55 protein-coding genes are annotated in these 55,052 nt (G+C 70.6%); 26 read left to right on the top strand and 29 right to left on the bottom strand.

From position 1 onward, the window contains the following. Positions 1-10 precede the first annotated feature (10 nt). The 3 genes from RAC69_RS12825 to RAC69_RS12815 form a co-directional block, all read right to left on the bottom strand. Positions 11-3,664, bottom strand: coding sequence for a proline dehydrogenase family protein (locus tag RAC69_RS12825; protein ID WP_375087145.1), 3,654 nt, complete (start codon positions 3,662-3,664; stop codon positions 11-13). 123 nt (positions 3,665-3,787) lie between these two features. After that, complete coding sequence (locus RAC69_RS12820; RefSeq protein ID WP_375087144.1) at positions 3,788-4,639, bottom strand: SDR family NAD(P)-dependent oxidoreductase; 852 nt, start codon at positions 4,637-4,639, stop codon at positions 3,788-3,790. A gap of 4 nt (positions 4,640-4,643) precedes the next feature. After that, on the bottom strand, positions 4,644-5,204 hold the full coding sequence (locus RAC69_RS12815) for an acyl-CoA thioesterase (protein WP_375087143.1): 561 nt from the start codon (positions 5,202-5,204) through the stop codon (positions 4,644-4,646). Positions 5,205-5,334: 130 nt separating this feature from the next. Here RAC69_RS12815 and RAC69_RS12810 point away from each other — a divergent pair, with 130 nt between their 5' ends. Further along, complete coding sequence (locus RAC69_RS12810) at positions 5,335-5,841, top strand: GNAT family N-acetyltransferase (RefSeq protein WP_375087142.1); 507 nt, start codon at positions 5,335-5,337, stop codon at positions 5,839-5,841. Between the two features lie 188 nt (positions 5,842-6,029). Here RAC69_RS12810 and RAC69_RS12805 read toward each other — a convergent pair whose 3' ends face one another. From RAC69_RS12805 to RAC69_RS12795, 3 genes are all read right to left on the bottom strand, one after another. Beyond that, complete coding sequence (locus tag RAC69_RS12805) at positions 6,030-7,307, bottom strand: cytochrome b/b6 domain-containing protein (RefSeq protein ID WP_375087141.1); 1,278 nt, start codon at positions 7,305-7,307, stop codon at positions 6,030-6,032. A 287-nt stretch (positions 7,308-7,594) separates the two neighbouring features. Then, positions 7,595-8,566, bottom strand: a complete 972-nt coding sequence (locus tag RAC69_RS12800; RefSeq protein ID WP_375087140.1) for an electron transfer flavoprotein subunit alpha/FixB family protein — start codon at positions 8,564-8,566, stop codon at positions 7,595-7,597. A 1-nt stretch (position 8,567) separates the two neighbouring features. Continuing rightward, the gene (locus RAC69_RS12795; RefSeq protein ID WP_375087139.1) at positions 8,568-9,344 is read right to left on the bottom strand and encodes an electron transfer flavoprotein subunit beta/FixA family protein; all 777 of its coding nucleotides are present in this window, start codon (positions 9,342-9,344) and stop codon (positions 8,568-8,570) included. Between the two features lie 110 nt (positions 9,345-9,454). On the opposite strand from RAC69_RS12795, the gene RAC69_RS12790 reads away from it, so the two are divergent. From RAC69_RS12790 to RAC69_RS12780, 3 genes are read left to right on the top strand one after another with little or no spacing between them, the layout of a single operon-like run. Continuing rightward, a complete protein-coding gene (locus RAC69_RS12790) occupies positions 9,455-9,991 on the top strand; it encodes a MarR family transcriptional regulator (RefSeq protein ID WP_341933299.1) in 537 nt (178 codons plus the stop codon). A 1-nt stretch (position 9,992) separates the two neighbouring features. Next, complete coding sequence (locus tag RAC69_RS12785) at positions 9,993-10,463, top strand: SRPBCC family protein (RefSeq protein WP_375087138.1); 471 nt, start codon at positions 9,993-9,995, stop codon at positions 10,461-10,463. Next, positions 10,460-10,903 carry a YdeI/OmpD-associated family protein gene (locus RAC69_RS12780; RefSeq protein ID WP_375087137.1) on the top strand — a complete coding sequence of 148 codons (444 nt, stop codon included), beginning with the start codon at positions 10,460-10,462 and terminating at the stop codon, positions 10,901-10,903. The genes RAC69_RS12785 and RAC69_RS12780 overlap by 4 nt, the downstream gene beginning before the upstream one ends. Before the next feature lie 52 nt (positions 10,904-10,955). Here the strand turns inward: RAC69_RS12780 and RAC69_RS12775 are convergent, their stop codons facing one another. The 4 genes from RAC69_RS12775 to RAC69_RS12760 all read right to left on the bottom strand — a co-directional run bounded on the left by RAC69_RS12775 (position 10,956) and on the right by RAC69_RS12760 (position 15,445). Beyond that, positions 10,956-11,732, bottom strand: a complete 777-nt coding sequence (locus RAC69_RS12775; RefSeq protein WP_375087136.1) for an enoyl-CoA hydratase — start codon at positions 11,730-11,732, stop codon at positions 10,956-10,958. A gap of 94 nt (positions 11,733-11,826) precedes the next feature. After that, positions 11,827-12,717: a 3-hydroxyisobutyrate dehydrogenase gene (gene mmsB / locus RAC69_RS12770; protein WP_375087135.1), complete on the bottom strand. Its 891-nt coding sequence runs from the start codon at positions 12,715-12,717 to the stop codon at positions 11,827-11,829. Next, positions 12,714-13,919, bottom strand: coding sequence for an acyl-CoA dehydrogenase family protein (locus tag RAC69_RS12765; protein ID WP_375087134.1), 1,206 nt, complete (start codon positions 13,917-13,919; stop codon positions 12,714-12,716). Before RAC69_RS12765 ends, mmsB begins: the two co-directional genes overlap by 4 nt. A 26-nt stretch (positions 13,920-13,945) precedes the next feature. Then, on the bottom strand, positions 13,946-15,445 hold the full coding sequence (locus RAC69_RS12760) for a CoA-acylating methylmalonate-semialdehyde dehydrogenase (protein ID WP_375087133.1): 1,500 nt from the start codon (positions 15,443-15,445) through the stop codon (positions 13,946-13,948). A 430-nt stretch (positions 15,446-15,875) separates the two neighbouring features. Between RAC69_RS12760 and RAC69_RS12755 the strand changes: the two genes are divergently transcribed. Continuing rightward, positions 15,876-16,850: a hypothetical protein gene (locus RAC69_RS12755; RefSeq protein WP_375087132.1), complete on the top strand. Its 975-nt coding sequence runs from the start codon at positions 15,876-15,878 to the stop codon at positions 16,848-16,850. A 112-nt stretch (positions 16,851-16,962) separates the two neighbouring features. On the opposite strand, the gene RAC69_RS12750 is transcribed toward RAC69_RS12755, so the two are convergent. Together RAC69_RS12750 and RAC69_RS12745 are read right to left on the bottom strand one after the other, a co-directional pair. Then, positions 16,963-18,150 carry a thiolase family protein gene (locus RAC69_RS12750; RefSeq protein ID WP_375087131.1) on the bottom strand — a complete coding sequence of 396 codons (1,188 nt, stop codon included), beginning with the start codon at positions 18,148-18,150 and terminating at the stop codon, positions 16,963-16,965. A 50-nt stretch (positions 18,151-18,200) separates the two neighbouring features. Next, positions 18,201-18,359 carry a hypothetical protein gene (locus tag RAC69_RS12745; RefSeq protein WP_375087130.1) on the bottom strand — a complete coding sequence of 53 codons (159 nt, stop codon included), beginning with the start codon at positions 18,357-18,359 and terminating at the stop codon, positions 18,201-18,203. Between the two features lie 205 nt (positions 18,360-18,564). Between RAC69_RS12745 and RAC69_RS12740 the strand changes: the two genes are divergently transcribed. After that, positions 18,565-19,149 (top strand): antibiotic biosynthesis monooxygenase, encoded by a 585-nt coding sequence (locus RAC69_RS12740; RefSeq protein WP_375087129.1) that lies wholly within the window; start codon positions 18,565-18,567, stop codon positions 19,147-19,149. A 48-nt stretch (positions 19,150-19,197) separates the two neighbouring features. On the opposite strand, the gene RAC69_RS12735 is transcribed toward RAC69_RS12740, so the two are convergent. Then, entirely contained in the window at positions 19,198-20,136 is a 939-nt protein-coding gene (locus RAC69_RS12735) for an aldose 1-epimerase family protein (protein WP_375087128.1), read from the bottom strand. 57 nt (positions 20,137-20,193) lie between these two features. On the opposite strand from RAC69_RS12735, the gene RAC69_RS12730 reads away from it, so the two are divergent. After that, positions 20,194-21,039, top strand: a complete 846-nt coding sequence (locus tag RAC69_RS12730) for an NAD-dependent epimerase/dehydratase family protein (RefSeq protein WP_375087127.1) — start codon at positions 20,194-20,196, stop codon at positions 21,037-21,039. A 74-nt stretch (positions 21,040-21,113) separates the two neighbouring features. Here RAC69_RS12730 and RAC69_RS12725 read toward each other — a convergent pair whose 3' ends face one another. The 8 genes from RAC69_RS12725 to RAC69_RS12690 form a co-directional block, all read right to left on the bottom strand. Continuing rightward, positions 21,114-21,689, bottom strand: a complete 576-nt coding sequence (locus RAC69_RS12725; protein ID WP_375087126.1) for an NADPH-dependent FMN reductase — start codon at positions 21,687-21,689, stop codon at positions 21,114-21,116. A 130-nt stretch (positions 21,690-21,819) separates the two neighbouring features. Further along, positions 21,820-23,079, bottom strand: coding sequence for an FAD-binding protein (locus RAC69_RS12720; RefSeq protein ID WP_375087125.1), 1,260 nt, complete (start codon positions 23,077-23,079; stop codon positions 21,820-21,822). 16 nt (positions 23,080-23,095) lie between these two features. Continuing rightward, a complete protein-coding gene (locus RAC69_RS12715) occupies positions 23,096-24,556 on the bottom strand; it encodes an MFS transporter (protein WP_375087124.1) in 1,461 nt (486 codons plus the stop codon). 102 nt (positions 24,557-24,658) lie between these two features. Next, complete coding sequence (locus RAC69_RS12710; protein ID WP_375087123.1) at positions 24,659-25,792, bottom strand: bifunctional 2-methylcitrate synthase/citrate synthase; 1,134 nt, start codon at positions 25,790-25,792, stop codon at positions 24,659-24,661. A gap of 2 nt (positions 25,793-25,794) precedes the next feature. Beyond that, a complete protein-coding gene (gene prpB, locus RAC69_RS12705) occupies positions 25,795-26,697 on the bottom strand; it encodes a methylisocitrate lyase (RefSeq protein ID WP_341933282.1) in 903 nt (300 codons plus the stop codon). Beyond that, positions 26,697-28,223, bottom strand: coding sequence for an MmgE/PrpD family protein (locus RAC69_RS12700; protein WP_375087122.1), 1,527 nt, complete (start codon positions 28,221-28,223; stop codon positions 26,697-26,699). Before RAC69_RS12700 ends, prpB begins: the two co-directional genes overlap by 1 nt. Then, positions 28,220-28,957, bottom strand: a complete 738-nt coding sequence (locus tag RAC69_RS12695; RefSeq protein WP_375087121.1) for a GntR family transcriptional regulator — start codon at positions 28,955-28,957, stop codon at positions 28,220-28,222. Before RAC69_RS12695 ends, RAC69_RS12700 begins: the two co-directional genes overlap by 4 nt. Positions 28,958-29,069: 112 nt before the next feature. Further along, positions 29,070-30,065, bottom strand: a complete 996-nt coding sequence (locus RAC69_RS12690) for a DMT family transporter (protein WP_375087120.1) — start codon at positions 30,063-30,065, stop codon at positions 29,070-29,072. 39 nt (positions 30,066-30,104) lie between these two features. On the opposite strand from RAC69_RS12690, the gene RAC69_RS12685 reads away from it, so the two are divergent. The 8 genes from RAC69_RS12685 (at position 30,105) to RAC69_RS12650 (ending at position 37,173) form a co-directional block, all read left to right on the top strand. Further along, on the top strand, positions 30,105-30,701 hold the full coding sequence (locus RAC69_RS12685) for a CGNR zinc finger domain-containing protein (protein ID WP_375087119.1): 597 nt from the start codon (positions 30,105-30,107) through the stop codon (positions 30,699-30,701). Between the two features lie 70 nt (positions 30,702-30,771). After that, a complete protein-coding gene (locus RAC69_RS12680) occupies positions 30,772-31,746 on the top strand; it encodes an acetylesterase (RefSeq protein ID WP_375087118.1) in 975 nt (324 codons plus the stop codon). Positions 31,747-31,873: 127 nt separating this feature from the next. Next, positions 31,874-32,497, top strand: coding sequence for a glucose-6-phosphate isomerase family protein (locus RAC69_RS12675; protein WP_375087117.1), 624 nt, complete (start codon positions 31,874-31,876; stop codon positions 32,495-32,497). 9 nt (positions 32,498-32,506) lie between these two features. Continuing rightward, complete coding sequence (gene xylB / locus RAC69_RS12670; protein WP_375087116.1) at positions 32,507-34,009, top strand: xylulokinase; 1,503 nt, start codon at positions 32,507-32,509, stop codon at positions 34,007-34,009. Continuing rightward, positions 34,009-34,965 (top strand): NAD(P)-dependent oxidoreductase, encoded by a 957-nt coding sequence (locus RAC69_RS12665; protein WP_375087115.1) that lies wholly within the window; start codon positions 34,009-34,011, stop codon positions 34,963-34,965. The genes xylB and RAC69_RS12665 overlap by 1 nt, the downstream gene beginning before the upstream one ends. Before the next feature lie 11 nt (positions 34,966-34,976). After that, positions 34,977-35,921, top strand: a complete 945-nt coding sequence (locus RAC69_RS12660) for a shikimate dehydrogenase family protein (protein WP_375087114.1) — start codon at positions 34,977-34,979, stop codon at positions 35,919-35,921. Further along, the gene (locus RAC69_RS12655; protein ID WP_375087113.1) at positions 35,918-36,865 is read left to right on the top strand and encodes a phosphotriesterase; all 948 of its coding nucleotides are present in this window, start codon (positions 35,918-35,920) and stop codon (positions 36,863-36,865) included. The genes RAC69_RS12660 and RAC69_RS12655 overlap by 4 nt, the downstream gene beginning before the upstream one ends. 11 nt (positions 36,866-36,876) lie before the next feature. Then, positions 36,877-37,173 (top strand): putative quinol monooxygenase, encoded by a 297-nt coding sequence (locus tag RAC69_RS12650; RefSeq protein ID WP_375087112.1) that lies wholly within the window; start codon positions 36,877-36,879, stop codon positions 37,171-37,173. Positions 37,174-37,342: 169 nt separating this feature from the next. Here the strand turns inward: RAC69_RS12650 and RAC69_RS12645 are convergent, their stop codons facing one another. The 4 genes from RAC69_RS12645 to RAC69_RS12630 form a co-directional block, all read right to left on the bottom strand. Beyond that, complete coding sequence (locus tag RAC69_RS12645; protein ID WP_375087111.1) at positions 37,343-38,344, bottom strand: ABC transporter substrate-binding protein; 1,002 nt, start codon at positions 38,342-38,344, stop codon at positions 37,343-37,345. A gap of 60 nt (positions 38,345-38,404) precedes the next feature. Beyond that, positions 38,405-39,436 (bottom strand): ABC transporter permease, encoded by a 1,032-nt coding sequence (locus RAC69_RS12640; protein ID WP_341933269.1) that lies wholly within the window; start codon positions 39,434-39,436, stop codon positions 38,405-38,407. Continuing rightward, positions 39,436-40,938, bottom strand: a complete 1,503-nt coding sequence (locus tag RAC69_RS12635) for a sugar ABC transporter ATP-binding protein (RefSeq protein WP_375087110.1) — start codon at positions 40,936-40,938, stop codon at positions 39,436-39,438. Before RAC69_RS12635 ends, RAC69_RS12640 begins: the two co-directional genes overlap by 1 nt. A 171-nt stretch (positions 40,939-41,109) precedes the next feature. Then, a complete protein-coding gene (locus RAC69_RS12630; protein WP_375087109.1) occupies positions 41,110-41,979 on the bottom strand; it encodes a sugar phosphate isomerase/epimerase family protein in 870 nt (289 codons plus the stop codon). Positions 41,980-42,170: 191 nt separating this feature from the next. On the opposite strand from RAC69_RS12630, the gene RAC69_RS12625 reads away from it, so the two are divergent. Then, positions 42,171-43,166, top strand: a complete 996-nt coding sequence (locus RAC69_RS12625; protein WP_375087108.1) for a LacI family DNA-binding transcriptional regulator — start codon at positions 42,171-42,173, stop codon at positions 43,164-43,166. Positions 43,167-43,229: 63 nt separating this feature from the next. On the opposite strand, the gene RAC69_RS12620 is transcribed toward RAC69_RS12625, so the two are convergent. Both RAC69_RS12620 and RAC69_RS12615 read right to left on the bottom strand, forming a co-directional pair. After that, positions 43,230-44,195 (bottom strand): aldo/keto reductase, encoded by a 966-nt coding sequence (locus RAC69_RS12620; RefSeq protein ID WP_375087107.1) that lies wholly within the window; start codon positions 44,193-44,195, stop codon positions 43,230-43,232. Further along, on the bottom strand, positions 44,182-45,477 hold the full coding sequence (locus tag RAC69_RS12615; RefSeq protein ID WP_375087106.1) for an L-fuconate dehydratase: 1,296 nt from the start codon (positions 45,475-45,477) through the stop codon (positions 44,182-44,184). The genes RAC69_RS12620 and RAC69_RS12615 overlap by 14 nt, the downstream gene beginning before the upstream one ends. A 135-nt stretch (positions 45,478-45,612) precedes the next feature. Between RAC69_RS12615 and RAC69_RS12610 the strand changes: the two genes are divergently transcribed. Together RAC69_RS12610 and RAC69_RS12605 are read left to right on the top strand one after the other, a co-directional pair. Beyond that, on the top strand, positions 45,613-46,473 hold the full coding sequence (locus RAC69_RS12610; RefSeq protein WP_375087105.1) for a fumarylacetoacetate hydrolase family protein: 861 nt from the start codon (positions 45,613-45,615) through the stop codon (positions 46,471-46,473). Then, complete coding sequence (locus RAC69_RS12605) at positions 46,470-47,228, top strand: SDR family NAD(P)-dependent oxidoreductase (RefSeq protein WP_375087104.1); 759 nt, start codon at positions 46,470-46,472, stop codon at positions 47,226-47,228. The genes RAC69_RS12610 and RAC69_RS12605 overlap by 4 nt, the downstream gene beginning before the upstream one ends. Positions 47,229-47,245: 17 nt before the next feature. On the opposite strand, the gene RAC69_RS12600 is transcribed toward RAC69_RS12605, so the two are convergent. Further along, a complete protein-coding gene (locus RAC69_RS12600; protein ID WP_375087103.1) occupies positions 47,246-48,214 on the bottom strand; it encodes an amidohydrolase family protein in 969 nt (322 codons plus the stop codon). A gap of 46 nt (positions 48,215-48,260) precedes the next feature. Between RAC69_RS12600 and RAC69_RS12595 the strand changes: the two genes are divergently transcribed. Continuing rightward, a complete protein-coding gene (locus RAC69_RS12595) occupies positions 48,261-48,938 on the top strand; it encodes a FadR/GntR family transcriptional regulator (protein ID WP_341933248.1) in 678 nt (225 codons plus the stop codon). Between the two features lie 73 nt (positions 48,939-49,011). Here the strand turns inward: RAC69_RS12595 and RAC69_RS12590 are convergent, their stop codons facing one another. After that, complete coding sequence (locus tag RAC69_RS12590) at positions 49,012-49,674, bottom strand: transaldolase family protein (RefSeq protein WP_375087102.1); 663 nt, start codon at positions 49,672-49,674, stop codon at positions 49,012-49,014. Positions 49,675-49,780: 106 nt separating this feature from the next. Here RAC69_RS12590 and RAC69_RS12585 point away from each other — a divergent pair, with 106 nt between their 5' ends. From RAC69_RS12585 to RAC69_RS12555, 7 genes are all read left to right on the top strand, one after another. Continuing rightward, entirely contained in the window at positions 49,781-50,734 is a 954-nt protein-coding gene (locus RAC69_RS12585) for a ribokinase (protein ID WP_375087101.1), read from the top strand. Between the two features lie 50 nt (positions 50,735-50,784). Beyond that, positions 50,785-51,189 carry a D-ribose pyranase gene (gene rbsD / locus RAC69_RS12580; protein WP_375087100.1) on the top strand — a complete coding sequence of 135 codons (405 nt, stop codon included), beginning with the start codon at positions 50,785-50,787 and terminating at the stop codon, positions 51,187-51,189. A gap of 1 nt (position 51,190) precedes the next feature. Further along, positions 51,191-51,994 (top strand): GntR family transcriptional regulator, encoded by an 804-nt coding sequence (locus RAC69_RS12575; RefSeq protein ID WP_341933244.1) that lies wholly within the window; start codon positions 51,191-51,193, stop codon positions 51,992-51,994. Positions 51,995-52,069: 75 nt separating this feature from the next. After that, positions 52,070-52,963 (top strand): hypothetical protein, encoded by an 894-nt coding sequence (locus RAC69_RS12570; RefSeq protein ID WP_375087099.1) that lies wholly within the window; start codon positions 52,070-52,072, stop codon positions 52,961-52,963. Between the two features lie 21 nt (positions 52,964-52,984). Then, positions 52,985-54,043, top strand: coding sequence for a PLP-dependent cysteine synthase family protein (locus RAC69_RS12565; RefSeq protein WP_375087098.1), 1,059 nt, complete (start codon positions 52,985-52,987; stop codon positions 54,041-54,043). Continuing rightward, the gene (locus RAC69_RS12560) at positions 54,040-54,543 is read left to right on the top strand and encodes a hypothetical protein (RefSeq protein ID WP_375087097.1); all 504 of its coding nucleotides are present in this window, start codon (positions 54,040-54,042) and stop codon (positions 54,541-54,543) included. The genes RAC69_RS12565 and RAC69_RS12560 overlap by 4 nt, the downstream gene beginning before the upstream one ends. Before the next feature lie 30 nt (positions 54,544-54,573). Further along, a partial coding sequence (locus tag RAC69_RS12555) for a glycine cleavage system protein R (RefSeq protein WP_375087096.1) occupies positions 54,574-55,052 on the top strand: 479 nt, incomplete at its 3' end.

Raw genomic sequence — 55,052 nt, 5'->3', positions numbered from 1 at the left:
GCGGGCCCGCTCAGATGACCTCGGCGCTCCAGTCGTCCGGGTTGCCGTAGCGGTGGGCCGTGATGGCGATGGCCTGCTCGTGCACGAAGGGCAGCAGCTCGATGCGCGCCGCCGACGTCACCTCGCCGTCGTACACCGCGAGGTCGGGGTCGCCGCCGACGGCGCCGGCGAGCGATTGGTGCAGCTCGCCGACCGACGCGCGCGCGCCGACGAGCCGGACGCGCGACGGGCGGCCGTCGGCCTGCATCCGCTCGATCCACTCCTCATCGCTCTCGAGGTAGACCGTGGCCCCCACGTCTCCGAGCGCGTGGCGCACGGCCGCGGGCAGCCCGACCGGGGTCGACAGCGTGAACGGGGCGCCGGCGCGCACCGCCGCGATGACGACGCGCAGCAGCTCCTGCCAGCCCGCGTCCGACGTGGCGCGGATCCCTACGGGCACCGGCCGGTATCGGAAGAGGTTCCGCTCGACGCCGAGCCGCGACACGTCGCGCACCTTGCCGAACTCGCGATCCCAGGCGAGCGCATCGGAGAGCGCCGAGCGACGCAGCCACTCGAACGCCTCGTAGTCGAGCGACGGCTGGGCCGACTCGATCAGGGCCGTGATCCGGGCATCGAGGCCGCGCAGATGCAGCGTGCTCGACACCGGGCCCGTGGCCCGCGACCGCCACGATCCCAGGCCGACGAGGTAGTTCGGGCCGCCGGCCTTCGCGCCGGGGCCGACCGACGAGCGCTTCCAGCCGCCGAACGGCTGACGCTGCACGATCGCGCCGGTGATGCCGCGGTTCACGTACAGGTTGCCGGCCTGCACGCGGTCGAGCCACAGCGCGAGCTCGGCCGGGTCCTGCGTGTACAGCCCCGCGGTGAGACCGTATGCGACGGCGTTCTGCAGCTCGATCGCGCGCTCGAGGGTCGGGGCGTGCATGACGCCGAGCACGGGTCCGAAGAACTCCTCGGTGTGGAAGCGCGACCCCGCCTGCACGCCGACGCGGATGCCGGGACGCCACAGTCGTCCGGTCGGATCGTCGGCGGAGACGGCCGGCTCGATGAGCCACTGCTCCTCGCCCTCGAGTTCGGTGAGCGCCCACGCGAGCTTGCCCTGCGGACGCTCGATCACGGGTCCGACCTCGGCCAACGGGTCGGTCGGCCAGCCGACGTGCAGCGATCGCGTCGCATCGGCGAGCTGACGGGCGAATCGCTGCGAGCGCCCGACCGGTCCGACGAGGATGGCGAGGGATGCCGCCGAGCACTTCTGCCCCGCGTGCCCGAACGCGCTGCGCACGAGGTCGGACACCGCGAGGTCGAGGTCGGCCGACGGGGTGACGATCATGGCGTTCTTGCCGCTGGTCTCCGCGAGCAGCGGCAGGTCGGGACGCCAGGAGCGGAAGAGCGCCGCGGTCTCCCAGGAGCCGGTGAGGATGACGCGGTCGACGCCCTGGTGCGTGATGAGCTCCCGCCCCAGGTCGCCTTCCTCGATGTCGACGAGGGCGAGCGCGTCGCGCGGCACGCCCGCCTGCCACAGGGTCTCGGCGATCACCGCGGCGCAGCGGCGCGACTGCGGCGCCGGCTTGAACACGACGCCCGAGCCGGCGGCGAGCGCGGCGAGCACTCCCCCGGCGGGGATCGCGAGCGGGAAGTTCCACGGCGGGGCCACCACCGTGACGCCCGCCGGCACGAACGAGGCGCCGGCGACGGCATCCAGCTCTCGAGCGGTCGCCGCGTAGTAGCGCGCGAAGTCGACGGCCTCGCTGACCTCGACGTCGGCTTCGGCGAACACCTTGCCGGTCTCGGCCGCGGCGACCTCGATGAGGGTGCCGCGACGGCTCTCGAGCGCGGCGGCCGCGCGCAGCAGCACCTCGGCACGCTCGGCGGCGGGGCGCGCGCCCCACTGCCCGCCGGCATCCCGCGTGCGCGCGATCGTGCTGTCGAGCACGCCGGCGTCGTCGATGCGGGCGGCGGCGATCGTGTCGTCGCCGAGCGTCGACGACGCGATCCGCTCCCGCACCCCGACCGCCCACTCGCGGTTCGCCGGCAGGGCGGGGTCGGTGTCGGCGGTGTTCGAGAATCCCGGGGCGCCGTCGCCCGCGCGGTCGAGTTCGCGCGGCGAGTACACCGCCGTCTCCAGGAACGGGGCGCCGGTGTCGTCGGATCCGCGCGAGATGCCGAGCACGGCCTTCGTGAGGTCCTCCTCCGGCGCGGGCGCGACGGGGGCGGGCCGGACCGATTCGTGCACGGGCGCGAGGCGGTCCTGCGTGCGACGAGGCCCGGTGCGCAGCGTGGGCGACGTCGAGCGCTCGAGCGCGTCGAGGAAGCGGTCCTGCTCCCGCACGAACAGCGCCTGGTCGTCGCCGAGCCGGAAGGCCGCGGAGAGGAAGTTCTCGGGAGAGGCGTTCTCCTCCAGGCGCCGCACGAGGTAGCTGATCGCGACGTCGAACTCGTCGGGCCTCACCACGGGCACGTACAGCAGCACCTCGCCGACCTCGCGGGAGACGGCTTGCACCTGTCCCTGCGCCATGCCGAGCAGCATCTCGAACTCGATCGGGGGCTGGGAGCCGGGACCCGCGCCCGCCCCCGTCGCGCCACGCACGCCCCGCTCTCCCGCGAGCAGCCACGCGTACGCGATGCCGAACAGGTTGTGCCCGGCGATCCCGAGCCGCACCGCCGCCACGTTCTCGGGGCGCAGCGCCCAGTCGAGGCAGCGCAGGTAGTTCGCGTCGGTGTCGACCTTGGTGTCGTAAGTCGCCGTGGGCCAGCCGTGCATGGTCGCCTCGACGCGCTCCATCGCGAGGTTCGCACCCTTCACGAGCCGCACCTTGATCGGCGCCCCGCCGTGCGCGACGCGCTCCTGCGCCCAGGCCGTGAGCTCCTGCAGCGCCGGCAGCGCGTCCGGCAGGTATGCCTGCAGCACGATCCCGGCCTCGAGCCCCTGCAGTCGCGGGTCTTCGAGGATGCGCGTGAACACGGCGATGGTCAGATCGAGGTCGCGGTACTCCTCCATGTCGAGGTTGATGAAGGTGCGGTCGGACGCCGCCGTGAGATACAGCGGGAGCAGGCGGTCGACGACGGCCTCCACGACCTCGTCGAACGCCCACATCGAGATGTGGCTGATGATCGCCGAGACCTTGACCGAGACGTAGTCGACGTCGGGGCGTCGGATCAGATCGTGGATGCCGTCGAGCCGACGCTTCGCCTCGGCCTCGCCGAGCACGGCCTCGCCGAGCAGGTTGAGGTTCAGGCGCGCGCCGAACTCGCGGATCTTCGCGATGGCCGGGCCGAGCTTCGCGGGGCGCGCGTCGACGACGAGGTGGCCCACCATCTCGCGCAGCACGCGGCGGGCGATGGGCACGACGGGTGCGGGCAGGATCGGCGCGACGCCGCCGCCCAGTCGCACGGCGGAGCGCAGGTACCAGGGCAGGAACTCGGGCACGATCGGCGCGATGCGGTGAAGCTGGGATGCCGCGGCGCCCAGACTCTCGGGGCGCATGACGCCGTCGACGAAGCCGAGCGTGAACGGGAGACCGTTGGCGTCCTGCAGCACTCCGGCGAGGCGCTCGGCGGCGGGGTCGACGTCGGCGGCCGCCGCCTCGGTCACCCAGCGGCGGGCGAGGTCGATCGCGCGGTCCGCGAGAGCGTCGGACGGGTCTGCAGACGGCATCGGGTCGGCCATGTGCTCAGGCTATTACCGCGCGCCCCCTCTCCTCGCGCCGACCCACCCCCTTGTGCGCGACCCACCCCTGTTCGGTCGGGCCGCAGAGCGGTGGCTCGCGCAGAAGGGGGCGGGTCGGCGAAGTCAGCTCCCCGCCGCCAGCATCTCGTCGTACCCCTCGCGGAACGTCGGGTACGACAGCTCGCCCAGCAGCCCGTGGGCGAGGCTCCCGTCGAGCACGGTGCCGCCGCCGGCATCCCCCTCGCTCTGCGGCGGAGCCGCGACACCCAGCCGTGACGCGATGTGCGCCACGACCGCGCCGAGCCGCACGGGCTCCCGGTCGATCGCGTGCACGAGGGCGGGCGGGGCGTCGGCGCGCAGCAGCAGGTCGAGGAGCCGCACGAGATCGGCTTCGTGGATGCGGTTGGTGCGGCGCTCGTGGTCGACGGCGGCGCCCTCGCGGACGCGGCGGATCAGCGAGTCGCGCCCTGGGCCGTATATGCCGGCGGGCCGCACCACGATCGCACCGAGCAGGTCGACCGCGAGCTCCTCCCCCTCGACGAGGGCATCGCCGCGCGCCCCTGTCGTGAGCGTCGGGTCGGCCTCGGTGAGCGGGGCACGCCCGTCGGATCCGCCGAACGCGTGCGAGCCGTACCCCTCGAACACCCTGGTCGACGAGACGAAGATCACGCGCTCCGGGCGAGCGGGCAGAGCGGCGGCGAGGTGCGTGAGCGCGGCGGGGTAGATCGAGCCCTCCGACCCGGTGCCCGGCGGCAGCGTGACGACGACCGCGGCGAACGCCGGCAGCGGCGACGGGAGCGGATGCCGCAGGTCGGCCTCGATCGTCGAGAACGCGGCAGGAAGTCCGGAGGCGTCGCGACGGATCGCTGTGACCTCGCCTCCGTCGGCCACGAGCCGTTCGCCGAGCGCCGTGCCGAGCGCGCCGCACCCGACGAGCAGAGTCCTGCCGGGGCGTGCCCCCGCTGCATCCGTCATGCCGTCAGCTCCACTCGCTCGGCGCGGGCATGCGCACGGGAGGCAGAGCGGATGCCGCGGCCCAGTCGTGCACCCAGGCGTCGATCTCCCGCACGCCCTCGGGCTTGCCGACGGCGGCGAAGAGCTGTTCGTTGCTCACGGTGCCGCCGGTGCGGCGCAGCATCCGCGCCCGGACGATCGCTCGCGCGTACACCTGGCCCTTGACGACGGCGCGGTGCTCCATGAAGAGCGCCTTCTCGTCGTGCCCGATGAATCGGGACTGCACCTCGAACCGCTGCCACAGCTGCAGCGACTTGCGGAACGTGATCGTCTCGCTGGAGACGACCGCGTACCAGCCGCGATCCTTCATGGCGTCGAAGAGGCCGGTGCGGATGAGCAGATCCCAGCGGCCGAGGTCGAACAGCGACAGGTACCGGCCGTTGTTCATGTGCCGCAGGATGTCGATGTCGCTGGGAAGCGTCGTCAGTCGGATGGTGCCGACGGCGGTCGGATCGAGGGTCTTGCCGCGCCGCGTGCGACGACGGGCGGCGAGGATCACGAGGAGGGTGCGCCAGATCACGTTCACGAGGATCGATCGTAGCCATCGACGCATGATCGGCGAACATCGTTGTTCAGTTCCTCCATGTGGTGTTACAGGGGGATTTCGGCGTCCTGCTCGATTTCTCGATCGTGTGTGCCGCGCGTAGAGTCACCGCATGAGCGCCGAAGCCCACCCTGAAGTCATCGTCCGTCCGGTCCGTGATGTGGACGCGGAAGCCCTTGGTCGTGTGCACGCGCAGTGCTGGCACGAGACCTACGACCACCTGATCAGCAAGGCCGCGCTCGAGAAGGTCTCGCCCCGTCGCATGGCCGAGCTGTGGACCCACTGGGCGGCGCAGGGCCCCGAGTTCACGATGAACGCGGCGCTCGTCGATGGCGAGATCGTGGGCTTCGTCGGCTCCGGTCCGGCGCGCGATAAGGACGCCCCCGCACTCCGCGAGCTCTACTTCATCTATCTGCTCGACGCCTGGCACGGCACGGGCATCGGCCAGAAGCTGTTCGACGCCGCGGTCGAGAAGGACGAGCCCCTGTACCTGTGGGTCGCCGAGGACAACCCCCGCGCGCATCGCTTCTACACGCGCAACGGTTTCGCGCTCGACGGCGCCACCCACACGGAGCCCTTCCTCGGGGAGACCCTCACCGAGGTGCGCTTCACCCGCTGACCCGGCTCGCGGCGGCTTCGCCCCGTCGCCTCGGCGCGCGGCGCGCCGCGTCGCCCCGCCGAACCACCCCTTTCTCCTCGAACCACCCCTCTGCGTGCTGAACGCACAGGGGTGGTTCGCACTCAAGGGGGTGGCTCGGTGCCGCGCTCCGCGAGGACCGCGAGGAGCCCGAAGAGCGCGAGAGCGGGTCAGTGCCCCGACACGTTGCCGAACAGCTTCGCGATCGGCGCGATCACGAGCGGACGCGCCGCGACCCAGCCGATGCCGAGCACGACCATGGACGCCACGAAGACCCAGAACCCGGTCCAGGTGACGGCATCCTGCGCGGCGTACATGTGATTGAGGTTGCGCAGGAACCCGGTGAGGAAGACCAGCGCGACGTGCACGACGATGAACGCCACGAAGTACAGCATCACGGGGAAGTGCAGGGCCCGCGCCCACTCGATCGGGTACGCCTTCGAGAGGCGCTCGGCCTTCTTCGGCCACATCCCCGACATGCGGAAGCCGGTCACCGTGGCGAGTGGAGCAGCGAGGAACACCGTCGCGAAGTACGCGATCTGCTGCAGGCTGTTGTAGTTGTTCCAGCCGTTCTCGTGCGGCCAATCGAACGACACGTACTGCAGCGCGGCCGAGAGCGCATTCGGGAAGACCTCCCAGCTGGTCGGCACGATTCGCGCCCAGTGGCCCGTCGCGAACAGCAGCACGACGAAGATCACGCCGTTCACGAGCCACAGGATGTCGAGCGCCTGGTGGAACCAGATCGTCAGGCTGACCTTGCCCTTGGGGTTGGTGCGCGGCGTCCAGAACGCGGTCGGACGCTTCTCGCTGCGGATGCGCAGTCCCGATCGGATGATCAGCACCATGAGGAACACGTTGAAGAAGTGCTGCCACCCGACCCACGGCGCGAAGCCCGGCTCGACGTGCACGGCGGGTTCGTACTCGCCGGGGAACGCGGCGAGGAAGTCCTGCATGAACGGGACACTCAGCAGCGCGCGCACGAACGCCACGGCTGCGCCGGCGAGGATGCCGAGGGCTGCGGCGCCGAACAGCCCGGCGATCGCCTGCGGCCACGTCGGGAGACGACGGGAGGATGCCGGTGCGTCAGCGACATGGCGCGGGGCCCGACCGTCCCACACCGTCTTCCTCCACGGCAGCGGGGTGGAGACGTCGGCGACTGTGGCGACCGTCGAGACCGTGTTCGAGGAGACGTCCGCCGCCGTGCCCGCAGTTTCGGGGGCCGACAGGCGAGGTGTCGGCGTTTCAGGCGAAATCGGTCCGACATCTGGGGTGTCGGACCCCGACGTGACGAGGGAGGGGACGGTACCGGCGGGCGGCCACGGCTCGCCTCCGCGGGTGCGCGGAAGGCCGCGCCGCACGGATGCCGCTCCCCCACCCCGCGGCTCGTCGAGCGCGGACGACGATGTCGACCGAGACGAGACGCGGTCCCCTCCGTGGGACGCCGCCACGGTCACGTCTGCCGGGGGCCAGGGCTCACCACCGGGCGTGCGCGGGAGTCCGCGGCGGAGCGTCGCGCCGGCAGTATGGCGCGTTTCGTCTCGCTCCGCTCGCTCAACGACCGGCGCTTCGGCGACTGCGGAACCCTGGCGCGTTTCGTCTCGCTCCGCTCGCTCAACGACCGGAGGTTCGACGACCGGCGCCTCGGCGGCGGCGACCTCGACCGCTCCCGCGGGCGGCCAGGGCTCCCCGCCTCGTGTGCGCGGGAGGCCGCGGCGCAGCATCCGCTCTGCCATGTCTACTTCTTCCGCGCCTCGAGGGCGGCGATCACCTGGGGGACCACGGTGAACAGATCGCCGACGATACCGAAGTCGGCGACGTCGAAGATGGGCGCCTCGGCGTCCTTATTGATCGCGACGATCGTCTTCGCCGTCTGCATTCCGGCGCGGTGCTGGATGGCGCCGGAGATGCCGAGCGCGACATACAGCTGCGGCGACACGGAGACCCCGGTCTGCCCGACCTGGTGCGACTGCGGGATGTACCCGGCGTCGACGGCGGCGCGGGACGCTCCGACGGCCGCGCCGAGCGCGTCGGCGAGCTCTTCGACGAGGACGAACTTCTCCTTGGAGGCGAGGCCGCGTCCGCCGGAGACGACACGGGCCGCTCCGCGCAGTTCGGGGCGCGACGAGGTCGTCTCGACGGCTTCGACGGCGCCGACGGTCGCGGTCGCCGCTCCGGATGCCGTGACGGCGAGCTCCTCGACGGTGGGCGCGTCGACGGCGTCGGCGCGGGTGTCGACCGCTCCCTGCCGCACGGTGATGACGGGGGTTCCGTAGGTGGGCGCCGCGTCGACGAGGTAGGCACCGCCGTAGACGGAGTGGTGCGCCACGACGCCCTCGTCGTCGCGCGAGACGCCGACGGCGTCGACGCACAGGGCGTTGCGGGTGCGCACGGCGAAGCGTCCGGCGACGTCGCGCCCGGCGATCGAGTTCGAGATGAGCACGGCGTCGGGGCGCACCTTCTCGTACGCGGCCTGCAGGGCGTCGACGACGGGCACGGTGAGCGCGGTCGCGTCGCCCGCGGCCGTCAGCACGACGGCGGCGCCGGCTGCAGCGGCTTGGGCTGCGGCATCCTCCGCGCCGCCGACGATGAGGGCGACGGGCGAGCCGATGCTCGACGCGGCGCCGAGGAGGGCCGCGGTGCTGCTGGCCGGCGCGCCGGACGGGTCGACGTCGACGAGCACGAGCACGGGGTTCTCGGGGTAGCTCATGTCACACCAGCCTGTTCTCTGCGAGGTAGTCGACGAGTCTCTGGGCCGCGTCGCCCTCGTCGACGATCTTGACGCCTGCGGCGCGCGGCGGCTTCTCCGACACGGCGGTCATGATCGTGCGGGGGGCCTCTGCGGGGTCGGCGGAGACGCCGAGGTCGTCGAGAGTGAGCACGTCGAGCGGCTTCTTCTTCGCCGCCATGATGCCCTTGAAGTTCGGGAAACGCGCGTCGGGCAGCGCTTCGGTGATCGAGATGACGGCGGGGAGGGATGCCGAGATCGGCTGCGCTCCGGCATCCGCGCCTCTCGTGCCGCTGATGCCGTCGGCGGTGATCTCGACGGCGGTGAGCGCGGTCGCCTGCGCCCAACCGAGGTGCTCGGCGAGCATCGCTGCCATGACGCCGCCCGAGCCGTCGGTCGACAGGTTGCCGGTGATGACCAGGTCGGGCTCGCCGCGGCGGATCGCCGCCGCGAGGACTTCGGCCGTGAGCCCGAGGTCGGCGCCGGCGAGGCGTTCGTCGGCGATGTGCACGGCCGATCCGGCGCCGATCGCGAGTGCTCGGCGCACCGACGCGGTCGACCCCTCGGGGGCCATCGCGACGGCCACGACCTCGGTGCCCTCGTTCTTGTCGGCGTGGCTCAGCGCGACCTCGAGAGCACGCTCGGTGATCTCGTCGAGCACGACGTCTCCGGCGGCGCGATCGGCCAGGCCGGTCTCGAGGTCCAGCTTGCGGTCGCCGTAGGTGTCCGGCACCTCTTTGACCAGGACGAAGATCTTCATCGATTGCTCCTCACGACTGCCTCGATTCTAGCGTGGTGAAACTGAGTCCCATCCGGAAAGCGACCGAGAACCAACGATCTCCGGATCGCCGCATGCCCTACCGTAGAGACGTGGTCCGATCCCGCCCTCTGCCCGTCGATCCGCTCGCCGAAGCGAAGCGGCAGTGGCTCGCGCACGGATGGACGGATGCCGCAGACGGCATGACCGTCGTGACCTCGGTCATGCGGGCCCAGCAGCTGCTGCTCGCGCGGGTCGACGCGACCCTGAAGCCGTTCGCGCTGACCTTCGCCCGGTACGAGATGCTGCGCCTGCTGGCGTTCAGCCGGGCCGGACGCCTGCCGCTGTCGAGCGTCGTCGCCCGTCTGCAGGTGCACGCGACGACCGTGACGAGCACCGCCGAGCGCCTCGTGCGCGACGGGCTCATCGTTCGCGAGCCGCACCCCCACGACGGACGCGCCGCGCTGCTCGCCCTCACCGACCCGGGCCGCGCGCTCGTCGAGAAGGCGACGGCCGCGCTCAACAGCGAGGTCTTCTCCGACCCCGGCATCAGCCGCGACGACGCCACCGAGCTGGTCGCGATCGTCGCGCGCATGCGCAAGGCCGCCGGCGACTTCGCCGATCCGCGCCCGCAGCCCGAGGCGCTCTGACATGGCGCGCTTCGTGCTCGAGCGGGTCATCGCCGCTCCCCCGGCCGAGGTCTTCGCCGCATCGCTGGATCCCCAGCTGCACGTGCGGTCGATGGCGCGGCACGGCGAGACCATGGTCGAGGCTCCGGCCGGCGGTGTCTTCACGGAGGGGTCGACGGTCACGTGGCGGGCGCGGCACTTCGGCATCCCGTTCCGGCTGCGGTCGATGGTGTTCGACATCGACGAGCCCCGCGGGTTCCGCGACCGCCAGATCGCGGGTCCCTTCGGGGCGTTCCTGCACGAGCACGAGTTCCACCCGCATGAGCGCGGGACGCTCATGCGCGACACGATCACGTTCCGCTCGCCGTTCGGTCCGATCGGACGCCTCGTCGACCGGCTCTTCATGACGGCGTACCTGCGGCGGCTCATCGCGGAACGCAACGACACCATCTCCTCCGAGATCGAGGGCCGCGGGCGTACCCTGTCGCCATGAGCGAACTGCGTGTCCACACCACCCTCACCGGACGCGGCCCCGCCGCCGCCATCCTTCTCACCGACGAGCAGGTGTCGTCGCTCGGCGCGGGCAAGGCGTTCCCGGTCGCCGTCACGATCGACGGACGCACCGCCCGTCTGCGACTCGCCCGCATGGGCGGAGAGAACATGATCGGGTTCAGCAAGGCGGTCCGGAGCGACCTCGGAGTCGAGATCGGCCAGGAGGTCGACGCGGTGATCCGCGTGGATGCCGCGGAACGCACCGTCGAGGTGCCGCCGCCGCTCGCCGCCGCGCTCGACGCCGACCCCGCGCTGCGCGCCGCCTTCGACGCCCTGTCGCCCTCGGCACGCAAGGAGCACGCCCGCTCGGTCGCCGAGGCGAAGCAGGACGCGACGCGCGATCGGCGCATCGAGAAGATCGTCGCCGCGCTCCGCGGCTGATCGCCGGACGCCTCCCGTCGGGATCCGCGTCGGGTCAGTGGGACGCAGGGGATCAGTGGTTCTGGAAGTCGGGTGCACGCTTCTCCCGGAAGGCAGCCATGCCCTCCTTCTGGTCGGCGGTGTCGAACAGGGCGGCGAACGCCCTCTTCTCGTGCGCGAGGCCGTCGGCGAGCGACGTCTCCATCGCGGCATCCAGCGCGGCCTTCGCCGCGTACACCGACGGGAGCGACTTCGAGGCGATGGTCTCGGCGAGCGCAGCGGCCTCGTCGAGCAGGTCGGATGCCGGGACCACGCGTGACACGAGTCCGGACCGCTCCGCCTCCTCGGCGTCCATGAACCGACCGGAGAGGACGAGTTCGGCGGCCTTGTAGTAGCCCACCGCGCGGATGAGGCGCTGGGTGCCGCCCATGCCGGGGATGACGCCGAGGTTGATCTCCGGCTGACCGAACTTCGCGGTGTCGGCCGCGAGGATGATGTCGCACATCATGGCGAGCTCGCATCCGCCGCCGAGCGCGAAGCCCGATACCGCCGCGATCACGGGCGTCTTCACCGCGGCGAACTCGTGCCAGATGCCGAAGTGGTCGGTCTCGAGCATCTCGTCGCCCGACATGCCCTCCATCTCCTTGATGTCGGCTCCGGCGGCGAACGCCTTCTCGGAGCCGGTGACGACGATCGCGCCCACACCGTCGTCGAGGTCGAAGGCCTGAGCCGCGGCGGTGATGTCGTCGGCGAGCTGGGAGTTCAGCGCGTTCAACGCCTGCGGCCTGTTCAGGGTGATCCACCCGACCCGTCCGCGCTGCTCGACCAGGATCGTCTCGTACTCGGTCATGAAGGCCCTCTCCGTCTTCGAATAGCGTGCTTTGCAACGAGAGCTGTCGAATCGTTGCATTGTGCGCGATTCGAAATCCCCTGCACGACGATCGTCACACGGTCCCTGCTCGGATGTCGGTGATGATGCCGGAGAAGTCCCGGCCCGCCCCGTCGCCTGCGGCGAACGCGGCGTACAGCTCCTGCGCCAGGCGACCCATGCGGGCATCCGTCGAGGTCTGCTCGATCGCCTGCAGTGCGAGCCCGAGGTCCTTCGCCATCAGCGCTCCCGCGAAGCCGGGCTGGTAGTCGCGGTTCGCGGGGCTCGTCGGCACCGGACCGGGCACCGGGCAGTTGGTGGTGATCGACCAGCACTGCCCCGACGCCTGCGACACGACGTCGAACAGCGCCTGGTGCTCGAGTCCGAGTCGCTCTCCGAGCACGAACGCCTCCGCCACCGCGATCTGCGACACCGCGAGCACCATGTTGTTGCAGACCTTCGCCGCCTGGCCGAGCCCCGGGCCGCCGCAGTGCACGATGCGCTTGCCCATGACCTCGAGCAGCGGCAGCGCGGCGGCGTAGTCCTCGTCAGAGCCGCCGACCATGAAGGCGAGCGTCCCGTTCTCGGCACCCACGACACCGCCCGAGACGGGGGCGTCGATGTGGCGGTGGCCGGCGGCGAGCGCGAGCGCGTGCGCGGCCCGCGCCTCGTCGACAGCGATGGTCGACGATTCGATGAACAGGGTGCCCGGCCGGGCGCCCGCGAGCAGTTCGGCGCGGTACGCGTCGAGCACATGCCTCCCCGCCGGGAACATCGTGATGACGACGTCGGCGTCGGCGACGGCATCCGCTCCGCTGGCGGCGACGGGGATGCCGGCGGCTTCCGCGGCCGCGATCGCCGCCGGCACGACGTCGAAGCCGTGCACCCGGTGCCCGGCGGCGACGAGGTTGCGGGCCATCGGCAGGCCCATGTGCCCGAGCCCGAGGAACGCGATGCGCGTGTTCATGAGGCGCTCCGCGTCGCGTTCACGCCGCCGCGCTGCAGGGTCGCCGACCCCGAGGCCCGCAGCATCTCGCGTCCGACGATGAGCCGCATGATCTCGTTCGTGCCCTCGAGGATCTGGTGCACGCGCAGATCCCGCACGACTCGCTCGATGCCGTAATCCTGCAGGTAGCCGTATCCGCCGTGCAGTTGCAGCGCGCGGTTGGCGACGTCGAATCCGGCATCCGTCGCGAAGCGCTTGGCCATCGCGCAGCGCATGGTCGCGTCGGGTGCGTGCTCGTCGACGGCCCTCGCGCCGTCGCTCACCATGAGGCGGGCGGCCTGCAGGTCGGTGCGCATGTCGGCGACCTGGAACAGGATCGACTGCTTCTCGGCCAGCGGTTCACCGAACGCGACCCGCTCGTGCACGTACTGCACGGCCCGATCGAGCGCCCACTGCGCGCCGCCGAGCGAGCAGGCGGCGATGTTCAGGCGTCCGCCGTTGAGCGCCGACATCGCGATCGCGAAACCGCGTCCCTCCTCACCGAGCAGAGCGGATGCCGGCACCCGCACCCCGTCGAGGATCACGGGCCTCGTGGGCTGGGCGTGCCAGCCCATCTTCTTCTCCGGGGCTCCGAAGCTCAGCCCGGCGGCGTCGCCCGGTACGAGGAACGCGCTGATTCCGCGGGCTCCCGGTTCGCCGGTGCGCGCCATGACGACGTACACCGCCGCCTCTCCCGCTCCCGAGATGAACTGCTTGACGCCCGTCAGCACGTAGTCGTCGCCGTCGCGCACAGCGCTGGTGGCGATGTTGGCGGCATCCGACCCGGCTCCCGGTTCGGTGAGGCAGTAGCCGCCGAACTCCTGCATGGCGGTGAGCTGCGGCAGCCAGGCCGCGCGCTGGGTCTCGTCGCCGTAGGTGTCGATCATCCACGCGACCATGTTGTGGATGGAGATGTAGGCCGCGACCGCGGGGTCGCCCTTCGCGAGCTCCTCGAAGATCGCGACGGTGTCGGTGCGACTGAGCGCCGTGCCGCCGAACTCCTCGCGCACGTAGATGCCGCCGAGGCCGAGCTCGCCCGCCTTCTGCAGCGACTCCCGGGGGAAGAGGTGCTTCTCGTCGCGTTCGGCGGCGAACGGCGCGAGCTCGGTGACGGCGAACTCGCGGACGGCGCCGATGATCGCCTCGCGCTCCTCGGCGGTGGTGACGGTGATGGTGTCGGTCATGGTGGTGTCCTCGTGGGGCGTGGAGATCAGTGCATGGTGGGGATGACGAAGCTGGCGCCGTCGCGGATGCCGGAGGGCCACCGGCTCGTGACGGTCTTCGTCTTCGTGTAGAACCGGAACGCGTCGGCCCCGTGCTGGTTGAGGTCACCGAACCCGCTCCGCTTCCAGCCGCCGAACGTGTAGTACGCGATGGGGACGGGGATGGGGACGTTGACGCCGACCATGCCGACCTCGACGCGGGCCGCGAAGTCGCGCGCGGCATCCCCGTCTCGGGTGAAGATCGCGACACCGTTGCCGTATTCGTGCTCGGATGCCATGCGCAGCGCCTCCTCGTAGTCGGCGGCGCGGGCGATCACGAGCACGGGGCCGAAGATCTCCTCGCGGTAGATCGCCATGTCGGTCGTGACGTGGTCGAAGAGGGTCGGGCCGAGGTAGAACCCCTCCTCGTGACCGGGCACCGTGAAGCCGCGCCCATCGGCGAGCAGCGTCGCCCCCTCGTCGACACCCTGCTGGATGTAGCCCTCCACCCTCTCGACCGCGGCGCGGGTGACGAGCGGTCCGTAGTCGACGTCGGTCGCGAGCGCCGGGCCGACCCGCAGGCGGGCGACGCGTTCCCGGAGCTTCGCGGCAAGGGCCTCCGCCGTCTCCTTCCCGACCGGCACCGCGACCGAGATCGCCATGCAGCGCTCGCCCGCCGAGCCGTACCCGGCGCCGATGAGCGCGTCGACGGCCTGATCGAGGTCGGCATCCGGCATCACGATCATGTGGTTCTTCGCGCCGCCGAAGCACTGCGCGCGCTTGCCGTGCGCGGCGGCCGTGGCGTAGATGTACTCCGCGATGGGGGTCGAGCCCACGAAGCCCACCGCGCGGATGCGGTCGTCGGTGAGCAGCGTGTCGACGGCCTCCTTGTCGCCGTGCACCACGTTGAGGACGCCTGCGGGCAGTCCCGCCTCGAGGAACAGCTCGGCGAGGCGCACCGGCACCGAGGGGTCGCGCTCGCTGGGCTTGAGCACGACCGCGTTGCCGGCGGCGAGTGCGGGGCCGGCCTTCCAGAGCGGGATCATCGCCGGGAAGTTGAACGGAGTGATGGCGGCGACGACGCCGAGCGGCTGCCGCATCGAGTAGACGTCGATGCCGGCGCCGGCTCCGGTCGAGTACTCGCCCTTGAGCAGGTGCGGGGCTCCTGCGGAGAACTCGATGACCTCGAGGCCGCGCTGGATGTCGCCCTTCGCGTCGTCGACCGTCTTGCCGTGCTCGCTGGCCAGCAACTCGGCGAGCGACTGCATCTCGCGCTGCACGAGGTCGAGGAACCGCAGCAGCACCCGAGCACGCTTCTGCGGGTTGGTCGCGGCCCAGTCGAGCTGCGCCGCCTCGGCGTTCGCGATGACCGAGCGCACCTCGTCGGCCGAGGCGAGCGGGACGCGGGCTTGGACCGACCCCGAGCTCGGGTCGAACACGTCGGCGAAGCGGCCGCTGCCGGGAGTGAGGTGCGATCCGCCTACGAAATGCGGGATGGTGCGAGTCATTGTGCGATGTCCCTCCGGGCCGTCATTGGCACAATGCGAGTGTACTTCGGCATCCGAGGAATTACTAGGGTGTCCATGCATCTTCGAGCGCGGGTTGCCGCACGGGGTTCCCCGCCCGTTCACCGCCCGGACACTTCCGCCGACTACAACTGCACATGCGCGGACACAGGACGCAGACCGGATCGGGTAGTCAGGTCATCCGCGCTCACGGTGAGCTTCTGCTCCCGTCGCGGTGTCACCCACCGCGAAGACCCCCGCCGAATCGGGTCGGCGGGGGTCTTCTTCATCCGGGCCCGGTTGGTCGGGGGTGGGCGTTCGAATCGCGCGAGTTGCAGTTTTCCTGCCCTTCGATTCGCTCTTTGCGCGATTCGAACCGACCTTGTCTGTGGATAACCCCGCCACCGCACGAACGCCGTGCCAGCGTGCCGTCATGAGCACTGACGACGAACCTCTCGGCCCCCATGACGCCGCCTTCTCCGTGCGCATCGCACGGCTCGAAGGCGCCAGCCGCAACGAGCTGCGACGTCGCGCACTGGTCGCGCCCTTCCACGGCGTACGGATCGCGCGCGGTGCGGCGAACTCCTTCCGCGACATCGACGGCCCGTACGAGCGGCAGCGCCTCTGCCGTGTGGAACGCGCACGCATCTATGCGGTCCGCCTGCATCACGGCCACTTCTTCAGCCACACCACCGCCGCATCGATCTGGGGCGCTCCGCTGCCGATCCAGTTCTCGGACACCGGCAGCATCGCGGAGTACGGCGAGCTCCCCCTCCATGTCAGCGCCTCAGGACACGTGCCGTTCCCGCGCGCGGCGGGCGTCCACGGCCACCGGACGCTGTCGAGCATGACCGCCGTGCAGGAGCATCGGGGGCTCAGGGTGACGTCACCGTCGGCGACCTGGGCATCGCTCGGCACACTGTCCGTGCCGGACCTCGTCGCGCTCGGCGATTACTTCTGCAGGGTCTGGCGGGCTGGTCACGGACGCAGAGACGTGGGTCGGCCCCCGCTCTCGAACGTCTCGCAGTTGCGGAGCGCGATGGAGGCGGGTCGTCGTCGCGGCGCCGCGCGGCTTCGGGCCGCCCTCGACCTCATTCGCACCGATGCGTGGTCGCCGCGTGAGAGCCTCGTCCGCTGCATCCTCATCGACGCCGGACTTCCCGAGCCTCACCTGAACTTCGACGTCTGCGTGGGCGGACGATTCATCGCCTGCGTGGATATGGCGTATCCCGCGCAGCGAGTGGCGATCGAGTACCTCGGCATGCTGCATGGCGAGAGATGGGCGGCCGATGTCGAGCGTCTCGCCGCGCTGCGAGCCGCGGGATGGACCGTGATCGAGGTCACCGCTCCACTTCTGCGTACCCCGGAGGCTCTCGTGCGCCGGGTCGCCGCCGCACTCCGGCACTGAGCCTCGCCCATTCGAATCGCGTGAATTGCAGTTCTCCGTGGTCGAAAACTGCAAGGCAAGCGATTCGAAAGCGAAAGGCCAAGGCAAGCGATTCGAAAGCGAAAGGCCGACGCTACAGGCGCTCGACGATCAGGGCGTTGGCCATCCCGCCGCCCTCGCACATCGTCTGCAGCCCGTAGCGACCGCCGACCGCATCGAGGTGATCGACGAGCGTGCCGAGCAGCCGCGTGCCCGACGATCCCAGTGCGTGGCCGAGCGCGATCGCCCCGCCGCGCGGGTTGAGCTTGGCGGCATCCGCTCCGACCTCAGCAGCCCAGGCGAGAGGCACCGAGGCGAACGCCTCGTTGACCTCGTAGGCGTCGAGCTCGTCGATCGAGAGCCCCGTGCGGTCGAGGATGCGCCGCGTCGCGGGGATCGGGCCCGCCAGCATCAGAAGCGGGTCGTCACCGACCACGGCGAACGCATGGAATCGAGCACGCGGAGTGAGGCCCAGCCGCTCAGCGCACTCCGCGCTCGTCAGCAGGGCGGCCGAGGCTCCGTCGGTGAGGGGCGAGGAGTTGCCCGGCGTGATGCGCCAGTCGAGGTCCGGGAAGCGCGCGACCAGCGCATCGGTGCGGAACGCCGGAGACAGCCCGGCCAGAGCGGATGCCGTGGTGCCGGCCCGCACGGTCTCATCCGTCGCGGCATCCGGCGCCTCATCGACCGCGATCACCGTGCGGTCGAAGAACCCCTCGTCCCACGCGGTGGCAGCCCGCCGGTGCGATTCCGCAGCGTACGCGTCGAGCGCCTCGCGGTCGATCCCCCAGCGCTGAGCGATGAGCTCCGCCGAGACACCCTGATTGACGAGTCCGTCGGGGTAGCGGGCGCGCAGGCGCGGCGACATCGGGCTCCCCGCGACCGACGTCGACGAGCCGAGCGGCACCCGGCTCATCGACTCCACCCCGCCGACGATCACCGCCTCGTACGCCCCGGCGATGATGCCCTGCGCGGCGGAGTGCACGGCCTGCTGACTCGATCCGCACTGTCGGTCGACGGTCGCCGCAGGGACCGTCTCGTCGAACCCCGCGGCGAGAACGGCCTGCCTGGCGATGTTCGACGACTGCTCGCCGACCTGGCTCACGCAGCCGAGGAGCACGTCGTCGATCTGCCGCGACTCGAGCCCGCTGCGGTCGAGGATCGCCGCGAGCGCTCCGGCGGCGAGGTCGACGGGATGCACGCCCGACAGCATCCCGCCGGGCTTGCCGCGTCCGACCGGGGTGCGGACGACATCGATCAGGACGGCTTCGCTGCGCGTGCTCATGCGTCCCATTCTCACCCCGCCGAGGCGGTGCGGAGCACGCCGATCGGGTGTCAGGTCGCGGGGAACGGGGGCCGCGAGACGATGCGGAGCGGCTTGAGCGAGCGGGCGCGGGCGCCCCTCTCGCGGTCATCGGGCCGCACGAGCTCGTCCGCGCGGGATCGGGGCGGGCGTCTGTCTGCGTCCTTGGCGGACGAGCTGTGACTGCTCATATCCCGACCGTACGGGGCCAACATGTACGCGCGTTCAGGTTCGGACCGGGGAGCATGCGTCCCGGCGACGGGAGAGCCGGTTCGCGCCGTGCGAACGCGACGTCGGGCCGCCGGCATCCGAAATAGAATCGACGAGCGCCCGCACCCTCGGCGCTCCCCTTTCCGATGTGCCCGCGATCCGGGCCGCACTCTGCGAGGCCCCGTCATGTCCAGCGACTCCATCACCGTCTCCATCCGCCGCGAGGTCGACCCGGCGCGCATCGCCGAGACCACCGAGTGGGTGCAGCGCGGCGTGAACAAGGCGAACACGTACCCCGGCTTCCTCGGATCCGGATGGGTGCGCGCCGGCGCCGACTCCCACGTGTGGCACATGCTGTACCGCTTCGCCGACGAGGAGACGCTCGTCGCCTGGGAGAACTCCGCCGAACGTGCGGCCTGGCTCGCCACCGGCGAAGGCCTCGTGCTGAGCGAGCGCTCCCGCCGCCGCAGCGGCATCGAGGGCTGGTTCGACGATCCGGCGACGGGATCGGTCACGGTGCAGACCGCCGACGGCGCCCCCACCGGCTCGGTGCCGACGGCGCCGCCGCGGTGGAAGCAGGCGGTGTCGATCTGGCTGGGCTTCTTCCCGGTGAACCTCGTCTTCACGTACGCCATGAGCCCGATCCCGGGGTGGAACGAGCTGCCGATCTGGCTGCGCGTCCTCGCGACGACCCTCGTGCTCACACCGATCATGACCTACTGGGTGCTGCCCTGGGTCACGCGCTCGCTGCGTCGCTGGCTCGCGCGCTGACCCGCGCTCCGGCTGCGCGTCGACCACCCGCCGCCGCTCGACATGACGTCAGAGGGCGCGGATGCGCCAGGATGCCGCATGCGCACCGCCCGCCGGCAGCACGACCAGGTCGACGCCCGAGGCGAACGCGTTCGGCGGACACGTCATCGGCTCCACAGCGAGACCGATCCTGTTCGTGGCCTCGACCGGGGTGTCGGCGGTGTGCACCTGCACCCACGGGCACGCCTCGTCGAACGCGATGGCCACGCCCGCGCCGGATGCCGACTGCACCCGCACTTCGGCGATGCCGTCGATCCGCGACAGCCCCGTGAACGCGTGGTCGATGAACACGCCGCCGAGCAGCCGCGGAGCGCGGAAGTCCCACGGCGCATGCGCGGTCACCGGCTCGACGCCGATCGGGCTCAACCGGTCGGCGGTGACCGTGAGCACCTCGGATGCCGGCAGCGTGAGCGTCCAGTCGTCCACCCGCTCGGCGGGGTCGGCCACGAGGTACGGATGCGGGCCTGCGCCCCAGGGCGCGGTATCCGTCCCGAGGTTGCGTCCGGTGACGGCCTGGGTGAGACCGGCGGCGTCGATGCGGTACTCGACCTCCACCTCGACCCGGAACGGGTAGCCGGTCTGCGGCTCGACGACCCCGACCAGCACGACCCGGTCGTCGGTGACGACGAGGTCGGCGAACTCGGTCCACGCGACGAGACCGTGCAGGGCGTGCGACCGCTCCGGCTCGGACAGGGCCAGCCGGTGCTCGACGCCGCCGAACGTGTAGCGCCCGTCGACGACGCGGTTCGGCCACGGCGCGAGCGTCGCCCCGCGGTAGGCCGGGCGCACCTCGTCGGCGGCGAACGGCACGATGAGGTCGCGCCCCTCGAAGGTCAGGGAACGGAGCGTCGCCCCGACGCTCGCGATCGCGGCCTCATACCCGTGCCCGGCGATCACGAGCTGTCGTCCGGAACGGAGTCGGGTGTCGGATGCCGGGGAATCACTCACGCCGACGAGTGTATGCCGAACGGCCCGTGTCGCCGGCCGGCGTGCCACGCTGGTGACATGCGCATCGCACTCACCGGATCATCGGGCAAGCTCGGCACCGTCGTCGCACGCGAGCTGCGGGCCGCGGGCATCGAGGTCATCGGCATGGATGTCGCCGGGCAGCGCGGCCCCGGGTTCGTGCAGGTCGACCTCACCGACTACGGACAGGTCGTCGACGCGTTCACCGCTGTCGGCGACCAGCACGACGGCATCGACGCCGTCGTGCACCTGGGCGCGATCCCGGCGCCGGGCATCCGCAGCGACGTGGCCACCTTCCACAACAACATGCCAGCCACGTTCAACGTCTTCTGGGCGGCGGTGCGCCTCGGCATCCGTCGTATCGTCGCCGCGTCCAGCGAGACCGTGCTCGGACTCCCGTTCGACGCGCCGCCGCCGTACGTCCCGGTCGACGAGGAGTACCCGCCGCGCCCCGAGTCGGTGTACTCGCTGGTGAAGACGCTCGAAGAGCGCCTGGCGACCGAGCTCGTGCGCTGGCATCCCGATCTGTCGATCACGGCGCTGCGGTTCTCGAACGTCATGAACCCCGCGGACTACGACGAGTTCCCCTCGTTCGACGCCGACGCTCTGCTCCGCAAGTGGAACCTCTGGGGATACATCGACGCCCGCGACGGAGCCCAGGCCGTACGCCGAGCCCTCGAGGTCGCCCCGCCGGGATTCGAGCAGTACATCATCGCGGCCGCCGACACGGTCATGTCACGGCCGAACGCCGAGCTGCTCGCCGAGGTCTTCCCCGATGTCCCCGTGGCGCGCGAGGTCGGCGAGAACGAGACCCTGCTCTCGATCGACAAGGCACGGCGGATGCTGGGCTACGACCCGCAGCACTCCTGGCGCGACCACGTCTAGCCGCTTTCGAATCGCGCGAATGGTCACTTTTCGACCGGTGGCGTAACCAGTTGCGCGATTCGAAAGCGCCCGCCTCAGCTGTCGGTGTCGCGCGGGAGCACGGTCAGCACGCGCTCGATGTGGTCGCGGAACTCGCGCATGAACCCGCGGAGGAAGTCGGCTGTGTCGGAGTGCGTGACCGTGCCGTCCTCGGCGTAGTGCTCCGGCACGAACTGGATGTACGCCTCGGGGGCGGTCATCTGCCTGGCGTTGCAGAAGCTCAGCACGCCGCGGAGGCTCTGCTGCGCGACCGCGGTGCCGATCGCCCCGACGGAGGCGCCGATGACCGCGGCCGGGATGTGGTCGAAGGAGTTCTGCCCCCAGGGGCGCGAGGCCCAGTCGATCGCGTTCTTGAGCCCGCCGGGGATCGACCGGTTGTACTCCGGCGTGACGAACAGCACCGCGTCGGCCGAGTCGATCGCCTCCTTGAGCGCCACTGCCTCGGGCGGATACGACTCGTCGTAGTCCTGGCTGTACAACGGCAGGTCGCGGATGGGGATCTCGAAGAACTCCAGATCCCGCGGCGCCAGCTCGATCAGGGCCGTCGCGAGGATCCGATTGATCGATGTCGACGACAGACTTCCGACGAAGTACCCGACCCTGTGTGCCATGTCCGCTCCTCCGTCTCGACGCCGAGCACGCTGCCCGGGGCGCTGGCTCCAGTCTCGCCCCGGCGGTCGCCGGCGTCCACCCCCATCGGGGGCGGGCCGCGGCCACCCCATCGGGGCCGACCGCGGCGCGCTAGAGGCCCAGGCGCTCCAGGTACGGGTTCACGAGCCGGCGCTCCGGGTCGTAGCGCGCGGCGAGCGCGGCGAAATCGTCGAACCGCGGGTAGCGCGACCGCACTTCCGCGCCGTCGAGCGTCGAGACCTTGCCCCAGTGCGGCCTGGCCGTGCCGGGCAGCGCCGCCTCGAGAGTCGGCAGGAACGCGCGCACGGCATCCTCGTCGGGCTTCCAGGTGAAGTGGATGCCGACGGCATCCGTCTCGTACGACGAGCTCAGCCACAGCTCGTCGGCCCTGACCGTGCGGATCTCGTTCACGAGCAGCAGCGGCGCGATCTGTCCCGCGAGCGTGCGCACGACCTGGATCGCCTCGACCGCGTCGGCGCGCGGAACGAGGTACTCGGTCTGGATCTCGGCGCCGGCCGACGGGGTGAACTCGAGCCGGAAGTGCGGCAGGCGGTCGAACCACGGTCCTGGCACGCCGCCCTGCTCGGTGCAGGCGATCGGGTCGACGCCGAGGATCGGATGCCGCTTCGCCGTCGCCGGCTCCGCGTCGAGACGAGAGAACAGGTCGGCCCGCGTGATCTCACGCGCCTCGGGCAGCCGCTGCTTGACCCAGATCTGGTCGGCGACATCGGTGCGCTCCCAGGTCGAGAAGATGCTGACGCTCGTGCCGATCCCGGTCACGTCGTCGAGATCGCGGAGGATCGCATCCCAGGCCGGGTGCTCGAATACGTGCTGCGCGACCTCGTACACGGGCTCGACGTCGAGTGTCACGTCGACCACCGCCCCGAGCGCGCCGAGGCTCACGACAGCGCCGGCGAAATCGTCGTCCCCGCGCTGCAGGGTGCGCACGTCGCCCGCAGGCGTGACGATCGTGAGCGCCCGCACCGCGCTGGCCAGCGACCCGACGGCGTCTCCCGAGCCGTGCGTGCCCGTCGCGACGGCGCCCGCGATGGAGATGTGCGGGAGCGAGGCGAGGTTCGCGAGCGCCAGGCCCTCGGCATCCAGCAGCGGAGCGAGGTCGCCGTACCGCAGCGCGCCGCTCACGCGCACCGCATCGCGGGCGTCGCTCACCTCGAACACGGGGGGCAGCCGGTCGGTCGCGATCAGGATGCCGTCGGTGTCGGCCAGATCCGAGAACGAGTGACGCGAGCCCAACATCCGCACCGCCTCGCCTGCCGTGAGCGCGTCGCGCAACTCGTCGAGCGACGACGGATGCTCGATGCGCGACGCCCGGTAGGTGACGTTGCCTGCCCAGTTGCGTTCGATGCCCATCGGGTCAGGATAACCGTCAGCTCTTCTTCGGGTTCTCGACGAGCGACAGAGGGTCGGCGATGTCCTCGAGGGACTTACCCGCCGCGCTCACGCCGAACACCCCGCACACCACCCCGCCGAAGATCATGATGCCCGCGCCCAGCACGTAGCCCCAGAACAGGGGTCCGCGATCGCCGGTCTCGGCGCTCTGCCCGATCAGCGAGCCGTAGAGCACGGGGGCGATCGCGCCGACCAGCTGACCGATCGAGAACACGTACGAGATGACCTGGCTGCGCAGCTCCAGCGGGAAGATCTCGCTCACGGTCAGGTAGGCCGCCGACGCCCCGGCCGAGGCGAAGAAGAAGGAGGCGCACCAGAACGCGGTGTGCGTGCCCGCGTTCAGCACTCCCGCGTTGAACAGGAACGCGCTGACGAGCAGGATCGACCCGGCGAGGACGTAGGTGAGGAACAGCATCCGCCGGCGTCCCCACGTGTCGAAGAAGTGCCCGAGCACGAGCGCCCCGGCGAGGTTGCCGACCGCGAAGATGATGAAGTACTGCGACGCCGACGCGGGCGGGGTGTCGTAGAAGTTCTCGAGCACCAGCGCATAGGTGAAGAAGATCGCGTTGTAGAGGAACGACTGCGTCACCATCATCGTGATGCCGACGAGCGTCCGCCGCGGGTACTTGCGGAACAGCACCTTCGCGATCACGAGGAACGGCACCTGGCCGTACTCCTTCACCGTGATCGCCTTCGACTCGTCGACGGGCGGGATCTCCTTGCCCTCCCGGCGGATGCGCTCCTCGATGCCGTCGACGTTGCGCTCGGCCTCGCCCTCGCGCCCGTGGGTCATCTGCCAGCGCGGGCTCTCGGGGATGTGCCGCCGCAGCCAGATGATCAGGATGCCGAGAACCGGCCCCAGGAAGAAGCTGAGGCGCCAGCCGAGATCCTGCGGGAGGATGTCGGTGTTCAGGAAGAACAGGTTGGCGACGGCGCCGAGCGCCGCACCGCCCCAGTACGTGCCGTTGATCGCGATGTCGACGCGACCGCGGTACTTCGCCGGGATGATCTCGTCGATCGCCGAGTTGATCGCCGCGTACTCGCCGCCGATGCCGGCCCCCGCGACGAACCGCCAGATGTAGAAGACCCACGGCGCGAACGCGAGACCCGCGACCGCGGAACCCACGAGGTACACCGCGAGGGACAGGATGAAGAGCTTCTTGCGTCCGAGCCGGTCGGTGAGGCGTCCGAACACGAGCGCGCCGAACACCTGTCCGAGCAGGTAGCACGTGCCCGCGAGGCCGACCTCAGCCGGACCCATGCCGAGGGTCGCCGCGTAGCCGTTCGCGGCGACGATCTGCACCTCGAGGCCGTCGAGGATCCACGAGAACCCGAGCCCGACGACGATCATCCAGTGGAATCGTGCCCAGGGCAGCCGGTCCATCCGCGCGGGGACGAGCGACCGGACCTCCTTGACGTTGACATCCGACGCGGACATGGAGCCTCCTTCACACGGGACCCCCTCGGTCCCGGATCAGTGATACTCCTCCGATGCGGGTCGGTGCATCCGCTTGATTCCGAGCGCGCTGAGCGCTAGGCGTCAGCCCTGGACGTGCCTCTCGTCGACGCCGTCGTAGTGCGAGAGCGGACGGATCAGCGCGTTCGCCCCCGCCTGCTCGATGACGTGCGCGGTCCAGCCGGTGACCCGCGCGGCGACGAACAGCGGCGTGAACGTGAGCGTGTCGAAGCCGATGAGGTTGTACGCCGGTCCCGACGGGTAGTCGAGGTTCGGGTAGATGCCCTTCCGCGCGACGAACTCCGACTCGAGGGCGTCGTAGAGCGCGGCGACCTCGGGCTTGTCGTAGTGCGCGACGAGCGTGTCGAGCGCGGCTTTCATGGTCGGCACACGCGAGTCGCCCTTCTTGTACACGCGGTGTCCGAAGCCCATGATCTTGCGCTTCTCGGCGAGCGCCTTGTCGAGCCATGCCTCGACGTTCCCGGCATCCCCGATCTCGTCGAAGATGTGCAGCACGGCTTCGTTCGCGCCGCCGTGCAGCGGTCCCTTGAGGGCGCCGATCGCGCCGACGACCGCCGAGTACAGGTCGCTGAGGGTCGAGGTGATCACGCGCGCGGTGAAGGTCGACGCGTTGAACGAGTGCTCCGCGTACAGGATCATCGAGCGGTTGAAGGCGTCGACGACCACGGGGTCGGGCTCCACGCCGAACGTCATCCAGAGGAAGTTCGAGGAGTAGTCGAGATCGTCGCGCGGCTCGATGATCGCGTGACCGCGACGACGGCGCTGACCGTAGGCGACGATCGCCGGAAGAGCGGCGAAGAGGCGGATGCTGCGCTCGAGGTTCTCCTCCGGGCTGCCGCCCGCGTTCAGCACCGATCCTCCGGCGCCGGGGTCGGAGGCGCCGATGACGCTGACGGCCGTGCGCACCTCGTCCATGGGGTGCGCCTCGAGCGGGATGAGGTCGATCGCCTGCTTGACGTTCTCGGCGAGCGCGCGGTGCGTGCGCTCCTCGTGGCGGAACGCGGCGAGCTCGTCGGGGGTCGGCAGCTCACCGTGCCACAGCAGGTAGGCGACGGCCTCGAACGGCTGGGTGTCGGCCAGCTCCTGCACGGGGTACCCGCGGTAGAGCAGGCTGTTCGTCTCGGGGTTGACCTTCGAGATCGCCGTGGTGTCGACGACGACCCCCGCGAGGCCCTTCCTGATGTCCGGTTCGCTCATGCTCACTCCTTCGTGATGGTGAAGTTGAAGACCCCGGAGTCGAAGTGGTTGTACGACTCGTAGTCGATCAGGTCGTAGAGATCGGCGCGGTGCTGCATCTCGCCGAGCTTCGAGGTCAGGTGCCCCTCGTCGTTCAGCGTATCGAGAGCGCGGCCCGCCGCGCCCATCGCGATGCGCAGCAGCGAGACCGGCCAGATCACCATGCTCACCCCTGCCGCTTGCAGCTGCGTCGTCGAGAACAGGTCGCTCTTGCCGAACTCGGTCATGTTGGCGAGGATCGGCACGTCGAGCGCGTTCGCCATGGCCTCGAACTCGGAGAGGTCGCGCATCGCCTCGGGGAAGACCGCGTCGGCCCCGGCATCCACCAGCGCCTTGGCGCGATCGATCGCGGCATCCAGTCCGTCGATGGCGCGGATGTCGGTGCGCGCCATGATGAGGAAGTTCTCGTCGCGGCGCGCATCGGCGGCGGCGCGGATGCGTCTGATCGCCGTGTTCTCGTCGACCACGCTCTTGCCGTCGAGGTGGCCGCAGCGCTTGGGGTTGATCTGGTCCTCGATGTGCGTGCCTGCGAGCCCGGCGTCTTCGAGCTCCTGGATCGTGCGCGCCACGTTCATCGGCTCGCCGAAGCCGGTGTCGGCGTCGACGATCGCGGGGATCTCGGTCATGCGGGCGATCTGCTTCGCGCGTCCGGCGACCTCGGTCAGCGTCGTGAGACCGATGTCGGGCAGGCCCAGGTCGGCAGACAGCACAGCGCCCGAGATGTAGACGCCGTCGAAACCCTTCTGCTCGACGAGCTTGGCGCTCAGCGGGTTGAAGGCGCCGGGGAAGCGCAGCAGCTCGCCGCTCGCGAGGCGCTCACGGAACAGCCGCCGCTTCTCGGCGGGCGTCGTCGTGGAGTACAGCATCAGAACAGCCCCTTCGGCGCCTCGGCGGCGTCGAGCAGCCCGGGCTTCGCGATGATCGACAGCTCGCCGACCTCGGCCGCGGTGAGTTCGGGCAGACGCTGGACGAGCTCGAGGAAGCGCTCGATCTCGGCGGCCTCGAGCACGGGCTCGGCGAGCAGCCGGAACTTCGCGATGTAGTTCTCGCGTGAGAAGGGGCGCGCGCCCAGGGGGTGCGCGTCGGCGACGGCGATCTCGTCGACCACGGTCGTGCCGTCGGCGAGGCGGAACTCCACGCGGCCGCCGAAGGCCTTCACGTCGGGGTCCTCCGAGTGGTAGCGACGCGTCCACTCGGCATCCTCGGCGGTGGTGATCTTGTGCCACAGCGCGACCGTGTCGGCGCGGCCGGCCCGCTCGGGCGTGTAGGAGTCGACGTGGTGCCAGCCGCCGTCCTGCAGGGCCACGGCGAAGATGTAGGGGATCGAGTGGTCGAGGGTCTCGCGAGAGGCGGTGGGGTCGTACTTCTGCGGGTCGCCGGCCCCCGAGCCGATCACGTTGTGGGTGTGGTGGCTGGTGTGCAGCACGACAGACTCGATGTTCGCGGGGTCACGCAGCGCCGGGTTCGCGGTGCCGAGACGACGCGCGAGGTCGATCCACGCCTGGGCCTGGTACTCCGCCGAGTGCTCCTTCGTGTACGAGTCGAGGATCGCGCGCTTCGCTTCGCCGGATGCCGGGAGCGGCACCTCGTACGCGGCATCCTTGCCGTCGAGCATCCACGCGATCACGCCGTCCTCGCCCTCGTAGATCGGGGCGGGGCTGGTCTGGCCGCGCATCGCACGGTCGACCGCTTCGACCGCCATCTTGCCCGCGAAGGCGGGGGCGTGCGCCTTCCAGGTCGAGATCTCGCCCTTGCGGCTCTGCCGGGTCGCCGTGGTCGTGTGCAGCGCCTGCCCGACCGCCTGATAGATGGTCTCGACGTCGAGTCCGAGGAGGCTCCCGATGCCGGCGGCGGCCGACGGCCCGAGGTGTGCCACGTGGTCGATCTTGTGCTTGTGCAGGCAGATCGCTCGCACGAGGTCCATCTGGATCTCGTACCCGGTCGCGATCGCGCGCACGAGCGCCCGACCGTCGGATCCGACGTGCTGGGCGACGGCGACGATGGGCGGGATGTTGTCGCCGGGGTGCGAGTACTCCGCCGCGAGGAAGGTGTCGTGGTAGTCGAGCTCGCGCACGGCCACACCGTTCGCCCAGGCCGCCCACTCGGGGCTCGTGCGGTGGTCGAGCGCCGCCCCGAACACGGTCGCGCCCGCCCCGCCGGACGACACGGGGTGGCTGAACGCCTGCGCACGGGCCGCGGTGATCGGACCGCGCGTGAGGGATGCCGCGGCCACCGACGCGTTGTCGATGATGCGGTTGATGATCATGTCGACGACCGGCTGCTCGACCTCGACGGGGTCGGCGGCCACCTCGGCGATCTTCCAGGAGAGCTGGTCGGAGCGTTCGAGGTTCTCGTCGCTGCGGTGGACGCGGACGTGGTGCGTGACGGTCATGGTTGCCTTTCCGTGGTCGTTGAGCGGGCGGCGTCCCCGCTCGTCGTCGCGCGGGCGGAGCGAGGCGGAACGCCCCGATCCCCGTGCGGCAGCGATTCGAGGATCCCCGCGAGGGCGTTGTGCAGGTGCACGTGCGTGGCGTGCGCGGCGAGGTCCCCGTCGCGCACCGCGAGCGCCTCGGCGATGGTGCGGTGCTCGGCGGCCGAGGCGGCGAGCCGTGCGGGCTTGTCCTTCGCCATGCGGCGCACGCGCACGAGGTGGGTGCGCACGGTGCGCAGCGCTGACGCGATGTAGTCGTTGGCGACGGCTCCGTCGAGGGCGGCGTCGAAGCGGGCGATGAGCGCGTAGTAGTCGTCGCGTCCCGCCGGAGCGTCGAGCTCGACCTGCGCGAACTCCTGCGCGAGGGCGGCGAAGAGCTCGGCGTCCCCGCGTCGCGCTGCGATGCGTGCGGAGGTCTCCTCCAGCGCCCGACGCATCTCGAACAGCGCGCGGATGTCGGACGCATCGAGGTCGGCGACGACGGTCACGCGCGGCGACTGCTGCACGACGAGCCCGTCGGAGGCGAGTCGGCGGAGCGCCTCTCGCAACGGCGTGCGGCTCACGCCGAGACGCGCGGCCTGCTCGACCTCGCCGAGCACGGATCCCGCCGGGAGCGCCCCGGACTGGATCTCGTCGAGCAGCGTCGCGTAGGCACGCTCGCTCGCGCTGACACGATCGACCGGGACCACAGACATGCCCTCAGTGTATACACAAAGCGCCACGAGCGGCTCAGAATGCCACGCACGCGCGTCTCACGTATACACACGCCCCACGCGCCCGCTCCCCCGCAGTAGGCGCCTCGTGCCGCTATCTCTCGCGGAGTCCGGCAGCAGGTGCCAGCCGGGCGGAAGGTGAAGCCCCGTCCGCGCGTGCCGGCGCGGGCTCCCCCAGCTTGACGATCACGACGCCGACCAGCACGAGCGCTCCGCCCATGGCCTGCAGCAGATCGGGGAGCTGTCCGAGCAGCAGCCAGCCGAACAGCAGCGCGGCCACGACCTCCGACAGGGCGACGAATGAGGCGAGGCGCGAGCCCAGCATCCTGGTCGATGCGATGCCGAGCAGGTAGGCGAGCGCGGTCGCGATGAGGCCGATCGCGAGCACCGGGACGAACCACGGCACGGTGCCGAACCGGTAGGTGATGTCGTCGGTCCTCCCGGCGAGGGGAAGAATGCCGACGGCACCGGCGACCGTGAGGCCGACCGCTCCGAGCAGCAGCCCTCCGCCGGCGAGCGCGATCGGCGGCAGCCCGGTGTCGGCTCTCGCCGAGAGCAGGAAGTAGCTCGCCGCGCCGACCATCGCGGCGAGCGCCCAGAGGATGCCGGGCACGTTGACCTCGGCGCCCGTGACGATGTCGAGCATGAGGACGAGTCCGACGAAGGCGATCACGGCTCCGATCACGCTGCGCCGGCTGGGCTTCTCGCCACGGCGCAGCCACAGCCAGAGGATGACGGCGATCGGTGCCGTGTACTCGATGAGCAGGGCGATGCCGACGTCCATGACGGCGACGGCCTGGAAGTAGCAGAGCTGTGTCGCCGCGACGGCGAGGAGCCCGTAGGCGGCGACCATCCCGGCGTTCTTGCGCAGTGCGCCCCATCTCCCGCGGAGCGACAGGACCGCGGGGATCAGCAGCACGAGCGCGGCGACCCAGACGCGCACGGTGACGGCCGCACCCGGTGACCATCCTGCGTCGATGAGCCCGCGCGCCCAGGCGCCGGACATGCCGAACGAGAACGCGGCAGCGATCGCCAGCGGCAGGCCGAGGCGCACGCCCGCGACGCTCCGGTCATCGGTCACAGGGCTCATGAGAAGTGACGCTACTCGCGCACGGAGTAAGGTGTCAACATGATCTTCACCAATGACACCGAAGAGGCGCTCCGCGCAGCCGTCTGGCTCGTCAACTCGGCCGAAGACCCCGAGACACTGGAGACCCTCGACGACGAGCACCGCTTCCTCGCCGAGTTCCCCTACTCCGGCAGGCTCGATCGCGACGACGCCGAGCTCGCCGCGCTCCGCGGCATCCGTCCTCGCCTCCGCTCCATGCTGCTCGCGCCCCGCGACGACATGGCCGAGCACGTGAACGCCGCCCTCGCGGAGGCGCGCCTCACTCCGCGCCTCGTGCGCCACGACGAGACCGACTGGCACCTGCATGCGGTCGCCGACGACCGACCCCTGCCCGAACGCGTGCTCATCGAGACCGCGATGGCGCTGATCGACGTCATCCGTGCCGACGAGGGCTCGCGCATCTCGATCTGCGACGACGACACGTGCGCGGCGCTCGCCCTCGACCTCTCCCGCAACCGGTCCAAGCGCTTCTGCTCGCCGACGTGCACGAACCGCAACGCCGTCGCCGCCTACCGAGCGCGGCGGGCGGGCGCTGCTTCTGCTCCGAGAACAGGATCGTCTCCCGAGATCAGGAGGATCCCGGACGCATCGTCCTGATCTCGGGCACTCCTCCTGATCTGCTCGGCCCAGGCGAACACTGGCGGCCGCGCGATAGCGTCGATGCATCATGCCTGCGCCCTACGACTCCTGGTTCCCGGATGCCGCATTCGACGGCACCTACGGCTTCGACGAGCACGCACTGCGGCAGGTTGCCCCCGTCGCGCCGCCGACCGGCCTCGCCGAGATGTGGGGCCGCTGGCGAGCGGAGGCGAGGACGGTGGATGCCGCGCCGCGCACCCTCTCGACTACGACGGTCGACGGGCGCAGCGTGGCTCTCGTCGAGCACGCCGGCGCCGACGGCATCCGCTTACGATCCTGGGTCGTGGGGCCCGCGTCCGCATCGGCGCGCGTGGGTATCGTGCACTCGCACGGCTACGGCGGCCGCGACGCGATCGACCTCGCCCGGGTGCCGGACGACGCTGCCGCGATCTTCCCCGTGGCGCGGGGACTCCCGACGCTGAACGCCGGCGTCGGCGCTCCCGAGCCCGTGGAGCAGCACGTGCTCGCGGGCCTCGACGACCCCGACCGATACGTCCTCGGCCTGTGCGCGCGCGACCTGTGGCTCGCGGCCGACACGCTTCTCGCCCTCGTCGGAGACCTGCCGCTGTACTACGTCGGGGAGAGCTTCGGCGGCGGTATCGGCGCGCTCGGCATCCCGTGGGACGACCGCTACGTGGGTGCGACGCTCATCGTGCCGAGCTTCGGGCAGTACGACGAACGCCTGGCCGTGCCGTGCCTGGGCAGCGGCGAGGTCGTGCGCGTGCACGTCGCCGAGCATCCGGGGGCGCGCGAGCAGCTGCGTCCGTTCGACGCGTCGAGCACGCTGGGGTTCGCCGACATCCCGGTGCGGGTCGAGGCCGCGCTGTGGGACCAGTACGTGCCGCCGCCCGGCCAGTTCGGCGTCGCGAACGCCGCGCGAGACCTCGAGCTCGCCGTGCTTCCCGCGGGGCACGCCGAGTACCCGGGGTGGGATGCCGTCACGGCCGACGCCGTCCGCGGCGGACGCGCCCATCTCGCGAAGGCCCTGCGCGCGGCATCCTGACGGAATCCACACACCTGCGCTCTCATCCCCGCGCAGATGAGCGGTGGACACCACTTGTCATTACAGGTACACTCGACCTGTCATTACAGGCTGCGATGCACTGCAGCATCCGCAACGAGGAGCACCGATGCCCGAGTTCCACACCCCTCCGATCTCGCCGATGGCGATCGCCTTCGACGCCGAGAAGCTCACGCTCTCGCCGGAGGGACCGACGCTCACGCGTCGCATGTCCGACCTCGAGGGCCTGTTCCTCGACGCGGACGCCTGGGCGTCGTCCTCGGCGGGCGACAACCCCGTCGTCTACACCGTCGTCAGCTCGCCCGTGCCCGAGATCGACCGCGAGCTCCCGCAGTCGATCACGACGATCATGCCCGGTGACACCTCCGGCGAGCTCTGGATGACGAAGGGGCACCAGCACCCCGACCACCAGGGCGAGATCTACCTCGCCCTGAAGGGACGCGGCGGACTCCTCATGTTCGACGGCGAGCGCACCGAATGGCTCGACATGCTCCCCGGCACGATCGGCTACATCCCGCCCGGCTGGGCGCATCGCTCGGTGAACACGGGCGACGAGCCCTACGCGTTCCTCGCGGTCTACCCTGGTGGCGCCGGCCACGACTACGGATGGGTGCTCGAGCACGGCATGGGCTCCCGCGCCTACCGTGCGACCGACGGCGTCGACCTGCGCCCGTACGCCGGTACCGACGCCGCAGCGCCCGAACCGGCTGCCACCCCCGAGACCGCCGAATAGGCTCCGGGCATGATCATCGCTCACGACCTGGGCACCACGGGCGACAAGGCCTCGCTGCACCACGACGACGGACGCCTCGTGACGGCGGTCACCGTCCCGTACCCCGCGCACTTCGCGGCGGGCGGCATCGCCGAGCAGGACCCGGCGGACTGGTGGGGCGCGGTCGTCGATGCCACACGACAGCTGATCGCGAAGGCCGACGTCTCCCCCGACGCGGTCGTCGGTCTCGTCGTGAGCGGCCAGATGATGGGCACGGTGCTGCTCGATGCGCACGGCGAGCCCGTGCGTCCGGCGATCATCTGGGCAGACACCCGTTCGGGCGCGCAGACCCGCGCGCTCGAAGAGCGCCTCGGCGCCGAGGCCGCCTATCGCGTGCTCGGCCACCGCCTCAACCCGACCTACTCGCTCGAGAAGATCATGTGGGTGCGCGACCACGAGCCCGACATCTGGGCGCGGGTGCGTCACTTCTGCGTCGCGAAGGACTACATCGTCTACCGGCTCACCGGCCGCCTGGCCACCGAGCGCTCCGACGCCTCCGGCACCAACGCCTACGACCAGCTCTCCGGCACGTGGTCGGCCGACCTGCTCGCCGCGGCCGGCCTCGACCCTGCGCTGTTCCCCGAGATCCTCGAATCGACGAGCGTGGCGGGTGCGCTCACCGCCGAGGCGGCCGGCGCCCTCGGACTCCCCCGCACCGTCCGGGTCGTGATGGGCGGCGGCGACGGCCCGCTCGCGGCAGTCGGCTCGGGCGTCGTCGCCCCCGAGGACGGCGCGTACGTCTGCCTCGGGACCTCGTCGTGGATCTCGTTCGCGAGCCCCGCCCCGCTGCACGATCCGCTCATGCGCACCATGACCTTCGACAACGTCGTGCCCGGATCGTTCGTGCCGACCGCGACCATGCAGGCCGGCGGGGCATCCGTGCAGTGGATCGCGGAGGCCCTCTCGCCCGACCCCGCTCGCCCCGAGACCGCCCGGCTCACCGCCGACGCCGGCGGCGACCTCGACACCGAGGACCTCTACTTCCTCCCCTACCTGCTCGGCGAGCGGTCGCCGCTCTGGGATCCGTCGGCCCGCGGCGCGTTCGTCGGCATCGGCCGCCACCACACGAGGGCGCACCTCACCCGCGCCGTGCTCGAGGGCGTCGCGTTCAACCTCCTCACCTGCATCCACGCGTTCCGCGAGTCGGGGGCAGAGATCGACCGCATCGACGCGGTCGGAGGCGGCGCGCAGAGCGACGTGTGGCTCGGCATCCTCGCCGACGTCTGGGGCGTCCCGGTCCGCCGCCGCACGATCGTCGAGGAGGCCAACAGCCTGGGCGCCGCCGTGACCGGCGCCGTCGGACTCGGCCTCGCCGACTTCTCGGCCGCCCGCGCGCTGAGCGAGGTCACGGCGGAGTTCGCTCCGGATGCCGGGCGCCACGCCGTCTACACCCAGCGCCACGCCCGGTTCACCGCCGCGTACGACGCGCTCGCGCCGTGGTTCGCCGCCGCCCCGTCGGCCGGGAGCGTCTGATGGGCGTGATCCTGGCCACCAGCAGGTCGTTCTCGGACGGCGACCTCGACCTCGTCGCGCGCGCCAGGGATGCCGGGCACCAGATCGTGCGCGGACCCGCCCACCACGGACTCACCGAGCTCGGCCCGCTGCTCGCCGCAGCCGACGGCTGGATCGCCGGCACCGGCCCGGTCACCGACGCGCACCTCGACGCGGCACCGAACCTCAAGGTCATCGCGCGGTACGGCGTGGGCACCGAGGCGGTCGACATCGCCGCGGCCGAGCGACGCGGCATCCCGGTGACGAACACCCCCGGTGCGAACGCGGATGCCGTCGCCGACCACGCCGTGGGGCTCATGCTCGCCGCGCTCCGCTGCATCTCCGACGGCGACCGACGGGTGCGCCGGGGCGACTGGAGCGTCCGCCGCGGACGCGAGCTGGGCGCCGCGACGGTCGGGATCGTCGGCTTCGGTCGCATCGGCCAGGGCGTCGCCCGTCGCCTGACCGGCTTCGGCTGCGCGGTGCTCGCCGCCGACCCGTTCCTCGCGCCCGAACGCATCGTCGCACTCGGCACGGTGCCGATCGGGCTCGACGACCTGTTCCGCACGGCCGACGTCATCACCCTGCACGCCCCGGGCGGGCAGACGCTCGTGGATGCGGCGCGGCTCGACGGCCTCCGTCCGGGCACCGTGCTGGTGAACACCGCTCGTCCGGATCTCATCGACGAGGATGCCGTGGCCGCAGCGCTCCACGACGGGCGCCTCGGCGCGTATGCGGCCGACACCCTGTCCGGCGACACGGCTGCGAGCGACAGCCCCCTCCTGGCCGCCGACCTGGCCGAGCGCGTCACCGTCACCCCGCACCTCGGCGCGCAGACCACGCAGGCCGTCGACAACATGGGCTCGATGTCCCTCGACGACGTCCTCGCCGTCCTCGCGGGCTCGACGCCCGCCCACCTCGTCTCCTCCCGACCCTGAAGGGCCCGACCATGACCATCACCGAGAACGCCACCACGACCGGCGGCTATATGGGCTTCGTCGGCGTGAGCACCGGCTCGTCGTCGATCATGCAGGTGTTCCCCCGATGGGCTGAGGTGCTGGGGCTGCCCACCACCGAACTCGTCGGACACGACCTCCCGATGGACGCCGGGCCCGCCCAGTACCGGGCCATGGTCGAGCAGATCCGCGACGACCCCCACCACCGCGGGGCCCTCGTGACGACCCACAAGATGAACGTGTTCACCGCGGCATCCGACCTGTTCGACGAGCTCGACCCGTTCGCGGTGTCGTGCGCCGAGATCTCGAGCATCTCGAAGCGCGGCGACCGTCTGATCGGCCGCGCGAAGGACCCGATCACGGTCGACCTGGCGCTGAACGACTTCCTGCCCGCCGACCACTTCGCTCGCACGGGGGCCGAGGTCGTCATCCTCGGCGCCGGCGGATCGGGCACCGCCCTCAGCTGGGCGCTCGCCGAACGGGACGACGCTCCGACGAAGGTGACCGTGACCGCGCGCGACGACGGCAAGCTCACGCATCTGCGCGACGTGCACCGACAGCACAGCACGCGCGACGGGTTCATCGAGTACGTGCGCACCGACACGGTCGAGCAGGCGGCTGCCCTCGTCGCCGCCGCCCCGGCCGGATCGCTCATCGTGAACGCGACGGGTCTCGGCAAGGACCGCCCCGGCTCACCCCTGCCCGACGACGTCGTCTTCCCCGAGGACGCCTGGGTCTGGGAGTTCAACTACCGCGGGTCGCTGGAGTTCCTGCATCAGGCCCGTGCTCAGGAGGCCGCGCGCGGACTGCACGTGGTCGACGGGTGGCGCTACTTCATCCACGGCTGGTCGCAGGTGGTCGCCGACGTCTTCGAGCTCGACCTCACCCCCGAGATCGTCGAGCGTCTCGCCGAGGCGGCGGAGTCGGCACGGCGATGATCCGCACCGTCCTCGGCGACGTCGATCCGACCGAGCTCGGGCCGACGAACTATCACGAGCACCTGTTCCAGGTCTCGCCGCTGCTGCCGGGCGACGAGCTCGACGACGAGGAGCGCTCGGGCGCCGAGGCGGCGATGCTGCACGACAGCGGCTTCGCGGCGATGGTCGACGCCACGCCGTTCGGCCTCGGTCGCGACCCCGGCGCGCTCGCACGGATCAGCGCGTCGACCGGACTGCGCATCGTCGCCACGACCGGACGCCACCGCGAGGCCCATTACGCCGCCGACCACCCGACGCGATCGACGGATGCCGAGACGCTCGCCGCGCGGTTCATCCGCGAGATCGGCGACGGGATGCCGCTGGCCGACGGCGACCCCGACGGGGAGCGCGCGAGCGGCCCCGACGGCTCCCCCGTGCGCGCCGGACTGCTCAAGGGCGGCATCGACTACTGGCGCATCAGCGGGTTCGAGCACACGACGCTGCTCGCCCTCGCCGCAGCGCATCGTGCCACGGGCGCCGCGATCATGGTGCACCTGGAGTTCTGCACCGCCGCGCACGAGGTCCTCGACCTGCTCGCCGCCGAGGGGGTCTCGGCCGACCGCATCGTGCTGGCGCACGCCGACCGCGACCCCGACCCCGGTCTGCACGCCTCCCTCGCAGAGCGCGGCGCCTACCTCGGGTACGACGGGTTCGCGCGGCCGCGCACACGATCGGATGCGGAGCTGCTCACGCTCACCGCGGACGTGGTGTCGCGCGGGGCCGGCGACCGCGTGCTGCTGGGCGGCGATGTCGCCCGCGCGACCCGATACGTGTCCTACGGCGGCATGCCAGGGCTCGCCTACCTGGGCGAGCGCTACCTGCCCCGGCTGCGTGCCGAGGTCGGCGACGACGCCGTAGACCGGATGCTCGTCGCCAACCCCGCCCGCCTCCTCGCCCTGACCTGAAGGAGCCCCGCATGTCCGCACCGACCATCCTCCACGCCACGTTCACCGCACGCCCGGGTGAGGGTGACCGCGTCGCGACGCTGCTCGCCGAATTCGCGGAGCACGTGCGGGCCGAGGAGGGCAACGTCGTGTTCGACGCGACCCGCCTCGTCGACGACCCCGACCGCTTCTTCGTGTACGAGGTGTACCGCGACGAGGCCGCGTTCCAGGCGCACCTCTCGTCCCCCGCCGGCGTCCCGTTCAACGCGGCGCTGCAAGACCTCATCGTCGAGCCGTCGTCGCAGCTCACGTTCCTGCGCCGCATCTGACGACATCCCTCTCCTCCGCGAACCACCCCTCTCCCCCGAGCCACCCCTCTGCATGCACGACGCAGAGGGGTGGCTCTCGCGAAAGGGGGTGGCTCGCGCGAGGCGGAGCGACGCGGACACGGGAAAAGGGCCCCTCACCCGCGGGTGAGGGGCCCTTCGTGTCAGAGGATCACTCGTAGAGAACGGATGCGATCTTCTCGTCGTCGAGGTTCGTCTTGTCGTACCAGTACGAACCCGTGTCGTAGAACTTCTCGACCGACTTGCCGTTGGCGGCGTCGTAGGCCGCCTGCACGACCTGCTCGCCGATGCCGATCGGGTCCTGCGTGATCGCACCGGCCATCGTGCCGTCCTTGATGGCGTTGATCTGCGCGGCGCCGGAGTCGAAGCCGACGATCGTGATCTTGCCCTTCTCGAGGCCGAGCTCGTTCACGGCGTTGACGACGCCGATCGCGGAGCCCTCGTTGGTGCCGTAGATGCCCTTGAGGTCGGGGTGCGCGGCGATGAGGGTCTTCGCGATGTCGGCCGACTTCAGGTGGTCGCCGTCGCCGTACTGGATGTCGACGATCTCGATGTCGGGGTAGTCCGACTCGATCTTCTCGACGAAGCCGTCGCGGCGCTCGACACCGGTCGAGTTGATCTGCGAGTGGCCGACGATGGCGACCTCGCCCGATCCGCCGATCAGGTCGGCCATGTGCTCGGCGGCCAGTGCGCCGGCGACCTTGCTGTCGGTGGCCGAGAGGCTCAGGCCCACGTCGCCGTCGCAGGGGGCGTCGAAGTAGACGACGGGGATGTCCTTCGACTTGGCCTGCTCGAGCGGGGCGACGCACGCCTCGGGGTCGAGGGCGGCGTAGGCGATGGCATCCGGGTTCTTGTCGATCGCGGCGGTCAGCATCTCGAGCTGCTGCGCGATCTCGGTCTCGGCTGCGGGGCCTTCGAAGGTGATGCGGACGCCGAGTTCTTCGGCCTTCTGCTCCGCGCCCTTCTTGACGGCCTGCCAGAACTGGTGCTGGAAGCCCTTCGAGACCATGGCGATGTACATCTCGCCGTCTCCGCCGCCTCCGCCGCTGCCGCCTTCTTCGATGACGTCACCGCCGCCGCCGGCACAGCCGGCGAACACGAGGGCGGATGCGGCCACGAGTGCCGCGAATGCGGTCTTCTTGCCGAATTTCATGAAAACTCCATTGTTCTGTGTGGTGGGTGGTTCTCGGTGAGGGTGGTGCCGTGAGGGGGGTCAGGTGTGCTGGCGGTTGCGCAGCGAGTCGAGGAACACGGCGAGCAGCACGACGATGCCGACGACGATGTTCTGCCACTCGGTCTGGATCGACATGATGCGCAGTCCGTTGACGAGCACGCTCATGATGAGCGCGCCGATCACGGTGCCGAGGATCGATCCGCGACCGCCGAGCAGCGAGGTGCCGCCGATGATGACGGCCGCGATGGCCTGCAGCTCGTAGCCGGTGCCGATCTGCGGCTGGGCCGAGTCGAGGCGCGAGGCGATGACGATGCCCGCGATGCCCGTGAAGGCGCCCGCGAACATGTAGATGAAGATCGTCCAGCGACGCGTGTTCACACCCGAGAGGCGCGTGGCCTCCTCGTTCGAGCCGATCGCGAAGGTGTAGCGGCCGAGCAGCGTCTTCGACAGCACGAGCCACGCGACGATCGCGAGGGCGGCGGTGATGAGCACGGCGTTGGGGATGCCGGGGATGATCACGCCGAGCGCGATCTTCTTGAAGTCGGGGGCCGAGGTCGAGAAGTAGATCGGTGCGACGTTCGAGATGACGAGGGCGAGACCCCCGGCGATCATCATCATCGCGAGGGTGGCGATGAACGGGGGCAGTCGCAGGAACGTGATGTTGACGCCGTTCACGAGGCCCATGAGCACACCGGTGAGCACGCCGCCGATGACGCCGATCCACACGGGGAGTCCCATGTTGGTGACGATCACGCCGGTCATCACGGCGCACAGCGCCATACCGGTTCCGATCGACAGGTCGATGCCGCCGGTGATGATGACGAACGTGGTGCCGAGGGCGAGGATGCCGATGACGGCCGTCGACAGCAGCACGGTCGCGATGTTGCTGAACGTGAAGAAGTTCGGGCTGGCGATCGAGAAGAAGATCACGAGCACGATGAGCGTGCCGAACGCGAGCGACTGCTGGACCTGGCGCTTGAGGAACCCGACGACGTCGCGCTTGTCGGTGTTCTCGTCGAGTGCCGTCTGGATGATCGTCGTCGTGGACGATCCGTTCTGCGGAGCGCTCATCAGTCTTCCTCTCCGTGGGCTGCGAGTTGCATGATCTTCTCCTGGCTGGCGTCTTCGTTGCGGAGGGTCCCGGTGATGCGGCCGTTCGCGAAGACCGCGATGCGGTTCGCGACGCGGAGGATCTCCGGCAGCTCCGATGAGATGACGATGATGGACTTGCCCGCGTCAGCGAGCTGCTGCATGAGGCGGTAGATCTCTTCCTTCGCGCCGACGTCGATGCCTCGGGTCGGCTCGTCGAAGATGAGGATGTCGCAGTCGCGCATCAGCCACCGGGCGATGACGACCTTCTGCTGGTTGCCTCCGGAGAGGAGCTTGACGACCTGGTTGACGGACGGCGTCTTCACCCGCAGCTGCTGGACGTAGTCCTTGGTGCGGTTCTTGGCCTTGCCGTCGCCCATCCAGCCGATCGCGTTGGCGTACGAGCCGAGCGAGGCGAGGACCGTGTTGAACGTGACGTCCTGCTCGAGCATGAGGCCGAGCAGCTTGCGGTCCTCGGAGAGGTAGCCGACGCCGTGCCGCACGGCATCCGACGGCTGCGAGATGCGTGCGGTGCGTCCGCCGATCGTGATGGTTCCGCCGTCGCGGTGGTCGGCGCCGATGACCGCGCGTGCGGTCTCGGTGCGTCCTGCGCCCATGAGTCCGGCGAAGCCGAGGATCTCGCCCCGGTGCAGCTGGAACGAGATGTCCTTGAGCAGGCTCTTGGTGGAGAGGCCCTGCACGTCGAGCACCACGGGGTCGCCCGCGTGCTCGCGGGCCTGGGGGCGGGTTCCCTCGTCGATCGCGCGGCCGACCATCATCTCGATGATCTTCGGGATGCTCACCTCGGATTTCTCCAGTGATCCGATGTATGCGCCGTCGCGGAGCACGGTGACCCGGTCGGCGAGGCGGCGCAGCTCGTCCATGCGGTGCGAGATGTAGACGATGCCGGTGCCGGCGGCCTTGAGCTGCTCGATGAGCACGAACAGCGTCTCGACCTCGGAGTCGGTGAGGGCCGAGGTGGGCTCGTCCATGATGAGCACCTTGGCGTTGAACGAGAGCGCCTTGGCGATCTCGACCATCTGCTGCTCGGCGACCGTGAGCTCGCCGACCTTCTGCCGCGGGTCGAGGCGGATGTCGAGGCGCTTCAGCAGTTCGGCGGTCTGCGAGTTGAGCCGACGTTCCGAGAGGAACGGGCCGTTCTTCGGCTCCCTGCCCACGAAGATGTTCTGCGCGACGGTCAGATCGGGCATCAGGTTGAGCTCCTGATGGATGATCGTGACGCCGAGCTGCTGGGCCTGCAGCGGGCTGGTGAGCTCGACCTCCTGCCCCTCGAACGTGATCGTGCCCTCGTCCTTGGTGTAGATCCCGGAGAGGATCTTCATGAGCGTCGACTTGCCGGCGCCGTTCTCGCCGACGAGGACGAGGACCTCGCCCTGGCGCACCTCGAGGTGCACGTCCTTGAGCGCCTGCACGCCGGGGAATCCCTTGCTGATCCCCTCGACTCTGAGGATGGGCTCACCCATGTGCTCACCTGCTTCCTTGAAGGTCGTGTGTCCGATGCTCTCCGGTCGAGTCCGGAAACATCGGATCAATTCTGCGTCCTGCGGCGTCTCCACCGCAAGATGTATCTAAATGTATCTACTCCGCACCCGAAACGGAACAGCCTGTAATAACAAGTCGGACACGGCGGCCGCTCAGTGCAGCCGGATCGAATCGACGGCGACGAGCTTGTCGCGGATGAACGCGTTCGCATGCGCTCCGAGCTCGTCGTTGTCGGTCCAGAGGTTGCGCCAGATGCCCAGCATCCGGCTCAGGTCTGGGGCGACGACCGCCGACGAGAACGACTCGAACACGATCGGCCCGTCGTAGCCGATCCGTCCGAGCGCCTTGAAGAAGGTGTCGAAGTCGACCGTGCCGGTCCCGAGGTAGCCGCGGTGGCTCTCTCCGATGTGCACGTACCGCAGAGCGGGGGCGGCGTCGAGCACCGGGGCGAACATATCCGACTCCTCGATGTTCATGTGGTACGTGTCGAGGTGGATGCCGAGGTTCGGCCGGTCGACCTCGGCGAGGTAGTCGAGTGCCTGCCGCGCCGTGTTGAGAACGTTCGTCTCATAGCGGTTCACGACCTCGAGCGACACCGCGACGCCGCGCTCAGCCGCGTGATCGGCGACGCGCGCGATCGTGCGCCGACTGCTCTCCACTCCCTCGGCAGTGACGGGCTCCATGTACTTCTTCATGGCGCTGTAGACGACACCGCAGAAGTTCTCGCCGCCCAGTTCGGCCACCACGTCGACGGCCCGGAGCATCAGCTCCTCCCCCGCCGCGACGACGGCGGGATCGGCGCTGGTGATGTCGGTCGCCTCGGAGAGACCCAGTGAGGCGCTGACAGCGAGCTCATGCTCGGCGAGGGCGCTCTTCGCGGCGGTGACGTCGAAGGCGAACGGGTCCATGAGGGGGAACTCGATGAGGTCGAAGCCGGCCTGCTTCGTCTTCTCGACGGACAGGCGGATGCCCTCGGCGTCGAAGCGTCCCGTCCAGACCAGCCCGTGGCATCCGATGTTCATGCGACCCCTCGGAGGCGGGTGTGCGGCACCGTCGCCTCGATCGATTGGCACGTGCCAACTCGACCCGGAGGCCAACGCTACGTTCGGTCGGCGAGCGTGTCAAGAACTTTCTTGGCACGTGCCAATCGCGGCAGTAGGCTGGTCCGGCCGCCGTCGATGCCGTGCGCCGGCGCACCCCGAGGAGGAGTCCCATGCCCGCCAGCGTCAAAGACGTCGCAGCCCTCGCCGGCGTCTCCTCGTCGACGGTCTCGAACTACCTGAACCACCCGCACGTGCTGGGGGCGCAGAGCGCGGAGAGGGTGCGTGCCGCGATCGAGCAGCTCGGGTACGTGCCCAACGAGTCGGCCCGTCAGCTGCGCGCCGGGGCGAGCCGCACTCTGGCGCTGATCCTGCTCGACGCGTGGATCCCGTACTTCCAGGAGCTCTCGCGCGGCGTCGAGGATGTCGCGCGAGAGGGCGGCTGGTCGCTGTTCTTCAGCAACAGCAGCCGCGACGGCGAGCTCGAACGCCGCAACATCGAGATGTTCGAGGCGCACCGCGTGCAGGGCATCGTGATCTACCCGCTCGGCGACGTCGTGCCCCGCCTGGAGCAGCTCGCGGAGCGCGGCATCCGCTCGGTCGTCGTCGGACCGATCCGCGAGTCGGCGACCGTGGGATCCGTGCTCTTCGACGACCGGGGCGGCGGCCGCCTCGCGGGCGAGCATCTACTGAGCATCGGGCGAGGACGCCTGCTGTTCGTCGGCGCGCCGACCGTGAGCCAGTCGAACGATCGCCTGCGGGGACTCCGCGACGCGGTCGAGGGCAGCGACGCCTCGGTCGAGGTCGTCGACGTGGTGCACCTCGCCACCGAGGACGGCCTGGAGGTCGGCGCGCGCCTCGCCGCGCTGCCGGCGACCGAACGACCGGATGCCGTGTTCGCCGCCAACGACATGGTCGCGATCGGCGTGATGACGCAGCTGCTGCGCCACGGCATCCGCGTGCCGGACGACATCGCGCTCGTCGGCTTCGACGACGTCATCCAGGCCCACCAGACCGTCGTGCCGCTCACCAGCGTGCGGCAGCCGGGGTACGAGATCGGCCGCGCCGCGGGGGCCGCGCTGCTGCAGCAGCTCGCCGACCCCACCGCCGACCTGCCCGAGCCGACACCGTTCGCCGCGGAGCTCGTCGTGCGGGAGTCGACCGCCTGACGCCGTCAGTGTCGGATCCCGGAGCCCCCGGCACCGCATCTCGCGCCTCCGTCGAGAGCGGGATCAGCCGGGGATCAGCCCCTCGGCCGCCAGTTCCTCCCAGAGCGCCTCGGGGATGTCGACGGCCGCGAACTGGGCGTTCTGCCGCAGCTGCGCCGGCCGGCTGCCTCCCACGACGACCGACCGCACGAGGTCGGACCGCAGCGGGAACTGCACGGCCGCAGCGGGCAGCGGCACATCGTGGGCCGTGCAGATCCGGGCGATGCGCACCACGCGGTCCCAGAGCTCGTCCGGCAGCTCGCCGTACTCGTACCTGCCGTCGCGACGCGGCTCGCTGGACGCGAGCAGGCCGGAGTTGAAGACGGATGCCGCGACGATGCCGGTTCCGCGCTCCCGGCACGCCGGATGCACCTCCGCCGCGGCCGGCTGCTCGAGCAGCGTGTAGCGGCCGGCGACCATCACGAGGTCGAGGTCGGCCGCGCGGACCGCCGTGGTGAGGGCATCCGACACCATCGAGCCGATCCCGATCGCCGCCACCTCTCCGTCTGCCCGCAGCTGCTCCAGCGCGGGCAGCGCCTCGGCGACCGCGAGGTCGAGGTCGTGCCGCTCCGGGTCGTGCAGGTACACGAGGTCGATGCGCTGGATGCCGAGCCGTTCGCGCGACTCGTCGAGACTGGCGCGGATGCCGTCGGCCGAGAAGTCCCACACCCGCTGCAGGTCGTCCGGCACGTGAAAGTCGTTGGCGGTGTCGAGTCCGCCGTCGTGGCCGGGATTGGGCCGCAGCAGGCGTCCGACCTTGGTCGACAGCACGTACTCGTCGCGCGGCTTGGTCTGCAGGAAGGCGCCGAGGCGCCGCTCCGACAGGCCGAGCCCGTAGTGCGGCGCGGTGTCGAAGTAGCGGATGCCGCTGTCCCACGCGCCGTTGAGCACGGCCAGGGCCTCATCGTCGCTGAGCTCGCGGAACAGGTTGCCGACGTTGGCCGCCCCGTAGCCGAGCGCCGGCATCGTGAGGGGGTCAGACCGTGACATGCTCGCCGGTCCACGTGTAGGCCTCGATGCTGCCTGCCTTCATCTCCATGCCCGCGCCCGGGGCGGTCGGCGCCGTGTACGACCCGCCGCGGATGTCGGTGGGCACGACGAAGTGCTCGTGCAGGTGATCGACGAACTCGATCATGCGTCCTTCGCGTGTGCCGGTGACCGCGACGAAGTCGAACATCGACAGGTGCTGCACGGCCTCGCACAGTCCCACACCCCCGGCATGCGGGCAGACGGGCACGCCGAACTTGGCCGCGAGCAGCAGGTTCGCGATGTTCTCGTTGACCCCGGCGACGCGCACCGCGTCGATCTGCATGACGGAGATCGCGTCGGCCTGCAGCAGCTGCTTGAAGATCACCCGGTTCTGGGCGTGCTCGCCGGTGGCGACGCGGATGGGGGCGACCCCTCGCGCGATCTCGGCGTGACCGAGCACGTCGTCGGGGCTGGTGGGCTCCTCGATCCAGGCGGGGTGGAACTCGGCGAGCGCGTTCACCCACTCGATCGCCTCCGACACCTCCCAGCGCTGGTTCGCGTCGATCGCGATGGGGAAGTCGGGACCGCACACCTCGCGCGCCTTGCGGAATCGGCGGATGTCGTCGTCGAGGTCGGCACCGACCTTGAGCTTGATCTGCGTGAACCCGTCGGCCATCGCCTCGCGGGCGAGCCGTTCGAGCTTCTCGTCGGAGTAGCCGAGCCAGCCGGGGCTGGTGGTGTAACCGGGGTAGCCGGTGGCGAGCAGTTCCTGCTCCCGCTCGGCACGGCCGGGCTCTGCGGCTCGGAGGATCTCGAGCGCCTCGGCCGGCGTGAGCGCGTTGGTGAGATAGCGGAAGTCGACGAGGCCGACGAGCTCCTCCGGGGTCATCCGGGCGAGCAACTGCCACAGCGGCAGCCCCGCCCGCTTGGCCTTGATGTCCCACAGCGCATTGATGACCGCGCCGATGGCCATGTGCATGACGCCCTTCTCGGGGCCGAGCCAGCGCAGCTGCGAGTCGCCGATGATGTCGCGGAACGTGCCGCCCATGTCGTCGAGCAGCGGCTCGATCTCGCGTCCGACGAGGTGTCCGGCGAGCGCGTCGATCGCGGCCACCTGCACGTCGTTGCCGCGGCCGATCGTGAAGACGAACGCGTGGCCGTCGATGCCGTCCGCGGCGTCGGTGCGCACGATCACGTACGCCGCCGAGTAGTCGGGGTCGGGGTTCATGGCATCCGACCCGTCCAGGCTGAGCGAGGTGGGGAAGCGGATGTCGGTGGTGTCGAGGGCGACGATGCGGCTCACGGGTTCCTCTCGGGCACGGCAGGGGACGTCCGTGCAAATCCCTTGGAGTGTAAACATCCGATGTCTATACTGTCAACGAGGCGGACCACCGCGACGTGGTCCGGGCCGACGACGATCCGACCGAGCAGGAGAGACATGAAGTTCGCACGCCTAGGAGCCCCCGGGGCCGAGATCCCCGTCCTCGTGGATGGAGACCGCTACTTCGATCTGCGGTCCGTGACATCCGATGTCGACGGCGCATTCCTCGCCGGCGACGTTCACGCGCTCGTCGAAGCGGGACTCGCCGACGGCGGCCTCCCCGAGCTCGAGGACGCCGCGTCGATGCGCATCGGCGCCCCGATCGCTCGCCCGAGCGCCGTCATCTGCATCGGCCAGAACTACGCGGCCCATGCCCGCGAGTCGGGTGCGGAGCCTCCCACCGTGCCGATCATGTTCCTGAAGACCCCGAACACCGTGGTCGGACCGGACGACACGGTCACCATCCCCCGCGGCAGCGAGAAGACCGACTGGGAGGTCGAGCTCGGCATCGTGATCGGCGCCCGCGCGGCCTACCTCGACTCCCCGGAGGAGGCCGACGCGCACATCGCCGGGTACGTCACGGCCAACGACGTCTCGGAGCGCGCGTTCCAGATGGAGGTCTCCGGCGGTCAGTGGTCGAAGGGCAAGATCGCCGCGGGCTTCAACCCGACCGGCCCATGGCTGGTCACCCCCGACGAGGTCGAGGTCGGATCCCTGCGCCTGCGGAGCTGGGTCAACGGAGAGCCCCGGCAGGACTCGAACACGAACGACATGATCTTCGACGTCCGCACGATCGTGCATCACCTGTCGCAGTACGTCACGCTCGAGCCGGGCGACCTCATCCTCACCGGCACGCCGCAGGGCGTCGCGTTCGGCGGGAGGTTCCCCTATCTGCGGGCCGGAGACGTCGTCGACATCGAGATCGAAGGACTCGGGCATCAGCGCCAGGAGTTCGTGGCCTGGGAGGCGCAGAAATGACCGGAGCACTGGACGGACTCGTCGCGATCGTCACCGGCGGGGCCTCGGGGCTCGGCGCCGCGATCGCCGCACGACTGCACGCCGACGGCGCGCAGATCGCGGTGCTCGACCGCGACACCTCGGGGGCGGATGCCGCGTTCGCCGTCTTCACCGCAGACGTCTCCGACCGGGCGTCGGTGGATGCCGCGGTCGCGGCCGTCGCCGAGAGGTTCGGTCGCATCGACATCGTCGTCAACAACGCGGGAATCGGAGCGCAGGGCGACGTCACCGCGAACGACGACGACGAGTGGGCACGCGTGCTGTCGATCAATGTCACCGGCATCGCCCGCGTGACCGCCGCCGCGCTGCCGTGGCTGCGGAAGTCGCCGAGCGCGTCGATCTGCAACACCGCGTCGATCGCGTCGACCACCGGCCTGCCGCAGCGCGCACTGTACAGCGCGTCGAAGGGCGCCGTCGAAGCACTCACCCGCGCGATGGCCACCGACCACCTGCGTCAGGGCATCCGCGTCAACGCCGTGAACCCCGGCACCGCCGACACCCCGTGGGTGGGGCGGCTGCTCGACAGCGCGGTCGACCCCGAGGCCGAGCGGGCGGCGCTCGAAGCGCGGCAACCGCACGGACGCCTCGTGTCGCCGAGCGAGGTCGCCGCCGCGGTCGCCTACCTCGTCTCCCCCGAGGCCGGATCGACGACGGGCACGTTCATCGAGGTCGACGGCGGGATGGCGCGGCTGCGCCTCCGTCCGGTCGGCAGCTGACCGGTCGGGCAGCAGGGTCAGTCCCCGAGCAGCCAGCCCAGGATGCCGCGGCGCGGCGATTCGTCGGCATCCTGGGCCCTGCGCCTGCCGAGACCGTAGAACTCCTCGGCGTTCCGCCAGAACAGGGCGTCGAGGTCGTGACCGCGCGCCTGCGCCCAGTCGATCACCGTCTCCGCCCAGCGGTCGCGCGCGTGAGGCTGGTAGGTCGCGGAGCCGTCCTCGGGCGCGTGCGGGTCGCCGGCCTCCGCCGGTCCGATGACCGAGACGGGCCAGTCGCTCCCCCACATGAGGCGATCCCCGCCGAACGCGTCGGCCGCGGCGTCGAGGAACGGGACGAGCTGTGCGGCCGTCCAGTCGCCGCCGGCTTCGGCCGGCAGCCCGGAGAGCTTGCAGGAGACCTGCGGATGCCGCGCGAGGTCGTCGAGGTCGCGCACCCACTCGGGGCTCGGTCCCACCGGCGCGCCCGCGGTGCCGACGGCGGGCTTGCCGAGGTGGTCGAGCACGATCCGCAACTCGGGCACGGCCGCGGCGAGGCGCGAGATCTCCGGCAGCTGCGCCTCGCGGATGCAGGCGTCGAAGGTCCAGCCGCGCGCGGCGACCTCGCGAGCGCCCGTGATGAATCCCGCGGAGACGGCGAGCCCATCGGCCTCGTCCTGCAGGATGTGCCGCACGCCGACGACGAGCGGTTCGGTCTCGAGTCCCTCGAGATGCGCGGTCGTGTCGGTGCCGCGATCGAGGCGGGCGCCGGCGACGATGCCGGTCACGCCGATGGCCGGCGCGAGGCTCGCGACCCACTGCACCTCGGCGAGGAAGTCCTCGTCGTCGGTGCCCGCCTGCACGAACACGGCGTGCTCGGTGGTCGCGCGGGTGATGCGCGCGTGGTCGATCTCGGTGTCGGCGAACCGCCATGCGAGCGGTCCTTCGAGCCAGGAGTAGTGCAGGATCTCGGGATCCCACAGGTGCAGGTGCGAATCGAGTACGCGCATGCGACCATCCTGCCGCAGACATCGGATCAATCGCTAGGATGACGCCATGGCCGTGACAGACGAGGCGATCGAGAAGATCAAGGCGATGATCGTGTCGGGTGAGCTCGCCCCCGGCGATCGCCTCCCGCCCGAGAAGGAGCTGTCCGAGCGCCTCGGCCTGTCGCGCAACTCGATGCGCGAGGCCGTGAAGGCGCTCGAGGTGATCCGCGTGCTCGACGTGCGCCGCGGCGACGGCACCTATGTCACGAGCCTCGAGCCGCACCTGCTGCTGGAGGCCATCTCCTTCGTCGTCGACATGCACGACGACGACTCGATGCTCGAGATCTTCGCGGTGAGACGGATGCTGGAGTCGCAGGCCACCGGCCTCGCCGCGTCCCTCGCCACCGACGATGCGATCGCCCGGATCGAGGCCGAGGTCGAGGCGGTCGACGCGTCGGTGGGAATCGAGGAGCTGGTCGAGCACGACATCCGCTTCCATCGTGAGATCGTGGCGATGTCGGGCAACGCCTACCTCGCAAGTCTCATCGAGCACCTCAGCAGCCAGACGGTCAGGGCGCGCATCTGGCGCGGTCTCACCGAGGGCGGCGCGGCCGAGCGCACCCTCTCGGAGCATCGCGCCATCGCCGACGCGATCGCGCAGCACGACCCCGCGCTCGCCACGTCGCTCGCAACGGCCCACATCGCCGGCGTCGAGCGGTGGCTGCGCCAAGCGGCCACGGCCTGATCGGCACGGCCGGGTCGCGCACACGGACCCCGAGTCCGGGCCCCGATCTCAGGCCTCGAGAGCAGGGCGGAGCTCAGGCCCCGAGGCGCACCATGGCGGCGTCGAACTCCGCCGCCGAGCTGTCGCTCACCTCGTGGAACAGCACGGCGTCGAGCACGTCGGGCGCCGCGGTGAAGTACGGCACACCGGCGAGCCGCAGGCCGGTGATGTCGTCGGGTGACCGCAGGCTCGCGGCGAGCACGTTCGATCCGCTGCCTTCGCACATCTGCTGCATCTCGGCGATCACGGCGTCGCCGTCGATCCCGGCATCCCGCATCCGCCCGAGATAGGGGGCGATGTACTGGGCGCCGATGCTCGCGCAGGTCAGCGCCTGCGCGACGGAGTAGACGGCGGTGACGAGCACGGTCGCCCCGTCGCGGACGAGGGCGGATGCCGCGGCGAAGCCGTCGCGCGTCGCGGGGACCTTCACGGCCACTCGGTCGCCGAGCGCGCGGATGCCGTCGGCGTTGCGCAGGAACGACGCGGTGTCGCCGCCCCAGGTCTGGAAGAACACCTCCCGGGCGCCCTCCTCCGTCCACCGCGTGTAGAGGTCGGGGATCTCTGCCGCGGTGCGCCCGCCCCGTTCGAGGATCGTCGGGTTCGTCGTCACGCCGTGCACGACGCCGGTGGCGAGGAGTGAGGAGACCCGATCGAGATCGGCGCTGTCGACGTAGAGGCGGGGGCACGACGCGGTCATGGATCTCCTTGCGCACAACCTGTCGTTACAGGTTCGGATTCGGCTAATGTAATGACAGCCGCGGAGGATGTCAAAGCGCCGCGGATCGACGACGATCAGGAGCCCCATGACCCCCGCCACCTCGGCCGATCGTTCGGGAGTCGTCATCGTCGGCAGCGTGACTGCCGACGTCACGACCTTCTCCACCCGGCTCCCCGCGCGGGGCGAGACGATCCTCGGAGACGAGTTCACGCTCATGCTCGGCGGCAAGGGAGCGAACCAGGCGGTCGCCGCCGGTCGGTCCGGCGCCCGCACGAGCTTCGTCGGATGCGTCGGCGACGACCTGTTCCACGACCTCGTCGTCACCGGGCTGAGCGATGCCGGCGTCGACCTCGCGCATCTGCGCACGGTCCCCGGTCCCACCGGCATCGCCCACATCCGCGTCGACGCCTCGGCGCAGAACGACATCGTCATGGTGCCCCTCGCCAACGCCGCGCTGAGCGCCGAGCAGATCGACGACGCGCTGACCGCCCTCGCCCCGACCACGTCGGTGCTGCTCACGCAGCTCGAGACACCGTCGGCCCTCACCGCCCACATCACGGCGCGCGGACAGGAGCACGGCATGACCGTCATCCTCGATCCCGCCCCCGCCGCCCCGCTGCCCGACGACGTGTGGCGCAACATCGACATCGTCACCCCGAACGAGACGGAGGCGTCGCTGCTGAGCGGCGTCGAGGTCGTCGACGCCGCCACGGCCGAGCAGGCGGGCCGGTGGTTCCTCGACCGGGGCGTCGGCGCGGCCGTCATCACGCTCGCGGGTCAGGGCTCGTGCGTCGTCACGGCCGAGGGGGCGACCGTCATCCCGCCGTTCCCCGTCGAGGCCGTCGACACGACCGCCGCGGGCGATGCGTATGCCGGATACCTCGGCGCCGCTCTCGCGAACGGCAGCACGCTGTCGGATGCCGTGCGCCTCGCGACCGCCGCAGGAGCGCTCGCCGTCACGAAGCAGGGCGCATCGCCGAGCCTGCCGCTGCGCGCCGAGGTCGATGCGTTCCTGTCCACCCGCGAAGCCGCCGCCTGACGCGGCATCCGGTCCGTCGTCCAGAGTCGAACACCGAGTCGAGGAGCACCATGCGCAAGACCGCCACGACCATCAACCCCGCCCTGTCCCGCGTCATCAGCGAGACCGGGCACACCGACCTGATCGTCGTGACCGACGCCGGGCTGCCCATCCCGACCGGGTCGGAGCGCATCGATCTCGCCTACCGCCCTGGCGCTCCGGCGTTCTTCGACGTGCTCGACACCGTGCTCGCCGAGCTCGTGGTCGAGGGAGCCACGGTGTCGGCGGAAGTGGCCGAGAAGAGCCCCGAGGTGCTCGCAGCGCTGCGCGAGCGGTTCGCCGATCAGGACTTCGAGATCCAGCTCCTCCCGCACGTCGAGTTCAAGGCCCTGTCGCAGAGCGCGCGTGCCTTCGTGCGGTCAGGGGAGTTCACGCCCTACGCCAACGTGATCCTGCACGCGGGGGTGGCGTACTGACATGGAGGACTCGATCGACCGGCACTCCGCGGCGCCGATGTACGACCAGCTGCGGCAGCTGATCATCGAGGGCATCGACCGCGACGGCCTGCAGCCGGGCGATCCTCTCCCCGGCGAGCACCGGCTGTGCGAGCGGTACGGCATCTCGCGCACCGTGGTGAGGCAGGCGCTCGCGCAGCTCGAGCACGAGGGACTCGTCGAACGCGTCAAGGGCAAGGGCACGTTCGTGTCGCGCCCGCGCACGAGCGAGAGCCTGGTGCACACGCTCGTGGGCCTGTACGACGACGTGGAGCGCCGCGGCGGACACGTGCACAGCGACGTGCTCCGGCACGAGCAGGCGCTCGCCGACGACGAGATCGCGACCGCGCTCGAGGTGGCCCCGGGTACGCCGGTCGTGGTGCTCGAGCGCCTGCGTCACGTCGACGGCGAGCCGTGGTCGCTCTCCACGACCTGGATGCCGGAGGCCGTCGGCGCGGTCACGCTCGGCGTCGATCTGTCGGAGGCGTCGCTGTACCGCGTGCTGGCCGAGAACGGCATCGTCGCGACGAGCGGGGTGCGCTCCGCCGAGGCCACCGTGGCGACGCACGAGCAGGCCCAGCACCTCGGCGTGAGCGCCGGGTCGGCCCTGCTGAGGCTGCGCAGCGTGAGTCGGGGCGCAGACGGCATCCCCATGGAGTACTTCGTCGCGCACCACAGAGGCGACCGATCGCGGTTCGAGTTCCAGCTGCAGCAGGAGCAGTCGCAGGCATCTCTTCTGCACATCGACGACGACGGCGCGGCTTCTCGCGCAGGCACGGTCAGCTGACCTGTCAGCGCTCCTCCGGGTCGGCGCACCCGGATAGCCTGGTCGCAGACCGGTACGGAGATCAGGGGGAGCTGGATGGCACAGGACGACGAGGATGCGGGAGCGCAGGGTGAGCAGGTCGTTCCGCCACCCCCGCCCGCACCGGGCGGGCAGGACGGGAACGCCTCATCCACGGTGCCCCTCGCGCCGTCGCTGAGCGGCGAGGCGTCGCCGACCCAGCCGTACGGGATGCCGCAGCAGCCCCCGATGGCCCCACCACCGCAGTACGGAGCCCAGTCGCAGTACGGAGCGCGCCCGCAGTACGGGACGCCGCAGCAGCCGCCATACGACACTCAGCCGCAGCCGCCGTATGCGGGTGCGGCGCAGCCGCCGTACGCGGGATCCTCCCCGAACGGCGGGTACCCGATCTCGTCCGTCGCGCCGCCGCCCGCTCGCTCGAGCGCGCGGACGAACGGCCTGGTGCTCGCCCTCGTCGGCGGTCTGTTGGCGCTGATCATCGTGGGCGTGGCCGTCGTCATCGGCTTCCTGACCAACGTGCGACCCAGTCCCGTCGCCGAGCCGACCGGCATCTCGGCCCCCTCTCCGCTCCCGTCGTCCGATGCCTCCGAGGACCCGGGGTCCACCCCTGACGCCGATGCCGGCGCGGAGATCGCCGACATCCTGCAGGCGAAGGCCGACGAGTACAAGCGGCTCCGTGACTCGGGTGCGCTGTGGCAGACCATCCCCGACACCGAATTCAACCGCACGGCGGTGTCGGCCTTCCTCTACTTCCTCACCGACATGAAGGTCGCGACGATCTGGGGCGTCGATGCGCAGACAGCCGCCGAGTACGAGGAGCGGATGACGATGCTCGAAGAGAAGCTGCTCGCCCAGCAGCCGCTCGGCGATGACATCCAGATCACTCTCGAAGAGGGCAGGGTGTTCCGTTATGACGGCGAGACGGGCGAGGGCGGCTATTTCGAGGAGTAGACCGCGCGTTACGCTCGAAGCATGAGCGACTGGACCAGCACCGCGATCGCCCTGCTGGAAGCCGACGCGAACCGCAGCGCCGACACGCATCTGCACCTGTTCCCGCTGCCGGCCGAGTGGGGCATCGACCTGTACCTGAAGGACGAGTCGGTGCATCCCACCGGGTCTCTCAAGCACCGTCTCGCACGCTCGCTGCTGCTCTACGGCCTCGTGAACGGACGCATCACGGCGGACACGACGCTCGTCGAGTCGTCGAGCGGATCGACCGCCGTGTCCGAGGCGTACTTCGCACGGATGCTGGGGCTGCCGTTCATCACGGTCGTGCCGCGCTCGACCAGCCAGGAGAAGATCGACCTCATCGAGTTCTACGGCGGCACCTGCCACTTCGTCGATCGCGCGGAGGACATGTCCCCCGAGGCCCGGCGCCTCGCGAGCGACTGCCACGGCCATTACCTCGACCAGTTCACGTTCGCGGAGCGTGCGACCGACTGGCGGGGCAACAACAACATCGCCGAGAGCGTCTTCAGCCAGCTGTCGCAGGAGCGGCATCCGATCCCCCGCTGGATCGTGGTGGGCGCGGGCACCGGAGGCACGAGCGCGACGTTCGGCCGCTACGTCAGGTACCGCCGCCACGACACGCAGATCGCGGTCGTCGACCCCGAGGGCTCCGCGTTCTACGACGGCTGGGCGGGCACGGTCGATCCTCCGGCCGGCCGCCCGAGCCGCATCGAGGGCATCGGCCGCCCGCGCGTCGAGCCGTCGTTCGTACCGACCGTGATCGACGAGATGATCCAGGTGCCCGATGCGGGGTCGATCGCCGCGATCCGGATGCTGCGCGAGCGCACCCTCCATCTCGCCGGCGGCTCGACGGGCACGAACCTGTACGGCGCCTTCCAGCTGATCGCCCGCATGCGCGCGGCCGGCGAGACAGGAAGCGTCGTGACGCTCATCTGCGACAGCGGCATCCGCTACGCCGGGACCTACTACTCCGACGAGTGGGTCGCCTCGCAGGGCTGGGATCTCGCGCCGCACCGCACCCGCCTCGACCGCTTCCTCGACACCGGCGAGTGGATCGAGTGAACCCGACCTCCGCGCTGTTCCGCGAGACGCAGGTCGGGCCACGCTGGCTCGCGGTCGCCGGGGCGATGACTCTGGTGTTCCTGGCTGCGATCACGGCGATCGCCGCTCCGGTCGTGCTCGCGAACGCCGAGCGGCTCGGCGGTGGGGCCATCGTGCTGCTCGTCGTGGGGTTCGTGCTCGTCCTGGGCGCCGGCCTGCTCGCGCTGAGGCGTCGCATCGCGCTCAGCGTCACCTCGACGCACATCGACGCCCGGCTCTCGCCCTTCCGCGTCATGCACATCCCGCTCACCGACATCGAGCGCGTGGATGTCGTCGAGGTGCGACCCTCCGAGGCCGGAGGTGTGGGATGGCGGGTCGTCGGCGCCGACCGATATCTGCTCTGGTCTGCGGGCCCCGCAGTCCGGCTGACCCTGTCGAAAGGCAGTACACGTACTCTGCGCAGTGACCACGCCGTCGAACTGCGCACGGCGATCGACAGCGCGCGGACTGCGCAGCAGTAGCGGCCGGAGATCGCGGGCTACGCTGGCGGCATGACCACTCTCATCCTCACCGTCGCGGGTGCTGATCGTCCGGGCCTCGTGGCCGCCGTCGCCGATGTCGTGGACGCCCACGGCGGCAACTGGGAGAGCAGCCAGCTCGCCGAACTCGCCGGCACCTTCGCCGGTGTCATCGAGGTCTCGGTCACCCCCGAGCGCTCGGCCGACCTCGAGGGCGCGCTGCGCGAGCTCGACGGCCTGCTGACGGTCGCCGTGCGCACCGGCACGGAGCAGGCTCCCGCGCCCGACCGGCTGCTGGAGCTGCGCGTGCTCGGCAACGATCGCCCCGGCATCGTGCGCGAGGTGTCGACCGTGCTGAACTCCCATGCCCTGAGCATCGAGGAACTGTCGACCGAGACCCGCGACGCCGCGATGGCCGGCGGTCGGCTGTTCGAGGCCACGGTCGCCGCGCGCGTGCCCTCGTCGGTCGATGTCGACGCCCTCCGCTCCGATCTCGAGCGCCTCGCGACCGA

The sequence above is a fragment of the Microbacterium sp. LS_15 genome, assembly GCF_041954735.1.
Taxonomy (GTDB): domain Bacteria; phylum Actinomycetota; class Actinomycetes; order Actinomycetales; family Microbacteriaceae; genus Microbacterium.
The sequence above is the reverse complement of the archived record's forward strand: the minus strand, read 5'-3'. Positions and strand labels throughout refer to the sequence as shown.

Excerpts from the sequence above, each read along its gene's own strand:
- RAC69_RS12625 (WP_375087108.1), top strand. The coding sequence starts at position 42,171 with ATGCCCGCCAGCGTCAAAGACGTCGCAGCCCTCGCCGGCGTCTCCTCG.
- RAC69_RS12620 (WP_375087107.1), bottom strand. The coding sequence starts at position 44,195 with ATGTCACGGTCTGACCCCCTCACGATGCCGGCGCTCGGCTACGGGGCG.
- RAC69_RS12780 (WP_375087137.1), top strand. The coding sequence starts at position 10,460 with ATGAGCGAACTGCGTGTCCACACCACCCTCACCGGACGCGGCCCCGCC.
- RAC69_RS12570 (WP_375087099.1), top strand. The coding sequence starts at position 52,070 with ATGGCACAGGACGACGAGGATGCGGGAGCGCAGGGTGAGCAGGTCGTT.
- RAC69_RS12720 (WP_375087125.1), bottom strand. The coding sequence starts at position 23,079 with ATGGGCATCGAACGCAACTGGGCAGGCAACGTCACCTACCGGGCGTCG.
- RAC69_RS12565 (WP_375087098.1), top strand. The coding sequence starts at position 52,985 with ATGAGCGACTGGACCAGCACCGCGATCGCCCTGCTGGAAGCCGACGCG.
- RAC69_RS12655 (WP_375087113.1), top strand. The coding sequence starts at position 35,918 with ATGATCCGCACCGTCCTCGGCGACGTCGATCCGACCGAGCTCGGGCCG.
- RAC69_RS12745 (WP_375087130.1), bottom strand. The coding sequence starts at position 18,359 with ATGAGCAGTCACAGCTCGTCCGCCAAGGACGCAGACAGACGCCCGCCC.
- RAC69_RS12810 (WP_375087142.1), top strand. The coding sequence starts at position 5,335 with ATGAGCGCCGAAGCCCACCCTGAAGTCATCGTCCGTCCGGTCCGTGAT.
- RAC69_RS12680 (WP_375087118.1), top strand. The coding sequence starts at position 30,772 with ATGCCTGCGCCCTACGACTCCTGGTTCCCGGATGCCGCATTCGACGGC.
- RAC69_RS12785 (WP_375087138.1), top strand. The coding sequence starts at position 9,993 with ATGGCGCGCTTCGTGCTCGAGCGGGTCATCGCCGCTCCCCCGGCCGAG.
- RAC69_RS12820 (WP_375087144.1), bottom strand. The coding sequence starts at position 4,639 with ATGACGGATGCAGCGGGGGCACGCCCCGGCAGGACTCTGCTCGTCGGG.
- RAC69_RS12685 (WP_375087119.1), top strand. The coding sequence starts at position 30,105 with ATGATCTTCACCAATGACACCGAAGAGGCGCTCCGCGCAGCCGTCTGG.
- RAC69_RS12700 (WP_375087122.1), bottom strand. The coding sequence starts at position 28,223 with ATGACCGTCACGCACCACGTCCGCGTCCACCGCAGCGACGAGAACCTC.
- RAC69_RS12760 (WP_375087133.1), bottom strand. The coding sequence starts at position 15,445 with ATGACTCGCACCATCCCGCATTTCGTAGGCGGATCGCACCTCACTCCC.
- RAC69_RS12645 (WP_375087111.1), bottom strand. The coding sequence starts at position 38,344 with ATGAAATTCGGCAAGAAGACCGCATTCGCGGCACTCGTGGCCGCATCC.
- RAC69_RS12595 (WP_341933248.1), top strand. The coding sequence starts at position 48,261 with ATGGCCGTGACAGACGAGGCGATCGAGAAGATCAAGGCGATGATCGTG.
- rbsD (WP_375087100.1), top strand. The coding sequence starts at position 50,785 with ATGCGCAAGACCGCCACGACCATCAACCCCGCCCTGTCCCGCGTCATC.
- RAC69_RS12730 (WP_375087127.1), top strand. The coding sequence starts at position 20,194 with ATGCGCATCGCACTCACCGGATCATCGGGCAAGCTCGGCACCGTCGTC.
- RAC69_RS12660 (WP_375087114.1), top strand. The coding sequence starts at position 34,977 with ATGACCATCACCGAGAACGCCACCACGACCGGCGGCTATATGGGCTTC.
- RAC69_RS12605 (WP_375087104.1), top strand. The coding sequence starts at position 46,470 with ATGACCGGAGCACTGGACGGACTCGTCGCGATCGTCACCGGCGGGGCC.
- RAC69_RS12750 (WP_375087131.1), bottom strand. The coding sequence starts at position 18,150 with ATGAGCACGCGCAGCGAAGCCGTCCTGATCGATGTCGTCCGCACCCCG.
- RAC69_RS12640 (WP_341933269.1), bottom strand. The coding sequence starts at position 39,436 with ATGAGCGCTCCGCAGAACGGATCGTCCACGACGACGATCATCCAGACG.
- xylB (WP_375087116.1), top strand. The coding sequence starts at position 32,507 with ATGATCATCGCTCACGACCTGGGCACCACGGGCGACAAGGCCTCGCTG.
- mmsB (WP_375087135.1), bottom strand. The coding sequence starts at position 12,717 with ATGAACACGCGCATCGCGTTCCTCGGGCTCGGGCACATGGGCCTGCCG.
- RAC69_RS12795 (WP_375087139.1), bottom strand. The coding sequence starts at position 9,344 with ATGAAGATCTTCGTCCTGGTCAAAGAGGTGCCGGACACCTACGGCGAC.
- RAC69_RS12710 (WP_375087123.1), bottom strand. The coding sequence starts at position 25,792 with ATGAGCGAACCGGACATCAGGAAGGGCCTCGCGGGGGTCGTCGTCGAC.
- RAC69_RS12765 (WP_375087134.1), bottom strand. The coding sequence starts at position 13,919 with ATGACCGACACCATCACCGTCACCACCGCCGAGGAGCGCGAGGCGATC.
- RAC69_RS12630 (WP_375087109.1), bottom strand. The coding sequence starts at position 41,979 with ATGAACATCGGATGCCACGGGCTGGTCTGGACGGGACGCTTCGACGCC.
- RAC69_RS12775 (WP_375087136.1), bottom strand. The coding sequence starts at position 11,732 with ATGACCGAGTACGAGACGATCCTGGTCGAGCAGCGCGGACGGGTCGGG.
- RAC69_RS12825 (WP_375087145.1), bottom strand. The coding sequence starts at position 3,664 with ATGGCCGACCCGATGCCGTCTGCAGACCCGTCCGACGCTCTCGCGGAC.
- prpB (WP_341933282.1), bottom strand. The coding sequence starts at position 26,697 with ATGCTGTACTCCACGACGACGCCCGCCGAGAAGCGGCGGCTGTTCCGT.
- RAC69_RS12675 (WP_375087117.1), top strand. The coding sequence starts at position 31,874 with ATGCCCGAGTTCCACACCCCTCCGATCTCGCCGATGGCGATCGCCTTC.
- RAC69_RS12600 (WP_375087103.1), bottom strand. The coding sequence starts at position 48,214 with ATGCGCGTACTCGATTCGCACCTGCACCTGTGGGATCCCGAGATCCTG.
- RAC69_RS12635 (WP_375087110.1), bottom strand. The coding sequence starts at position 40,938 with ATGGGTGAGCCCATCCTCAGAGTCGAGGGGATCAGCAAGGGATTCCCC.
- RAC69_RS12585 (WP_375087101.1), top strand. The coding sequence starts at position 49,781 with ATGACCCCCGCCACCTCGGCCGATCGTTCGGGAGTCGTCATCGTCGGC.
- RAC69_RS12665 (WP_375087115.1), top strand. The coding sequence starts at position 34,009 with ATGGGCGTGATCCTGGCCACCAGCAGGTCGTTCTCGGACGGCGACCTC.
- RAC69_RS12695 (WP_375087121.1), bottom strand. The coding sequence starts at position 28,957 with ATGTCTGTGGTCCCGGTCGATCGTGTCAGCGCGAGCGAGCGTGCCTAC.
- RAC69_RS12715 (WP_375087124.1), bottom strand. The coding sequence starts at position 24,556 with ATGTCCGCGTCGGATGTCAACGTCAAGGAGGTCCGGTCGCTCGTCCCC.
- RAC69_RS12740 (WP_375087129.1), top strand. The coding sequence starts at position 18,565 with ATGTCCAGCGACTCCATCACCGTCTCCATCCGCCGCGAGGTCGACCCG.
- RAC69_RS12725 (WP_375087126.1), bottom strand. The coding sequence starts at position 21,689 with ATGGCACACAGGGTCGGGTACTTCGTCGGAAGTCTGTCGTCGACATCG.
- RAC69_RS12755 (WP_375087132.1), top strand. The coding sequence starts at position 15,876 with ATGAGCACTGACGACGAACCTCTCGGCCCCCATGACGCCGCCTTCTCC.
- RAC69_RS12575 (WP_341933244.1), top strand. The coding sequence starts at position 51,191 with ATGGAGGACTCGATCGACCGGCACTCCGCGGCGCCGATGTACGACCAG.
- RAC69_RS12690 (WP_375087120.1), bottom strand. The coding sequence starts at position 30,065 with ATGAGCCCTGTGACCGATGACCGGAGCGTCGCGGGCGTGCGCCTCGGC.
- RAC69_RS12590 (WP_375087102.1), bottom strand. The coding sequence starts at position 49,674 with ATGACCGCGTCGTGCCCCCGCCTCTACGTCGACAGCGCCGATCTCGAT.
- RAC69_RS12800 (WP_375087140.1), bottom strand. The coding sequence starts at position 8,566 with ATGAGCTACCCCGAGAACCCCGTGCTCGTGCTCGTCGACGTCGACCCG.
- RAC69_RS12650 (WP_375087112.1), top strand. The coding sequence starts at position 36,877 with ATGTCCGCACCGACCATCCTCCACGCCACGTTCACCGCACGCCCGGGT.
- RAC69_RS12610 (WP_375087105.1), top strand. The coding sequence starts at position 45,613 with ATGAAGTTCGCACGCCTAGGAGCCCCCGGGGCCGAGATCCCCGTCCTC.